40 protein-coding genes (2 of these 40 running past the window's edge) are annotated in these 57,671 nt (G+C 34.3%); 22 read left to right on the top strand and 18 right to left on the bottom strand.

The window, feature by feature from the left end; all coding sequences use genetic code 11:
* From gdhA to ACFFGA_RS01715, 4 genes are all read left to right on the top strand, one after another.
* Positions 1-420: the 3' end of an NADP-specific glutamate dehydrogenase gene (gdhA, locus tag ACFFGA_RS01730; protein WP_386058764.1), read on the top strand. 924 nt of this gene lie to the left of the window's left edge; the window shows 420 of its 1,344 coding nt (coding positions 925-1,344); its start codon lies off the left edge, out of view; the stop codon is at positions 418-420.
* A 123-nt stretch (positions 421-543) separates the two neighbouring features.
* Positions 544-2,928, top strand: coding sequence for a type IX secretion system anionic LPS delivery protein PorZ (gene porZ / locus ACFFGA_RS01725; protein WP_446697943.1), 2,385 nt, complete (start codon positions 544-546; stop codon positions 2,926-2,928).
* 2 nt (positions 2,929-2,930) lie between these two features.
* Positions 2,931-3,650 carry a DNA repair protein RecO gene (gene recO / locus ACFFGA_RS01720; RefSeq protein ID WP_386058758.1) on the top strand — a complete coding sequence of 240 codons (720 nt, stop codon included), beginning with the start codon at positions 2,931-2,933 and terminating at the stop codon, positions 3,648-3,650.
* Positions 3,651-3,680: 30 nt separating this feature from the next.
* The gene (locus tag ACFFGA_RS01715; RefSeq protein ID WP_386058755.1) at positions 3,681-6,110 is read left to right on the top strand and encodes a TonB-dependent receptor; all 2,430 of its coding nucleotides are present in this window, start codon (positions 3,681-3,683) and stop codon (positions 6,108-6,110) included.
* Positions 6,111-6,156: 46 nt separating this feature from the next.
* Here ACFFGA_RS01715 and ACFFGA_RS01710 read toward each other — a convergent pair whose 3' ends face one another.
* Complete coding sequence (locus ACFFGA_RS01710; RefSeq protein ID WP_386058752.1) at positions 6,157-10,764, bottom strand: beta strand repeat-containing protein; 4,608 nt, start codon at positions 10,762-10,764, stop codon at positions 6,157-6,159.
* A 106-nt stretch (positions 10,765-10,870) separates the two neighbouring features.
* Between ACFFGA_RS01710 and ACFFGA_RS01705 the strand changes: the two genes are divergently transcribed.
* On the top strand, positions 10,871-11,344 hold the full coding sequence (locus ACFFGA_RS01705) for a regulatory protein RecX (protein WP_386058749.1): 474 nt from the start codon (positions 10,871-10,873) through the stop codon (positions 11,342-11,344).
* Between the two features lie 50 nt (positions 11,345-11,394).
* Here the strand turns inward: ACFFGA_RS01705 and ACFFGA_RS01700 are convergent, their stop codons facing one another.
* From ACFFGA_RS01700 to ACFFGA_RS01685, 4 genes are all read right to left on the bottom strand, one after another.
* A complete protein-coding gene (locus ACFFGA_RS01700) occupies positions 11,395-13,593 on the bottom strand; it encodes a RemA C-terminal-like gliding motility protein (RefSeq protein WP_386058746.1) in 2,199 nt (732 codons plus the stop codon).
* 239 nt (positions 13,594-13,832) lie between these two features.
* Complete coding sequence (locus ACFFGA_RS01695) at positions 13,833-14,324, bottom strand: DUF6646 family protein (RefSeq protein ID WP_386058743.1); 492 nt, start codon at positions 14,322-14,324, stop codon at positions 13,833-13,835.
* Positions 14,325-14,382: 58 nt separating this feature from the next.
* Complete coding sequence (locus ACFFGA_RS01690; RefSeq protein ID WP_386058740.1) at positions 14,383-15,243, bottom strand: cupin-like domain-containing protein; 861 nt, start codon at positions 15,241-15,243, stop codon at positions 14,383-14,385.
* Between the two features lie 134 nt (positions 15,244-15,377).
* Positions 15,378-17,195 (bottom strand): TonB-dependent receptor plug domain-containing protein, encoded by a 1,818-nt coding sequence (locus tag ACFFGA_RS01685; RefSeq protein ID WP_386058737.1) that lies wholly within the window; start codon positions 17,193-17,195, stop codon positions 15,378-15,380.
* Between the two features lie 70 nt (positions 17,196-17,265).
* Between ACFFGA_RS01685 and ACFFGA_RS01680 the strand changes: the two genes are divergently transcribed.
* The gene (locus ACFFGA_RS01680; protein WP_386058734.1) at positions 17,266-18,762 is read left to right on the top strand and encodes an aminotransferase-like domain-containing protein; all 1,497 of its coding nucleotides are present in this window, start codon (positions 17,266-17,268) and stop codon (positions 18,760-18,762) included.
* Here the strand turns inward: ACFFGA_RS01680 and ACFFGA_RS01675 are convergent.
* Positions 18,752-19,168, bottom strand: coding sequence for a putative signal transducing protein (locus ACFFGA_RS01675; protein WP_386058731.1), 417 nt, complete (start codon positions 19,166-19,168; stop codon positions 18,752-18,754). The genes ACFFGA_RS01680 and ACFFGA_RS01675 overlap by 11 nt on opposite strands.
* Positions 19,169-19,363: 195 nt before the next feature.
* Here ACFFGA_RS01675 and ACFFGA_RS01670 point away from each other — a divergent pair, with 195 nt between their 5' ends.
* Positions 19,364-20,620, top strand: a complete 1,257-nt coding sequence (locus tag ACFFGA_RS01670; protein ID WP_386058729.1) for a Y-family DNA polymerase — start codon at positions 19,364-19,366, stop codon at positions 20,618-20,620.
* A complete protein-coding gene (locus ACFFGA_RS01665) occupies positions 20,617-21,057 on the top strand; it encodes a LexA family protein (RefSeq protein WP_386058726.1) in 441 nt (146 codons plus the stop codon). The genes ACFFGA_RS01670 and ACFFGA_RS01665 overlap by 4 nt, the downstream gene beginning before the upstream one ends.
* Before the next feature lie 2 nt (positions 21,058-21,059).
* Here ACFFGA_RS01665 and ACFFGA_RS01660 read toward each other — a convergent pair whose 3' ends face one another.
* From ACFFGA_RS01660 to ACFFGA_RS01625, 8 genes are all read right to left on the bottom strand, one after another.
* Entirely contained in the window at positions 21,060-22,724 is a 1,665-nt protein-coding gene (locus tag ACFFGA_RS01660) for a S8 family serine peptidase (RefSeq protein WP_386058723.1), read from the bottom strand.
* 94 nt (positions 22,725-22,818) lie between these two features.
* Positions 22,819-23,112, bottom strand: coding sequence for a F0F1 ATP synthase subunit delta/epsilon (locus ACFFGA_RS01655; RefSeq protein ID WP_386058721.1), 294 nt, complete (start codon positions 23,110-23,112; stop codon positions 22,819-22,821).
* A gap of 77 nt (positions 23,113-23,189) precedes the next feature.
* A complete protein-coding gene (gene atpD, locus ACFFGA_RS01650; protein ID WP_386058718.1) occupies positions 23,190-24,698 on the bottom strand; it encodes a F0F1 ATP synthase subunit beta in 1,509 nt (502 codons plus the stop codon).
* Positions 24,699-24,854: 156 nt separating this feature from the next.
* Complete coding sequence (locus ACFFGA_RS01645) at positions 24,855-26,534, bottom strand: G-D-S-L family lipolytic protein (RefSeq protein WP_386058716.1); 1,680 nt, start codon at positions 26,532-26,534, stop codon at positions 24,855-24,857.
* Between the two features lie 23 nt (positions 26,535-26,557).
* A complete protein-coding gene (locus tag ACFFGA_RS01640) occupies positions 26,558-29,389 on the bottom strand; it encodes a TonB-dependent receptor (protein WP_386058714.1) in 2,832 nt (943 codons plus the stop codon).
* A 174-nt stretch (positions 29,390-29,563) separates the two neighbouring features.
* Positions 29,564-31,411 (bottom strand): glutamine--fructose-6-phosphate transaminase (isomerizing), encoded by a 1,848-nt coding sequence (gene glmS / locus ACFFGA_RS01635; protein ID WP_386058711.1) that lies wholly within the window; start codon positions 31,409-31,411, stop codon positions 29,564-29,566.
* 11 nt (positions 31,412-31,422) lie between these two features.
* Complete coding sequence (gene bamH, locus ACFFGA_RS01630; RefSeq protein ID WP_386058708.1) at positions 31,423-33,135, bottom strand: BamH family beta-barrel-assembly machinery protein; 1,713 nt, start codon at positions 33,133-33,135, stop codon at positions 31,423-31,425.
* Between the two features lie 7 nt (positions 33,136-33,142).
* Positions 33,143-33,955: a glycogen/starch synthase gene (locus tag ACFFGA_RS01625; RefSeq protein WP_386058706.1), complete on the bottom strand. Its 813-nt coding sequence runs from the start codon at positions 33,953-33,955 to the stop codon at positions 33,143-33,145.
* Positions 33,956-34,065: 110 nt separating this feature from the next.
* Here ACFFGA_RS01625 and panC point away from each other — a divergent pair, with 110 nt between their 5' ends.
* The 12 genes from panC to ACFFGA_RS01565 all read left to right on the top strand — a co-directional run bounded on the left by panC (position 34,066) and on the right by ACFFGA_RS01565 (position 51,450).
* Positions 34,066-34,917 carry a pantoate--beta-alanine ligase gene (panC, locus tag ACFFGA_RS01620; RefSeq protein WP_386058703.1) on the top strand — a complete coding sequence of 284 codons (852 nt, stop codon included), beginning with the start codon at positions 34,066-34,068 and terminating at the stop codon, positions 34,915-34,917.
* 13 nt (positions 34,918-34,930) lie between these two features.
* Positions 34,931-35,281, top strand: a complete 351-nt coding sequence (panD, locus tag ACFFGA_RS01615) for an aspartate 1-decarboxylase (protein WP_278004459.1) — start codon at positions 34,931-34,933, stop codon at positions 35,279-35,281.
* A gap of 4 nt (positions 35,282-35,285) precedes the next feature.
* Positions 35,286-36,245, top strand: coding sequence for a lysylphosphatidylglycerol synthase transmembrane domain-containing protein (locus ACFFGA_RS01610; RefSeq protein ID WP_386058700.1), 960 nt, complete (start codon positions 35,286-35,288; stop codon positions 36,243-36,245).
* Positions 36,246-36,288: 43 nt separating this feature from the next.
* On the top strand, positions 36,289-37,437 hold the full coding sequence (locus tag ACFFGA_RS01605; protein ID WP_386058698.1) for an alpha/beta hydrolase: 1,149 nt from the start codon (positions 36,289-36,291) through the stop codon (positions 37,435-37,437).
* Between the two features lie 78 nt (positions 37,438-37,515).
* A complete protein-coding gene (locus ACFFGA_RS01600) occupies positions 37,516-38,703 on the top strand; it encodes an alpha/beta hydrolase (protein WP_386058696.1) in 1,188 nt (395 codons plus the stop codon).
* 321 nt (positions 38,704-39,024) lie between these two features.
* Positions 39,025-40,383 carry a DNA repair protein RadA gene (gene radA / locus ACFFGA_RS01595; protein ID WP_386058693.1) on the top strand — a complete coding sequence of 453 codons (1,359 nt, stop codon included), beginning with the start codon at positions 39,025-39,027 and terminating at the stop codon, positions 40,381-40,383.
* Between the two features lie 257 nt (positions 40,384-40,640).
* A complete protein-coding gene (locus tag ACFFGA_RS01590) occupies positions 40,641-41,432 on the top strand; it encodes a DUF8693 domain-containing protein (RefSeq protein WP_386058690.1) in 792 nt (263 codons plus the stop codon).
* Positions 41,433-41,841: 409 nt separating this feature from the next.
* Entirely contained in the window at positions 41,842-46,095 is a 4,254-nt protein-coding gene (locus ACFFGA_RS01585) for a DUF8693 domain-containing protein (RefSeq protein ID WP_386058687.1), read from the top strand.
* A 127-nt stretch (positions 46,096-46,222) separates the two neighbouring features.
* Positions 46,223-49,627 carry an isoleucine--tRNA ligase gene (gene ileS / locus ACFFGA_RS01580; protein ID WP_386058685.1) on the top strand — a complete coding sequence of 1,135 codons (3,405 nt, stop codon included), beginning with the start codon at positions 46,223-46,225 and terminating at the stop codon, positions 49,625-49,627.
* Between the two features lie 5 nt (positions 49,628-49,632).
* Positions 49,633-50,016: a TraR/DksA family transcriptional regulator gene (locus ACFFGA_RS01575; protein ID WP_386058682.1), complete on the top strand. Its 384-nt coding sequence runs from the start codon at positions 49,633-49,635 to the stop codon at positions 50,014-50,016.
* A gap of 50 nt (positions 50,017-50,066) precedes the next feature.
* Positions 50,067-50,741: a DUF4097 family beta strand repeat-containing protein gene (locus tag ACFFGA_RS01570; protein ID WP_386058680.1), complete on the top strand. Its 675-nt coding sequence runs from the start codon at positions 50,067-50,069 to the stop codon at positions 50,739-50,741.
* A gap of 61 nt (positions 50,742-50,802) precedes the next feature.
* Positions 50,803-51,450, top strand: coding sequence for a lipoprotein signal peptidase (locus tag ACFFGA_RS01565; RefSeq protein ID WP_386058677.1), 648 nt, complete (start codon positions 50,803-50,805; stop codon positions 51,448-51,450).
* Here ACFFGA_RS01565 and ACFFGA_RS01560 read toward each other — a convergent pair.
* From ACFFGA_RS01560 to ACFFGA_RS01545, 4 genes are all read right to left on the bottom strand, one after another.
* Positions 51,422-51,985 carry a 5-formyltetrahydrofolate cyclo-ligase gene (locus ACFFGA_RS01560; protein ID WP_386058674.1) on the bottom strand — a complete coding sequence of 188 codons (564 nt, stop codon included), beginning with the start codon at positions 51,983-51,985 and terminating at the stop codon, positions 51,422-51,424. The genes ACFFGA_RS01565 and ACFFGA_RS01560 overlap by 29 nt on opposite strands.
* Positions 51,982-52,950, bottom strand: coding sequence for a succinylglutamate desuccinylase/aspartoacylase family protein (locus tag ACFFGA_RS01555; RefSeq protein ID WP_386058671.1), 969 nt, complete (start codon positions 52,948-52,950; stop codon positions 51,982-51,984). Before ACFFGA_RS01555 ends, ACFFGA_RS01560 begins: the two co-directional genes overlap by 4 nt.
* A 62-nt stretch (positions 52,951-53,012) precedes the next feature.
* Entirely contained in the window at positions 53,013-53,888 is an 876-nt protein-coding gene (gene rimK / locus ACFFGA_RS01550; protein WP_386058664.1) for a 30S ribosomal protein S6--L-glutamate ligase, read from the bottom strand.
* Positions 53,863-54,309 carry an ATP-dependent zinc protease family protein gene (locus ACFFGA_RS01545; protein ID WP_386058661.1) on the bottom strand — a complete coding sequence of 149 codons (447 nt, stop codon included), beginning with the start codon at positions 54,307-54,309 and terminating at the stop codon, positions 53,863-53,865. Before ACFFGA_RS01545 ends, rimK begins: the two co-directional genes overlap by 26 nt.
* A gap of 87 nt (positions 54,310-54,396) precedes the next feature.
* On the opposite strand from ACFFGA_RS01545, the gene uvrC reads away from it, so the two are divergent.
* The gene (gene uvrC, locus ACFFGA_RS01540) at positions 54,397-56,190 is read left to right on the top strand and encodes an excinuclease ABC subunit UvrC (RefSeq protein WP_386058658.1); all 1,794 of its coding nucleotides are present in this window, start codon (positions 54,397-54,399) and stop codon (positions 56,188-56,190) included.
* Between the two features lie 32 nt (positions 56,191-56,222).
* Positions 56,223-57,671, top strand: partial view of a patatin-like phospholipase family protein gene (locus ACFFGA_RS01535; protein ID WP_386058655.1) — the 5' portion only. It continues 789 nt past the right edge of the window; 1,449 of the gene's 2,238 nt are visible here — the first part of the coding sequence; it begins with the start codon at positions 56,223-56,225; the stop codon falls past the right edge of the window.

The raw sequence follows: 57,671 nt of genomic DNA, 5'->3' as shown, positions 1-57,671 counted from the left end.
CCTTGGTCAGTGGTATGCGATATAGCATTGCCTTGTGCAACTCAAAACGAGCTTAATGGTGAGGAAGCAAAACAATTAATTAAAAATGGTTGTATGTGTGTTTCTGAAGGAGCTAATATGCCATCAACTCCAGAAGCCGTACACGAGTTTCAAAAGGCAAAAATATTATTTGCGCCTGGTAAAGCATCTAATGCTGGTGGTGTTGCTACTTCTGGTTTAGAAATGAGTCAGAACTCACTTCGTTTAAGCTGGACAAGAAAAGAAGTTGATGAAAAACTTAAGGATATTATGGAAGACATCCATGATTCTTGTGTTAAATACGGGAAAAATGATGATGGGTCTATAGATTACATAAGAGGTGCAAACATTGCAGGCTTCGTTAAAGTTGCTGATGCTATGTTAGCCCAAGGAGTAGTTTAAGTTTAATAATAACTACAATATAGATAAGCTTCCGTGTAATCACGGAAGCTTTTTTATGACATAATATATGATAAACACTATATTATCGTTACTATTAAATATATTTGGACAAATTAATTTATAATGCATAAAACGGTTTTAAAAATCTTTCTCTTAGTAGTTTGTTTGTCTACTAAAAGTCATTGCCAAGATTTTTCAACGCTATGGCAAGGGCATTATTCTTACAATGATATCGTAGATGTTGTAAGTGGTGGTGATAAAATTTATGCAGCTGCACAAAATGCGGTTTTTGAGTATGATGTATTAACCGAAGAATTAAAGACCATCACAACAGTCGAAGGGCTATCTGGAGAACAGATTACTACTATAGCTTATAGCGAAATCTACCAATACTTACTTATTGGGTATGAAACAGGGTTGATAGAGGTTTATTCTGAAACAGACAACTCCTTACTATCGGTAGTAGATATTATCGAAAAAGAAAATATCACACCTGTAAATAAAAGAATTAATCACTTTTACGAACACGAAGGCTTAATATATATATCAACAGATTACGGTATTTCGGTATATGACTTAGACCGATTAGAATTTGGCGACACCTATTTTTTAGGGAATGGTGGATCTCAAATCACGGTAAGTCAAGTTTCGATTTTAAATGATGAAATTTTTGCAGCATGCTTAAATAGCAATGGTATAAAAAAGGCTAACTTAAACAATCCTAATTTAATAGATTTTTCACAATGGCAAACCGTTATTGCTGGCGATTACCACACTATTAATACATTAAATAATAAAATCTATTCGGTTAGATCTAATAGAGTTCTTTACGAAATAGATGGAGCTTCAACTAGTACATTACTCACTTTTCCTATACTTCCTACAGATACTGAAGTTGCAGAAACTAATCTAATAGTTTCTACAATCGACATCGTATATGTATATAATACAAATATTCAATTGGTCAACACTTTTCAGCCTAATGAAGAATTTGATACTAGTTTTACTTCTGCTACGCAAGTGAACGATTTTATTTACATAGGCACCAATGATTTTGGTATCCTAAGGAGCTCAATTAATGATAATTCAAGCTTTGTAGAGATTAAGCCAAACGGCCCATTGTTTAATGAAACATTCAGGCTAAATGCAGAAACAGAAGTGGTTTGGGCAAGTTTTGGAGACTACTCAGAATCTTTAAATCCTGCACCTTTTAGAAGTAGAGGCATAAGCTATCTTATAGATGATTTATGGGAAAGTATTCCTTATGACAGTGTTCTAGGTGCTCGTAATCTCTCTGAAATTTCGATTAATCCATTTAATCCTAATCAGGTTTTTATAAGCTCTTTTCAAGACGGTATTTTGGAGATAAACGATTTCGAGCCAACAATTTTGTATAACCAAAATAATAGTGGACTAGAGTCTTTAGTTGTTCCTGGCGCACCAAATTTTGTAAGCATAAGAGTTTCTGCTTCAACTTTTGATAGAAATGGTGTACTATGGTCATTAACTTCTCGGGCGCCAAACCCGTTAAAGTCTTATGACCCAAACTCTGGTAGTTGGGTAGGACACGATTTTTCTGCCTTTATAGAAGATCCGTTGTCTGATGAATTTGGTTTTTTTGATGTGGCTATAGACAATAATGGAACCAAGTGGATTGGTGGTTATTCTAATGGGTTGTATGCTTACAATGAAAATATTGCATCAAACCCATTGAGAAACATAAGGTCAGAAGAACAAAACTTACCTTTTCCTAGAGTGACTTCCTTAGAGGTTGATAATAGAAATCAGCTTTGGATTGGTACATTCTCAGGGTTAAGAGTATTGTTTAATACATCTGGTTTTTATGATGACCCTAACCCAACACTTAGCTCAATAATAATCTTAGAAGATGGCATTCCAAAAGAATTGCTAGAAGGACAATCCATCACTGATATTGAAGCAGATGGCTCAAATAATAAATGGGTTGGTACAGTTGATTCTGGAGTGTTTTACTTTTCACCAGATGGGCAAAATACCATTTATCATTTTACAAGTGATAATTCGCCATTACCATCAAACCGAATAAATGATATTTCCATAGATCCAAATAATGGTATAGTCTATATCGCCACAACAAAAGGACTGCTTTCGTTTAGGGCTGGTGGCTCTAAACCAGAGGATACACTTGAGAATGCTTTTGTTTATCCAAACCCAGTACGTCCAGAATATAATTTGCTTGGTTTTAATGACCTTAATGATGTTAATAAAGGCGTTAAAATTAGTGGACTTACTGATAGTGTGAATATCAAGATTACAGACATCGAAGGTAATTTGGTGGCTGAGGCACAGTCTAACGTTAACTTAAGAACCTCTAATGCCAATTATAATTTCGCTATAGATGGTGGTACGGCCGTTTGGAATGGTAAAAACCTCGCCAACTCCGTTGTAAGAACAGGTGTGTACTTGGTGATGATTTCAGATTTAGATTCCTTTGAAACCAAAGTTCTTAAGGTTCTTATAGTTAGATAAGCATGCTTACAAAAAACAATAGCATTGTTCTTTCAAAATTAAAATATAGAGAATACGATCTTATTGTAAAATGCTACACCCAAAACCGTGGTATTGTCAGTTATATATTAAGAGGTGTTCTTAAATCTAAAAAAAGTCAGACAAAAACAGTTTACTTTCAAGCCTTGTCACAACTTCAGATAGAAGAAAACTTTAAGCCTAACCAGTCACTTCATTCCATAAAAGAAGTAAAGCTAAATTATATTTACAAAAGCCTTCACACTAATATTTTCAAAAGTGCTATTGTTTTGTTTTTATCCGAAATTCTTTCAAACGTACTAAAAGAGGAAGAAAAAAATGAAGACTTATACCACTTTATTGAAGCCACTTTACAATATTTAGACAACGAAGAGCACTTCGCTAATTTTCATCTACTGTTCCTTTTAAAGTTAACACGTTATTTAGGATTTCAGCCAGAAAACTTAAATAAAAACTATGACTATTTTAATCTTGAATCCGGAATTTTTGAAGCCTCAAACAATGGTATTTACTCTATTTCAGGAGAAAATTTAACACTACTAAAACAGCTGTTGGGCATAAATTTTGATGCGTTATCTACTGTAAAAATTAATGCAAAACAAAGACAAGAGTTTTTAAATATGTTATTGTTTTATTTTGAATTACATTTGAGCGGCTTTAAAAAACCAAAATCATTAAAAGTACTTAATGACGTGTTTCATTAGGTAAATTTTCACGAAAAGATTATAATAAAAATGCATATAAAAGTGAGGTGCTATATCATCTTTTGTTTTTTTTTATTCCTGTTTGTTCAACATACTTTTTCACAGACTATAACGGTTTTAGAAGAAGGCACAAATGAACCCATTCCTGGAGTGGCTTTATATAATTTAAGAAAAACCAAGGCGCTTGCCACCGATATTAATGGAAATGCCAGCCTTGAAGTTTTTAATAACAATGAAACAATTTACTTTCAGAGTATGTTGTATCAAAAACTTCAATTAAAAAAGTCTGAAATTGCCAACGCCAACAACATCATTTACTTAACGCTTAAGGTTGAAGATTTAAATCAAATTGTAATATCGGCCTCTAAATTTGAACAGAGTAAACAAGACATTCCGCAATCTATAGTAAGTATCAGTGCTAATGATATTACTGTTGCTAATCCACAAACGAGTGCAGATGTTTTAGAGAATACAGGCAATATCTATATCCAAAAAAGTCAATTAGGAGGAGGAAGTCCTATGATTAGAGGGTTTTCTACAAACAGGCTTTTAATTTCGGTTGATGGTGTACGAATGAATAATGCCATTTTTAGAGGTGGTAACCTCCAGAATGTCATTTCTATAGATCCGTTTGCAATAAAAAATACCGAAGTTACTTTAGGCGCTGGTTCCGTAGTGTATGGTAGTGATGCCATTGGTGGTGTAATGAGTTTTTATACCAAAAAACCACAATTATCATATAAAGACAATTTGTTTTTAACTGGTAATGCCGTAGTGAGATATGCAAGTGCCAATGAAGAAAAAACAGGACATATTGATGTCAATTTAGGCTATAAAAAATGGGCTTTTTTAACCAGTGCTAGTTATACGGATTTTAATGATTTAAGAATGGGAAGCAATGGTCCAACAGATTATTTAAGACCAGAATATGTGGTAAGAGAAAACGGAGAAGATGTTATAGTAGCCAATCCTGATCCCTTGGTACAAGCACCAACGGGTTACGACCAAATTAACCTGATGCAAAAAGTAAGGTACGAGCCATCAGATAACTTAAACTTTGATTTAGGACTCTATTATTCTACTACTTCAGATTATTCCAGATACGATAGGTTAATACGTTATAGAGGTGATGAATTGCGCTCAGCCGAATGGAATTACGGACCACAAGAATGGTTTATGGGAAATTTTCAATTTACAAAACTGAGCAGTAGCTCTAATTTGTATGACAAACTGCAAACCACCATAGCCTATCAAAATTTTAAAGAGAGTAGAGAGGATAGAGACTTTCAATCGTCAATAAGAGCGGTTAGGGCAGAGTCCGTAGATGCGGTTTCATTTAATTTGGACTTAGAAAAAGACCTAAGTGAAAAAACCAACTTGTTTTATGGTTTAGAATATTTGCATAATACGGTAAATTCTGATGGTCATGATGAGAATATTGATACCAATGAAAATACGGCAACTGTTTCGCGATATCCAGATGGCGCAACATGGCAATCGTTAGCTGCTTATGCCAGTTTAAAGTACAAACCTAATCCTAAATTTATATTTCAATCTGGTCTTAGGTTTAATCAGGTTATTGCTAAAGCCGATTTTACTGCTAACAATGAATTTTTAAACCTTCCTTTTGATAAGGCTGAGGTTAATACAGGTGCATTAACAGGTACTGCTGGTTTTACATGGTCACCAAGCAATTTAATACAATGGAGATTAAACGCCTCAACAGCATTTAGGGCACCAAATATTGATGATATTGGTAAGGTGTTTGATAGTGAGCCAGGCTCTGTTGTAGTGCCTAATAAAGACCTTAAAGCTGAATATGCTTACAGTGGAGAATTAGGCTTAAAACTAAATTTTGAAAACAAAGTTATTTTTGACCTGGCCACCTATTACACCTTTTTAGATAATGCATTAATACGAAGAGATTTCTCAATAAATGGCGAAACAGAAATTGTTTACGATGGTGAGTTAAGTAATGTACAAGCCATACAAAATGCATCTAAAGCCTGGATTTATGGTTTTGAAGCTGGTGTTGAGGTTAATTTCTCTGAGCAATTAAAACTACGCTCACAATACAATATTATAGGTGGTAAAGAAGATAATGAAGGTGTAGAAGAACCTGTAAGACACGTGGCGCCAAATTTTGGTAGAACACATCTTATCTGGAAAAACGAAAAACTCTTATTAGATGCGTTTTTAGTGTATAACAACGAGCTATCGTATAATCAATTAGCACCTTCTGAAGCTGAAAAAGATTATATCTATGCATTAGATAGTGATGGCAATCCGTATGCACCATCTTGGCATACAATTAATTTTAGAACACAATACAACTGGAACGATAATCTAAGCATAACCGCAAGTTTAGAGAATGTTACAGACCAACGCTACAGACCATATTCATCTGGTATTGCAGCAGCAGGCAGAAATCTAATTTTATCCTTAAAATACACCTTATAAAAAAAGCCTCAATTAAGAGGCTTTTTTTATATATGCTAATTTTAGTTTACTTGCGTTTAATAGCTTTTTTACTAATAGTTTGGCCATTAGATAAAGTTACTTTAGCAATATAAGGCGCTTTGCTTAGTTTAGATAAAGTATAGACTTCAGTAGCGTTGTTACCTTTTAAGCTATAGATACGTCTGCCTAAAACATCCAAAATTTCTACATTGATGATGGTGTGATTTTCACCCACGCTAAACTGAACATCTCCATTAGGCAATTCAATAATAGTTAAATCATTATTACCTGCTTGGTGATCGTCAATAGACAATGCTTGTGGTGTAAACACAATTTCAAAACGGTCGTTGAACTCGCCAACTTCAGAGTTAAATGTGTATGGAGCCTGAGTGATATTGAAAACCACATTGAGTAGGTTGTCTTTAATGTATATTGCCTGATTATCATTAGCAAATAATCCATCAACCGCATTAATTGCAATTGTATAATTTCCTGCTGTGGTAGCATTATAACCTACAGGAACAACATCTTCATCAGAAAAAGGAAGCGCTCTACCTTGTATTAAATAATCGTTTTCATTTAAAATGGAATAGAAGCGTTGTTCAGCTTCATTTCCTGTCCATTTGGCATCATACAAGCGATCTTCGCCCATTGTTGCGTTAGAGACATAGCCAATTACAATTCTATCAGCAGTATCAGCATCACTTAGCGCAAAATCTAACCATATTCTATGCTTTTCCTCAGAAAGCGGTCTTAAGAAATTAGAATTATCATAATCGCGCTGTCTCATTGAATTGGTAAATGCAATTGGTAGTGTTGTTGAAGCTGCTCCATTAATGGTATTTACCATAAAGCTTTGTCCTGAAGCAATATACCCATCAAAACAAACGGTTGCATCATTAGGGCTACACGTTGTTGCTGTTCCGTTAGCAGTTATGTAGTCGTCCTCATCATAATTAAAACCACTATTGTTTTCATAAAATGGATCTGGCTCTGAGCCTAAAGGCGGAGCTCCATGTGTCCATAGATTTACATAACCATCTAGATTGGTGTTTGCAGTTAAAAATGCCATTGCAGATATTGCAGATGGATATGGGTTACCAACCAAATTCCAATCGTCGTTATCGCTTCCTGCATCTGTACCTCTAGATAAGTTTAGATTAACATCACCATTATTAGGAACACCATTTTCAAAAACAGTTTCATCTAGTGTTACTGAGGCATAAGCAGGTGCTCTAGAAATATAGCCTTTCCCTTCTGCCATTATGGTATTGGCTGCTGGTACCCAATAGCCTTGGCCAGAACCTCCAAACGGAGTGTTGTCCATAGTTGGATCCCACTCATAGATATAACCATCTGAAGAGGTAAATAAATCATCTGTATTAAAGCCAGAAACTGGTGAAGACCAATACACATAATCATATGTTTTAACGTACGAATTACGTTTCATTGTAAGGTTACCAACATTAGTAACATCGTTTACTTGGGTTAGTGACGCACTATCTTCTAATGTAAAAGTACCTTGATTTGTAACAATATTACCAACATGTACATATTGACCTGACTGAACATTTAAAGATCTGCCAGAGTTAATAGTTAAATTGCCATCCATATAAAATGTTCTGTCAGTATTACTAATATCAAAATCATTATCTAAAACAACATTATAAAACACTTCAGATTCAAATGGAGGAGGAGGGAATGGTATTGTCCCACCATAAGTAATACTTTGAATTGCTGTACCATTAAAAATTACTGTTCCGTTACCTTCATCAAAGGCAGTTTCTCCAGGTATGTTAGTCCAATTTCCACTTATAAATAGCTGACCATCACTTGTACCACTATTACCATCATCCATGTCTAAAGCACCATTGGTATCGATGTATAAATTTCCATGCACTTCTAGAATGTTATTAATATCACCAGATATTTCAACTTTATCACCAGTAATAGTTAAGTTTCTAGCTTTGGCAATATTGCCATAATCATCAGCATAGGTAGCTGTAGCATCTACATTAGCAAAATTGTTATATGTAGGATGGTCTTCAATTAAAACATCGACAGTTTCGTCTGGAACTGTAAAAGTATCCCAGTTAGCACAATCAAACCAATTGGTGTCTTTCCGTCCAATCCACTTTCCATTGGTGTAGGTAGAGGTTGCAATTGTCATTGCTGGGCAAGAAGTGTTGCCAATATAGTCGTAACCTCCAGCAGCATATAAAGCATTGTTAGTATAAGTATCCCAATTAGAAGTGTCGTTAATTAATGCAATCCAATCAATTCTACCATTTGTTGCAGTTGAAAAGTCAGGATTAACAGGGTCATTAAATTTTACAAAACCAGGTCCTGTAGGAGCTACCGTGTTAAAACAATCTAATCCAGGATAAATGGTTGACCACCTTGTGCTTTCAGCACTACCTCCTGGTGCTGTGTTCCAACCACTTTCTGTCCATCCATAAAGCACATTACCACCTGTATATGTACTAGCGTGTCCTGTGTCATTTACCCATACACCTCCTTGCATTATCCAGATATCATCATCAGAATTTAAGTTAAACCCTGAACCACCTGCCAAAACAGACTTTGTCCAATTAGTGTCAACCGAGCCACACGTATATATATCAAAGTGACTACCGCTTGTAGTATTACCATTATTACCTTGAAAAACGATAACAGTACCTTTAGCAAGCGTAGTTCCTGTTCTTGTGATTTCTATAACACCTTCAGTTCCTCCCCATAATCCGGCAAACTCTCTTTCATATCCATTATCTGTTAAATAGAATGTAGTTCCAGGCAAAATGTCTTGAAAACAAACAAATGCAACTTGGTCAGATCCATTACCATCATCAATATTTACATTAACCGCTAATATGGCTAAATCACCTGGAAGTAGAGTGGTAGTGTTGGTAATATCAAATGGACTACTAACAGCAATACTTAAACCTGTTATTGAAGCGGTAAGTATTCTGTTTGTGTCTGTAGCTGTATGTACGATACTTGTAAAAACAGCTTGTCCAGAAGTCATTGTTGCGGATAGTGGGTCGCCAGTCATGGTACCTGTGCTCGTTAAGCTTACGGTACCTGCAAAATCTGTATCTATATTACCACAAGAATCTGTAGCCGAAACAATAACATCATTCATTGGTGAATTTACACCAGTAGATGTTGGGCCTGCAGTATAAATAAGTTGAGACGCTAAAATTTCAATTACGTTTTGACCATTGGTTGATGTTATTGCAGGAAATGATGCTTTACCAGAACCAGTAGGCGAAAAAGTAGTATTGGCATTACTTAATGAAAACCCAAAATCTTCATTGTCAAAAGCATCAGCACCTAAAGGACATTGTAATGATAACCTCACGGTTAATGTTGTTTGGGTGTCATCAGCAACAACCACGTTCATTCCTGTAAATTGTATCTGGTTTGCTGTTACAGTTCCTGTTGCCACACGTGTAGTACCATTGAATAAAGCAATAGTTTCTATAGCATCAGTCCAAGTAGTCACTTGGTTTCCGGCTGCTTGGGCAAAGGTTAAATCGGTTAGTATGGTATCTAAATTATCTGCATCTGGAGCAGAAGCACCACCATCTCTTACCGTAATTTGCCATACTTGTACACCTTGCGTTGAGGTTAATGGCGCAGGATTATTAACCGTACTTGAAATTGTTGCAGCTTCTGAAGCTGCAACGGCTATAATATCAGAGTTGTTAGAACCTGTAACCTCACCATCTAAGGTTATACTATCGCTTGATGCTCCTGTACTTGTGCCAGTAACATCTCCTGAATAGGTTCCTATGCTTAAACCACCTTGCATTCTTACATAAACCGTTGTAGAACTCAAAGTGCCTAAAGACGGAGTAAGTACTAAACTAGTGCTGTAAGGACCTCCAGAGGTTAATGAAATTTCAAAATTACCTGTAACCGTTAACGTTACTATACCTGTGAGTAAAGTACCTTCAACCGTAAATGTTTGTTCTGCGGAAGCACCTGCTCCAACAAATGCGCTAAATCCTGATAATGAAGCCGGATTGATTGTTATTGCTGGAGTAGGAGTAGAGCAACTGGCTGGTGCATCACCAAAACCTGTCATAGTAGAACCAATGGCTATTTGGTCAAAACGAACACTTGGGTCTGTCCAACCATCGGTATCTCCATCGCAAATGGCATTTTTAATTTGAAGATTATTATCTTGTGTAGAAACGCCACTTCCAGTCCATGCTGACCCTGGATCTGTGCCACAAAGCCCAAACATATCTTGAATCGTTCCTCCTAAAGTAACTGTTAAGGCATCATCACCATTAAAAGCTATACTATTGTTGACAAATACACCACTTAAGTTTGTGCCGTTGGCTGTAGCATAATCTGTTAGTTCCGATGTTCCAATTACCCAAACCTCGTCTGTAGCTAATGTTCCACTTGTAATATTAGCAATTGAAGTAGTACACGGAACTCCATTAGTACCTTGAAAAACTTCTAAATTATTAGCTGGTGTAAAAGTTATTGGAGCACCAGAAACGTTAAAAATTTCTATTCCTTTTGGAGTTGTACCTGTATTTGTTTCAGTATACTGACTAATTATAACATCAGATTGTCCATAACCAGACATGACAAAGCATAGGAAAGCAAGAAAGATAAGGGAGTAATTCTTTTTCATAGGGATTAAATTAACTATTAACCAGTTACAAAGATAATTTAAAATCATTGCAACTCAGGACTTTGTAAGATACTAAATTATTAACAAAAAGTTATACTTTCGCTAAATGAACCCACAAAAAACCTATACTGTCGATGAAGCGCAAAAAATGCTCGAGAATTATTGCGCTTACCAAGAACGCTGCCATAAGGAGGTAAAGGAAAAATTAAGGGAAATGAAAATGATTCCTGAAGCTGTTGATAAAATTATAGTGCACCTTATCCAAAACAACTATCTCAACGAAGAACGCTTTGCCAAAGCTTTTGTGCGTGGTAAATTCAGAATAAAAAAATGGGGCAAAAATCGTTTGGTAAGAGAGTTAAAATTCAGGGAAATCTCTAAGTATAGTATAGAAAGTGCCTTAAAGGAAATTAACGATGAAGATTATTATAAAACCCTTGATGAGCTGGTAGAAAAACGAATACAACAGGTAAAAGAAACCAATAGCTATAAAAAGAAGAAAAAAGTAGCCGATTATTTATTGTACAGAGGTTGGGAAAGCCACTTGGTGTACGAAAAAATAAATGCCTCTATTAAATGAAAAACCTGCAAGGCACAGAGCATTGCAGGCATTTCGTCCCAAAATAAAACTTATCTACGTTTTATCAATTTTTGCTTAACCATAGCACCATTATCAAACTTCACTTGTGCTATATATGTGCCAACATTAAGGTTAGATACATTTATAACTCCATCAAAATTGTTTATCTCTTTGTTGCAAACGCGTTTTCCCTCTATGTTATAAAGTTCTACGGTTTCAATCTGCTTTGTGCCATTAGCACTTAGTTTTATGCTGTTTTTATTAAGCTCGCTAATTACAACGCTGTTTTGTAAGACTTCGTCTTTTACACTTAAGGTTTCCGATGTAAATACAATTTCAAAACGGTCGTTAAATTCACCTGTGCTAGAGGTAAATGAATAATCAGACTCTAGGAGGTTATGCGTTACATTCAGTAGGTTATCCTTTATAAAAATAGGATTAGTATTCATAAAATCTCCTTGCTTTTTCGGAATAGAAAAGGTGTAAACGGTAGCCTCTGTAATAGCGGTAAAAAAGCCTATACCAATAGTTTCTTGCGTATTAAGGCTCGTTGTAGCTTTCCCTTGTATAGCATATTTTGTGTCTGTATCGTTTTCAATTGAAGTATAGATTACAGCTGCTGTACCTGAAGAAAGAAAACGTGGCGAATCGTAAGCAGAACCATCATTGTTATCTGTGGCTCCATCTACATAAGCCACTAATATTTGATTAAATACTCCGTTGTCTGAGGTTAAATTTACCCAAAGCTTATTTTGCATAGGAGTGTTTGGTCTAAAAAACTGACTATTGCTTGTATTATCCGTCATACGCATAGCATTGTTAAAGGTTGCGTTGCCATTTGCTGCACCTTGCACAAAAAAGCCTTGACCAGAAGGAATATATCTATTAGGAATTACAGTAGAACCTCCAGCAATTTCTCCACTTCCTGAATTGATAATTGCATAATCATCTGATGAATAATTTAAAACTTCATTACCTCCAGCAGAGCTACTAGGTAAAGTAGCATGAGACCATAAATAGATGGCATCACCTACAACTGAAGCGTTTTCGGTAAAGAAATCATCAGCACTTATGGCAGAAGGGTATGGGTTACCAATAAAATTCCAATCGTTGTCTCCATTATCTCCGTTGTAGTAAATAGGTGTAGTTATAGTACCAGTGTTAAAAGGACCTGAAAATTCATACTCATAACTATTACCTGAGGTAAACCCAACTGGTGTATGCGTGGTAGCATAGCCAACACCAGGAGCTAAAACATCAGAGTTGCCTAATAAGGTCCAATCATCTCCGTTATCATCTATGTCATCATGACCCGAAACATAAGTATTAGTATTATCCACTTCCTCTAACACATCCAGGAAATTCTGAGCATTAAACCAAAATCTGTAGTTAGGGTTAGAGTCCGAAAAAGCAGTACTAGCAGTAGCACCATTTACCGGAGAGCTCCAATAGGTATAATCGTACCAATTTTTAAGGGCAGATGTCGATTTTTTTACAATAGACGTTCCTCCACTATTTACTGTAAAGGTTGCAGTGTCTTCATTTTGAACCAATGCACCAGAAGATTCTAAGGTAATATTTCCATCTACTACAACGTCATTTTCAATTTCTACATAGGTATCATTGTTTACGGTTAACTGAGCTCCAGAAGTAACGGTTAACGACCACGAGCTTATACTGCCGTTGGTAGTTGTAGAATAATTACTATCTATTGTAGTTATGGCTTCAATGTCTGGTGTTCCATTATTCCAAGTGCTACCATCCCAAGTAGTTTCGCGTCTTTTTACCTCACCAGAAAGGCTGATGGTTTCATCTACTTCTGGGTAAAGAATAGTTAAAACCCAAGCATCTGGAGCAGTGATGGTTAAATCTCCACTATAAGTACCTATGGCTAAACCCGATGCTAAGCGTACATACACAGTTACGGAGCCTAAATCTATAACAGCACCAGGAATGACAATGGAATTGCTAAATCCCGAAGATGATGATGTAGAGACTTCAAATCCTGCAGGAGCAGTAATGGTATAGGGTCTTGTTAATAACAGCCCATCATTAATACTAAAAGTTTGATTTGTTGATGGTCCTAAATTTACTTCATATTCAAAGTTTGATAAAGAAGTAGGATAAGAAAAGATTAATAATTCATTTGATGTGTTGATTTCTGTTGCGGCTTTATTACTATATCCATAACTGGTTAAAAAAGAAAATAATGATACAGCAAGTAACACCTTAATGTAGTGTATTTTCATATAGGTTGATTTGTTAGGGTTAGTTTTAATAGGGATTATAAAACTAGATACAATAACAGATTTACTACTGATAAAACACAGGATTTTTCGATAAAGTGTATGGTTGAGGGATGAAGCGTTAAAAAATATCGACGAAATACACTTTTTGAGATACTTGAGAAAAGAAATTAAAAAAGGGAGAATAAAAAAAAGCCCTTTTTTAATTAAAAGGGCTTCAAAATTTTATAAGGGATTAACTTTTAAATATTGAAAGTTGCTCCTATACTTATAGTAAATTGGTTGTAGATATAGTAACCAATATCTGTTTTATCGTCACTGTATTTAGCTAAAGGAAATGATGCTTCAGAGTATATTCCGAAACCTTGAGAAAAGAAATAACGTGCACCTACATGACCACCAAAGTTCTTTAAACTTAAGCTAAGTCCTGGATACAAATCAAAGTTAGGATCTATGTCTATTACATTTCCTAAGTTGGCATTAAATCTTGCTTTAAGGTCAAAACGGTCACCGAAGTCTGCATCTAAACGGTCATCAATCCCTAAGGCATAAGAAGAAGATACACCAACAGAGATGTTTTCTCCTAAGCCATAATCAAAAGTAACATTGATACCAGTTGCTTCATCCTGAAAATTAGCACCAATTTGAAGCTTTTGGTCTCCTTTGCCTTCAAAAGCTTGTGAGTTACCAAAGCTAAATGCCAATAATGCTACTATTAATACAATTTTTTTCATGTCAAAATTTTTAAAAATGTGGGCAAATATAACAATAGTATTTATAACTGTAAGAAAATTAGATAAATTGATTGGTGTTAGAAATGGCTTTTTCGTTTTTCCAATCAATCCATTTTTGTCCGCGTACGCGTCGCATTAAATTATCATAATTACGCATTAAAAAAACATTGTATAGCGCTTTGCCAAGATTTTTAGGATTTCTGGCAATGGCTCTAAGACTCATAGAAAAACCTGGTGTAATGTAGCGCATATAGTGCCAATAACCTTCTGGCATATAGAGAACTTCACCATGGTTTAAATCACAAATCCAACCTTTAGCATGTTTTAGCGCTGGCCATTTTTCTAAATCAGGATTGTGGAAGTCTATATCTTCTCTTGTAATTAAGGAGTGTGGTACTTTGTAGAGGTATTTATTCTGTTTCTGGTCAAAAAGGATGCATTGTTTTTTGCCTTCAAAATGAAAATGAAAGATGTTGGCCAAATCTATATCATAATGCATAAAGGTGTATGAATCTGTACCACCAAAAAACAGCATTGGAAGCCCTTTCATGAGTCTTAACCCAAAGTCTGGATATGTAAAATCCTTTTGAAGTTGCGGAACTTCCTTTAAGATATTCCAAAGAAAAATTCTGTACTTTGTAGGTTCTCGCTTAAGTAAATCCACATAGTCACTCATTTTCATGGTGGCATGTGCCTCATTAAAACCGTCCTTATAATCTACAGGTCTATCATCGTAAAGCGGAACGGTTTTATCACCAGCAACCTCTTTCATATAATCTAGACTCCATTTAGAATAAGCTGGCCAGTCTTCTATAAAACGTTCTATCACCACAGGTTTTTGAGGTTTAAAATAGTGTTTTATGAAGTCCTCCTTGGTTATTGTTTCAACACGAGGTATGTTTTTTAAATCTAATTGCAAAGTCAAAAAACTTTAGAATGCCAAAGTTAAGAAAACGTTACCAATTGGATTAAATTGTATAATAAAATTAATCTATAGGGTATGTGTAAACGCAATAAATAAAAAATGCCACTCAAATATAAGTGGCATTTATATTACTTAAATGTATAGCGTAAGCCAAACAAAACATTACTTGGCGGCATTGGTGTAAAACCAGACTCAATATAATCTGCATCAAATATATTGCTTGCGGTTACAGTGAATTCTGCTTGGTTTAATTTTACAGCAATAGAGGCATCCCAAACATTGTAGGTTTGTCCTGTGGTACGCTCTGCATATTTGTAAACAATATTCTGACTTACATTTTTAAACAACTGTGTGCTTAATCGTGTTGTGTACTGATGTTTTAAGGTGTTTAGGGAATAACGTGATAATTCCTCGTTTTGGTCTAAAATATTGTCATCTAAATACGAGTAGCCAAACGCTAAAGTTTGAGTATAGGTTTTGATATTAAAGTTGTAGGCAGCATCAAACTCTAGGCCTTTGGTGTTAACTTCAGTGATATTAGTAGCAGTAAAAACGTCTTCAGACACATCAGTCCTTATATAGTCTATGAGATTATCAGCATCTCTATTAAATACCGCAATACTTGCTGAAAGTTTAGGTGAGATGTATTTGAACCCAAGCTCTTGTGCAAAAGCTTCTTCTGGTTCTAAATCTGTATTTCCACTAGTTACAGGATCACTATAATATAAGTCAGTGTAGGTTGGTACACGATAGGTATAGCCAATATTACCATAAACCTTAAAGTTGTTGGTGATATCAAAACCAACATCCAGACCAGGAAATGCATGAAACTTAAAGTCCGAAAAATAGGTGAGTGCCACACCAGGAGTAATATCCAGTTTATTATCAAGTAAACTAAAACGATGTTCTAAGAAGATATTAGTCATAAAGCGGTTGCGCTGACCCAAATTGTTACTCCTTAAGTAAATTTTAGAAAGATCTATACCAAAACCAGTAATACCTAATTCTGAAGTATAAGAGGCGTTAGCTTCTGCTCCAATTTTATCAGAGATGTGCATATTTCTATAAAATTCTGGCTCATCTCGTCGTAATAAAAATAGATCCTGATTGCGTTTCCAGTAAACTCTAGGCTGAATTTTTAGCTTGCTTGTTCTGAATGTAGTAGTAAACGCAATTAAGCTGTTTTGTGTTTCTTCATACTCATGAAAAGTAGGGTTTGTAGTATAAAAGTTTTCTGCACCAAACTTGCGCTCTAAGAATGTTGCAGTCATTTCAATAGGTTGTGCGTTTTTATTGAAGGTACTTTTTAGGTAGTAATTAGCATTATCGTAGTCGGTATTAAAACGGTAACCTTCAGAAGTTACACGACCAATATGAACAATATGAGATGACTCTTCTAAATCCACACCAGCAGTAATATTGCCATTAAGTTGACCAAAAGAACCCGTTTCAACATTTAATGATGTAGAGTTTTTTAAGTTCTTTTTTGTTACAATATTAATGGCACCAGAAAAAGCGTTTTGCCCAAAAACCCTGGCAGCAGGTCCTTTAATTATTTCTATACGTTCAATCACTTCAAGAGGTAAAGCCGCATTCATTGTATGGTGTCCAGTTTGTGCATCGTCCATTTTAATGCCATCAATAAGCAAAAGTGTTTGGTCAAAGCCACCTCCTCTAATGTAAAGATCGGCTTGGCTACCACCAGTACCACGTCTGCGGATGTCAACACCAGCTACTTGTTGTAAAAGATCGACAAGATTTATAGCGGCACTGTTTTTAATATCCTTGGCGGTAATTATATTTATGGTTCTAGAATTTTCTCTAAACGGTAAATCGATACGTGTGCCAGTTATCGTTACAGAATCGAGTTGCTGTGTGGTTTCTTGTGCATTAAGCTGAGTAATAGCAAAGCATAGTATTGCAAGAAGGTTAATTTTATTTTTCATTTTTAGTTTTAAATTGAAAGTACAAAAGTCGTAACTTTCCGGACGATTAAAATAGTCCACTTTTAAAACAATGAATAGTCCGGTTGGTGCCATTTTAAAACAACTCATTACTTACGATAAATCTATAGTACAACCTGTCTATGTACAGGTGGCACAGCAGATTGTTAATGCTATTCAGCGTGGCTATTTGTCTAAAGGTACCAAATTGCCAGGTACCAGAACGATGAGTCAGTTACTAGAAGTTCACAGAAATACTGCAGTTGCTATTTATGATGAGTTAGCCTCACAAGGTTGGGTAGAGATTATTGCTAATAAAGGCACATTTGTATTATTTCCGGAGCAGACCACAGCAAAAATAAAAGCTACTGCAGCACAAGTGCATCAGGCTTATAACTATCCTAAAGAAGCTGGTTTTCCTTTTCAGCAGTCGTTTCATTTGGCTTCAAAATTCCAAAAAACAGAAGCTAAATATATTATTAATGATGGTAAGCCAGATTTACGGTTGCATCCTACGCATCAATTTTCGAGATGGTACAGTGCAGCTATGAAACGAAAACCGCTTATACAAAAATGGAATAAGGCAGCAACAGTTTCTGCATCTGTTTTTAAAACTCAATTGAGCAATTACCTTAATGCTACACGAGGGTTTCATATACAGCCTAGCAACTTGCTCAATACACGTAGCACTGAAATGAGTCTCTACATTGTGTCTCAACTTTTAATAAAGCAAGACGATTTGGTGTTGGTTGGGCAGTTGAGTCATTATGCTTCAAACACTATTTTTCAGGAAGCTGGTGCTACAATACGAACCATTCCTGTTGATAATGAAGGCTTGGACGTAGATTATATTCGTAAACATTTTGTAAAGAAGCGAATTAGGTGTGTTTATGTAAGTGCACACAGACATTACCCAACCACAAAAAAGCTCAGTGCCAAAAGACGATTAGAACTTTTGCAGTTGGCAAGAGATTATGGTTTTGCCATAATTGAAGATGACTATGATTACGATTTTCAGTTTGATGGTTCTGCAATGCTACCAATGGCAACAGCAGATACAAATGGTATGGTAATTTATTTGGGTAAAATGGGACAATCGTTGTTTCCTAGTTTTCAGTCTGGATTTGTTGTGGCACCAGAAAACTTAATTGCTGAGGCCGATAATTATCTTACGCTTTTAGACGAACAAGGAGATATTATACAAGAGCAAATGTTATCCGAGTTAATTTCTGAAGGTGAGATTTATAGATTGCTCAAAAAAAATATTGTAACCTACAAGCAGCGTAGAGATCTATTATGCGAGTATTTAGCTGATTATTTTAAAGATATTATACATTTTAAAAAGCCTGCTGGTGGTTTAGCCATTTGGTTGCAGTTTTCATCGCCTATATCGTTGGTAAAACTAGCAGAAGAGGCAGAAAAATTAGATTTATTTTTACCTAAAACAATACTATATCAAGATAAAAACACCTGTGCTATAAGATTTGGTTTTGGCCAGCTGAATGAAAAGGAAATAGAAATTGTTGTGGTTAAGCTAAAACAGGCTTACGATATTGTTGTTAGTTCTTAACGGAAAGGGTTGTTTTACAATTGTCGCATTTATATTCATAACGTGCACTAAAAGGAAGCGTACCAGATAATATACCCAATAGAAAATGAATAAAGGACTTAAAACTGTTTATAGTTGAATATAAACTTACGTTACTACTACCACAATTAGAACATGTTATAGCATTGCCGTTATCGTCTAATGTATAAGCTGAAATAGATTGTAGAATGTCGCGAGCTTTAGCTTCATCTTCAGCAAGTACATTTAGTTTTATACCTCCAATGGCTTGGCTTACCAAAGGATCTGTATCAATGGTAATGTTATCTTTTAAGAATACCTGTATGCCATCAGACTCTAATCTGCCTTTAATAATTTCAGCTTCTGCAGAATATTGAAATTTTGCAACGGTAACGAAGATGTTTTGCATGCTGTAAAGATAAGTAAGACCTTTTAGGTTTTCAAAATAAAAAGGTTTAGAGAATAAATAATATAAACATATAACCACAGCTAACCTTTATGTTTAAAGACAAGTTAAATCAAGGTCATTTGTAAAACTTTAGATTAACAACCAAGTGATATTTTAGAGTACGTTGAAGACTAAAATATTTTATCTTTACAATCTATGTATGCCTTAGTAGATTGTAATAATTTTTATGCGTCTTGTGAGCGGGTTTTTAACCCTAGCCTAGAAGGACAACCAGTTGCTATCCTTAGCAATAATGATGGTTGCGTCATTTCTATGAGTGATGAAGCTAAAGCATTACAATTACCATTTGGAGCGCCAATTTTTAAATGGGAAGGTTTTTGTAAGGCAAATAATATTAAGGTGCTTTCATCTAATTATCCATTATACGGAGATATGAGTAGTCGTGTAATGCGAATATTGGAACATTACACACCAGATGTTGAGGTTTATAGTATTGATGAAGCCTTTCTACAGTTTAAAGGGTTTAAGGATTGCGATTTTAAGGATTATGGGAGTCAAATTAGAACACGTATTTTAAAATGGACAGGTATTCCAACCTGCGTAGGTGTAGCACCAACAAAAGCATTGAGCAAAGTTGCCAATAAGATTGCTAGAAAGTTTCCTAATGAAACAAAAGGAGTTTATGTTATAGACTCAGATGCCTCTAGGATTAAGGCTTTAAAATGGATGAAATTGGAAGATGTTTGGGGAATTGGCAGAGGTCTTCAAAAACGATTAAAAGCAAAAGGTTGTAAAACAGCTTATGATTTTACACAATTACCAGATGATTGGGTGCGCAAAACGTTTTCTATAACAGCGTGGAAGCTTAAAAAAGATTTAGAGGGTGTTTCTAAAATAAAATTAGACGAGCCAACACGTAAGCGAGCTATTGCCACAACCCGAAGTTTTGATTATACCTACGACGATATTAATTACATAAAGGAACGTATTTCTACTTTTGCATCGAGTTGTGCAGAGAAATTACGTAAACAAGGCTCTAGTTGCCATATGATTATTGTAACTTTAAGCAGTAACAGGCATAAAAAAGATTTAGAACAACATCGCGGAAGCACAATTGTGAGTTTTCCATATCCAACAGACTCATCATTGCTAATTAGTAGAGCAGCTGTTAATGCAGTTAAGTCTATTTACAAAAGTGGTATTAAATATAAAAGAGCAGGAGTTATTGTTACAGGTTTGGTGCCAACGGACAACTATCAGTTAGATATGTTTAACAAAGAAGACCCTAAGCACAAACCTTTAATGTCTGCCATAGATACTATAAATAGAAAATATAAAAGCGATAAAATTAAAATAGGAAATCAAGATTTAGAACGTACTTGGAAAATGCGCCAAGAACGTTTGTCCCCAAGATATACCACGAATATTAACGACATTATTGTAGTAAAATGATAACAAAAACATCAGGAAGTTTAACTTTTTTTGTGCCAGAAGCTGTTGAAGGAGCTGGTACAAACTTTTTTGACACAGGTATTTCAGCAGGTTTTCCATCTCCAGCAGACGACTTTAAAGAACAGCGTTTGTCCTTAGATGAAGAACTTGTAAAGAATAAAGAAGCTACATTTTATGCAAGAGTAAGTGGGCAATCTATGATAGGAGCAGGCTTAGATGATAACGACTTGTTGGTTATAGATAGAAGTCTAGAGCCTGAAAACAATAAAATAGCAGTTTGTTTTTTAGATGGTGAATTTACTGTAAAACGTCTTAGAGTATCTGGTGGCGAAGTCTGGCTTCAGCCAGAAAATCCAGATTACCCAATTATAAAAATTACAGAAGACAATGACTTTGTAATTTGGGGCATTGTAACTAATGTAATTAAAAAGGTTTAGTTCTACTTTTTAATAAATTTTCTTAACTCACTAATGCCAGAGTCTGAAGTTAGTTTAACAAAATAGACACCCTCACTTAAAAAAGAACAGTCTATACTATTATCTTCAATGATTCCGGTTTTTAGAAGCTGCCCACTAATATTAGTAATGGTATAGTTTTTAATACTTGACAATTTATATGTAGAAATGTGTAAATTATCAACTACAGGATTCGGGTAAATGGTCAAGTTAGTGTAACTATAGTCTTCGGTTGATAAAACTCGGCTTAAAGCATTAAACGCATTAACTCTCCCAGCACCATAGTATTGATCCCAACCAACAGTATCTTGAGCATCACCAACCAGATCTTCAGCAGTATCTCTTAAAATTGCTCTAATCTCATCTACAGTTAGATTAGGGTTTAAAGAAAGCATAAGAGAACATATTCCAGATACAAGAGGTGTTGCTTGAGAGGTTCCTCCCCAATATGAATTATAATTATTGTCTGAGCTATAAGAAAGCCCATACATATAATTTCCAGGTGCAACAACATCAATATGGTTACCATAGTTACTGCCACTTGTATTACTCCAGAAAAAAGGCTCAGTCCTTTCATCATTTGAGTCTGTAGATCCTACGGCAATTGTATTTGTAAAAGCAGCAGGATAGTATGATACGTTGTTGTTAAAATTCATCATACATGCCACTACAATAATACCATTATTGTAAGCTGAGTTAATTGCGGTTTCGTAAGCGACTGAAAACCCACTACCACCAATAGAAATGCTAATGATTTTAACGTTGTTGGCTATTGCATAATAAAACGATTCAATGATATTAGAGGTAAATCCAGAATTATTATTGTCTAACACTTTTAGAGGCATTACTTTGCAGCTCCAATCCACTCCTGCATATCCAATACCATTATTTCCAGTCGCAGTGGCAATACCAGCAACATTAGTACCATGACCATGATCGTCAGTAGGGTTATTGTCATCGTTTACAAAGTCCCAACCATTAATATCATCAATATACCCATTACTATCTGTATCAGTACCATTAGTAGTTTCATTTGGATTAGTCCAGATTCTACCTGTAAATTCTGGATGAGTCATTCTTAAACCCGAATCCATTACAGCCATAGTTATATTTGGATTTCCTGTTGTATGATCCCAAGCTTCAATCATATCTATATCTGCATCTACTGTAGAAGGTGATAGGTTAAATGTACCATCATTATGCAAAGCCCATTGTCTAAAAAAATAGGTGTCATTTGGCGTTGTAGTAAACAAGATATTTTCTGTGTTTTTAGTTGGAGTTAATTTGTCTTCTTTTTTTATACCCGATCCATAATTTATAAAATCTGGTTCTACATATAGAAACAGATTTGTGTTTTTTAATGCATCAATAACAGCTTCGACCTCTATTGTATTATTAAACTCAATTAATATCGGTCTATTATTTATTTTATTGGATTTTGAATATGCTTTATCAAGAAGTTTAATTCTTTTAATTGAAAAATCATTATAAAGGAATTGAAGCGCTTCAATAGCACCAATATCATCAATAGCACTTATTTGTTTAGAGTCATTAAAAGAAAAGAGAATTCTATTCTTAGCAAACTCTGAGTTTTGCGAAAAAATAATTTGAATAAATAGAATTGCAATAAACGTGTAGAATAGCTTCATAGGATATGATTAATTTGTTGAAAATAAAGGTAATAAAAAAACGTGAAGCAATTTGCTTCACGTTTTTTTATTATTTGAGAGATCTTATTAAAATCTAATCAGCTAAAATAATTAGCTTATTATCTTTCATTTCAATCGTACCAGAATTAATCTTTACGGTCAATACTTTATTATCATCATTATGAGGAACAACTTCAGTGTGTAACTCATCAAATACAAGATGACTTTGTGTGTGTGTATTAATTCTTATAGTACCTTCTTTTAAAATAGATACAATAGGAGCGTGATCTTTTAACATCTCAAACTCACCATTTACACCTGGTACAACTACAGAATCAACTTCTGAACTAAATAAAGTAGCTTCTGGTGATACAATTTCTAAATACATAGTTTTTAGTATTTAGTAATCAGTATTTAGTAATTAGTAGCGACTGCATACTACTTACTGCATACTGCTTACTGTTTTTAAGCTTCTGCTAACATTTTCTCTCCAGCTTCAATAGCTTCTTCAATAGAACCTTTAAGGTTAAACGCTGCCTCTGGTAAGTGATCTAATTCACCATCCATAATCATATTAAAACCTTTAATAGTTTCTTTAATATCAACTAATACACCTGGTATGCCTGTAAACTGCTCAGCTACGTGGAATGGTTGTGATAAGAAACGTTGAACACGTCTTGCTCTACCTACAGCCATTTTATCTTCTTCAGATAATTCTTCCATACCAAGGATAGCAATAATATCTTGTAATTCTTTGTAACGTTGTAATAACTCTTTTACACGCTGTGCACAGTTATAGTGGTCAGCACCTAAAATATCAGCTGTTAAGATACGTGATGTAGAATCTAAAGGATCTACCGCAGGATAGATACCAAGCTCAGCAATCTTACGAGATAATACAGTAGTAGCATCTAAGTGGGCAAACGTTGTTGCAGGAGCAGGATCCGTTAAATCATCCGCAGGTACATATACCGCTTGTACAGATGTAATAGAACCTTTTTTAGTTGAAGTAATACGCTCTTGCATCGCACCCATTTCAGTTGCTAATGTAGGTTGGTAACCTACCGCAGATGGCATACGACCTAATAATGCAGATACCTCAGAACCAGCTTGTGTAAAACGGAAGATGTTATCTACGAAGAATAATACATCTTTTCCTTGTCCATCACCAGCACCATCACGGAAATATTCTGCAATAGTTAAACCAGATAATGCCACACGAGCACGAGCTCCAGGAGGTTCATTCATTTGTCCGAAAACGAAAGTAGCTTTAGATTCTTTCATGATTGACTTGTCAACCTTTTGAAGATCCCATCCGCCTTCTTCCATAGAGTGCATAAAGTCATCACCATACTTGATAATTCCTGACTCTAGCATCTCACGAAGTAAATCGTTTCCTTCACGTGTTCTTTCACCAACACCTGCAAATACAGAAAGTCCACCGTGACCTTTAGCAATATTGTTAATCAACTCCTGAATTAATACTGTTTTACCAACACCAGCACCACCAAACAATCCAATCTTACCACCTTTTGCATAAGGCTCAATAAGGTCGATTACTTTAATACCAGTAAATAAAACTTCAGTAGACGTTGATAAGTCTTCGAATTTTGGAGCTTGTCTGTGAATAGGTAAGCCAGCATCACCAGCTTTAGGTAAATCACCTAATCCATCAATAGCATCACCAATTACATTAAAAAGACGTCCGTAAACATCTTCGCCAATTGGCATTTGGATAGGAGCACCAGTAGCAGTAACTTCTGTTCCTCTGCTTAAACCATCAGAAGAGTCCATTGCAATAGTACGTACAGTATCTTCACCAATGTGAGATTGTACTTCTAGTACTAATTTTGAACCATCTGGGTTGTTAATTTCTAACGAATCATAAATCTTTGGAAGCTCTGAACCAGCAGCGAATTCTACATCGATAACTGGGCCTACGATTTGTGCAACTTTACCTGTAACTTTTGACATTACTTATATGTTTTTGTTTTGCAATAATTTAAATATGAAAAACAGCTCGTTTTTCGCGCTGCAAAGATATAGTTTTATTTAAAAAAACTAGGCTTTTTTGAATAAAAAAAACACGCTTTTTAAAAGCGTGTTTTTATATATAAAAGTATTACTATTCTATTGTAGAGATGCAGAATAATTTGTTTGATAATCTCCTGCTTTTGCAAGGTTACCAGAAGCTTCAAAATTTGATCCGTAAGTGGCATCAATAGCTTGTAAAAAACTATTTGCCATTAAAGCATAACCTCTAGCTGTTAGATGTACTCCGTCTAAACTTACTAAGCCACCGAATACTAAATCGGTATTCATATTGTAATCATCAAACATAATACCTGCAGATGAAGCCTGCTCTAATATTGAATTTAAATCAACCAGTGCTAATCCGTTGGCATTGGCAACTGCTAATATTGAAGCGTTGTATGCTTCAGTAGCAATTGCTATTTCCTCTTGCTCTTGTGGTAATAATGCCCATTTGTCTTCTAGAGGTAATGTAACTCCTTCAGTAGCAAATTGTGCAGCAAGTGCTGCCGATAAGCCTTGACTCTCTAAAAACGCTGCGAAATCAGAATTTACTGTTCCAATTACAGAGGAACTAGGTAATACAAACAAATCATTTTCTGTTGCTTGCCTAGACTGACCATACATGATGCCTAATAACCCAGCAACTTGAGGAGCTGCAGCAGCAGGTAAGCCAAACTGAGCTAAAAATGCAGGGAACTGAGGATTTGCTAACAAGGTTTGCGTAATTAATGTAGATATATTTGCCAAGTTTTCATCGTGTATAACTATAGCGTTTGCTGCAGTATCAGTAAATACAATTGAACGTGCGGCAGCATCATTAATTGCACCTTGAGATTCTAAAAATGCATAAACTCCATTTAAAGCTCCAAATAAAGAATTTAATGTTGGAATTAATGGTCCAAAATCAGGATTAGATGGATCTAGTGGATTATAAGGAACCGTTGTAAAATGAGATAAGCTTGTTATGTTTGGTAAATTACCAATAACTCCTTTTGCTCCGTTTGCAGTTAAACCACCAACTAAAGCATTTAAAGACGCATCAAAAGTTGCAGTTGGCGTGATTGGATTTGAACCATCTCCACCTGTTGTGGCATAACCTAAGACGTCATTACCACCAATTTCAGACAATGAGAAGAATGTTGGATTTTGCGCCATAGCAAGTTCTAAAATTGATGCATTTGGTGCATTACCTGTGACGCGGATGGCATAAGGGTTTGCTGCAGCTGGAAAATTTGACAGATTTCCATAACCAGGTGCAACTAAATGAAAACTTTTTGCACCAGGTATACCTAAATTATTAAATGGACCAGTTGGGTTGTTTAAAGCAAAATCTGTAGTGGACATTGCAGAAGGATTTAAAGCTTGTAATGGTACTGGACCAGCACCACCAAAAACGAGTCTTTCGGAAAAAAGACGATTTCCAGTAGAAGGGTCAATTACAGGATTACCACCTAAGATAAGACCACCAAAATTATCATTCATCAAAGGTTGCGTAAAGGTACCTCCACCAACTTTAGCAAACATGTTTGCCATAATGTTAGGAAATGAATTTTCTTGTGATGCAATAAAAAGTGCATTATCTGTAAAACCAGCAGTAAACGAAGCTCCTACAGCTACGTAATTTGAGAAATCAGCAGTGCCAGCTGTTAATTCTGGTAATGATGAATCATCAACACCTGTATTGTTTCTATCTCTTATATCCTGAACGAGTTCATTCTCGCAGGCTACCATACCTAAGGTAAGTAATGATAGCGCTATATATTTTAGTTTTTTCATTTTAAATAATTTCTTTTCCGTTATTATAAATTATTGATAGTCCAAGACACGTAGTATTGAGAACCTATAAAACCAGTTCCGAATGCTGTAAAGTATTCGTCTTGTAATAAGTTAGTAGCACCAACTTTAAGTGTTGACTTAAAGCTTGGAATTCTAAAATTAACCTGTGCATCGAGTACATGGAAGGCTGGTACTTCTCCGTCACCGAAAGAAGACTCCCAGAAATAATTGTCACTCCACCTCCAAGATACATTAAAGCCTAAGTTTTTAAATAATTCTGTTTTACCGAAAGATGCTTTTACTTTATGATCTGGTGTATTGAAGCTAGTTCTAAAATCCGGATTTTTATTTACATCAAAATCTAATTTAGCATATGTGTAGTTTGCACTTAAATCAAAACCGTCAAATACTTTAGTTGAAATTTGAATTGCAGCACCATAAGAGTTTACTTTTTCTTCAGAATTTGTGTAGGTTTGATACCCATTAAAATCTTCATTTTCTAATGCTGCCAAAATTTGTTGCGTATCAGAATTTAACCCTCCTACTGACGCAGGGTTGTTTGGGTCATAACCTGTTAAGTCAAAATTTTCAACATTTCCATAAAGAGGGGCAATAACAGTTTCGTTTGATAGGAAATCATTGTAGGAATTATAATATACAGAGGCATCAATAATAAAACTTTTTATTTTACCTCTATAGCCTAATTCAAATGAACTTACTTTTTCTGGTTTAACATAATTTGGGTTGCCAATAAATTCTCTTCCATTAGAATTTACATCACGGTTTTCGTTAGTCAATTCACCTTCAACTGAACGAAATAATGAGTTCGTATAAGCTGCAGCAGCAGTTTGAGTTATTGATGAAGGTTGACCTAAGTTGTTTTGTGCAAATTGGCTTACTGAATAATCTCTTTCGAAGCGATCACCAATATCCGAAGCTCCACCAACCAGTGTTCCTAAAGCTGTTTCTAAACCAATGTATAATTCTTGCGTACTTGGATTTCTAAATCCTGACTGAAATGAAGCTCTAAAATTATGGTTATCGTTTACTGTAATAGCTGCCGAAATCCTAGGAGATAAAAAAGCATCAAATAATTCAGATTTATCATAACGCATAGATCCTGTTAGTTTTAGATCTAAGGTTTCATTTAACTCTATCGATTTTTGTAATTGCGAATAAACACCTATCTCAGAATAAAGGATAGGACCATTCTCGTCAGCGTAAATACTTCCAAAAGAGTTTAACTTGTAAGTTCTATAAGAACCACCAACCTGTATTTCTGCAAATTCTACCATATCTCCAAAATTATAATTTGCATCACCATGATAAATTTTTGAGTTGTCTCGAATTGCAGAACCTTCTAAAAATCCGGTCGTATTTGTTACTGTTTCATAAGCTTGTTGAAACTCAGGTGTGCCAGGCTCATACCTACCTGTTTCTGCAACTTGCCTTGCTGCAGCATGCGCTTCTGCTTCAGTAGCACCTCCAAGGGTAGCTCCAATAAACGCTGGAATATAATCCCCATACCAATCTTCATGAGATTTCCATTGTTGCAATAAATTTGGGCCTAACGCATCCAAAATGTAGGTATCTCCAGCTTTGTCTGCCGTTATATATCCTCTTACGAAGAAATTATCGTTTTTAATTTCTAATTTATGTTGCTGTAAAAAGAAGTTATCAATTCTATAGCGTTGTGCGCCTTGGTAAACCGTTGAACCTGTTCCTATTTTACCAACATATTGAATTTCAAAATCATTTGCCCATGGACGGTAGTATAATCCCCAATCTGCTTTAACACTTTCAGCATTATAATCGGTTAAATCTACTTCTGCATATCCTGTTCTACTTACATTAACATCTGGTAAAAGTGGTTGAAATTGTGCAGGAGCAGCATCTCTTATGTTTGTAGAAACATTATCACCATATATGTTGACTCCATCATAATTTATGTTTGACTCTCGCGTTCCGCCAACTCTATCTTTATCATCATAATTGGTGGCATACCAATCCGTACCTTTTAGATATCCGAAATTTACTTTAGCTGCAAATTTATCACTAAACTTATATGCCATTCTAATACCTACGTCTGTAAAATCATTATCACCAGCAGCTTCTTGTAAGGTTATACCTCTTTTTACATAACCACTAATGCCGCTATGGTCGAATGGATTTTTACTTCTCATAAATAAAATACCATTAAATGCATTTGCACCATATAGAGCTGACGAAGCACCAGGTAAGATTTCTACACTTTGAACATCTGTTTCTGTCATACCTAATAAGTTTCCTAATGGAAAGTTTAATGCTGGTGCAGAATTGTCCATACCATCAACAAGTTGTACAAACCTATTGTTTCCAAAAGCCGCAAAACCTCTCGTATTAATAGACTTAAACGTTAAACTGTTTGTGTTGATATCTATTCCTTTAAGGTTTTCCAAACCATCATAAAAATCAGCTGATGCTGTATTTTTAATTTCTTTTAAACCAAATCGCTCTACCGTAACAGGAGATTCAAAAATTCGTTCTGGTGTACGCGAAGCAGAAATAACGACTTCATCTAGTTCGTTACCTTCTTCTAAGGTTACATCTACAGTTTGATTATTAGCAGTTACTTCAATTGTTTGTACTTGAAACCCAGTGTAACTTACACGAATAGAAAATGGCGGATCTTGTTCAACGGTTAAAGAATAGTTACCATCAAAATCTGATACTGTACCAGAACTAGTACCAACTACTACAATGTTTGCACCAGGTAAGGGTAATCCAGTATTGTCAGTAATTTTACCTTTTACGGTGGTTTGTGCAAAGGATACCACACAAAAAAGCATTGTGAAAAGCTTTAAGATTGTCTTCATTTTAGAGAATTAGTTAATTTATTAGATGAGCAATTTAATTAAATATATGAAAATTCAATAAGAAATTCTTATAAAATTATGCACGCATAGTAATATTTAAAAAAAATTAAGCCTTAAAATTGAGAATCATACAATTTTAAGGCTTAAAAATAAGATTTTTATATCTGGTTTTAGCTATTCTACCGTTACAGATTTAGCTAAATTTCTAGGTTGATCTACGTTTTTATCTAACATAACTGCAATATGATATGATAATAATTGTAATGGAATGGTAGTTAGTAACGGAGTAAGGCACTCTAGGGTTTCTGGTACTTCAATAACATGGTCTGCTAATTCCTTAACACTTGTGTCGCCTTTAGTGACAATACCGATGATTTTACCCTTTCTAGATTTTATTTCTTGTATGTTGCTTACCACTTTTTCATAATGTCCTTTCTTAGTTGCAATAACAACTACAGGCATTTGTTCATCTATTAGAGCTATAGGACCGTGTTTCATTTCTGCCGCTGGATAACCTTCAGCATGTATATATGAAATCTCTTTTAATTTTAGAGCTCCTTCTAATGCTACAGGGAAATTAAATCCTCTACCTAGATATAAAAAGTTTGTTGCGTCTTTATAAATATCTGCGACTGTTTGCACATAAGCATCAGATTTTAAAGCTTCTTCTACTTTACTAGGAATCATTTCTAATTCTATTAAGTGGTGTCTAAACTCTGAACTTGAAATTGTTCCTTTTGCTCTTGCCAAGCGTAATGCCATTAAGGTAAGCACCGTAATTTGAGTGGTAAAAGCCTTTGTAGATGCTACACCAATTTCTGGCCCAGCGTGTGTGTATGCGCCTGCATCAGTTTCTCTTGCGATAGACGAACCTACAACGTTACATACTCCAAATACAAAAGCTCCTTTAGATTTTGCTAATTTAATTGCAGCTAATGTGTCTGCAGTTTCACCAGACTGTGATATTGCAATGACTATATCCTTTTCTGTAATAACAGGATTTCTATATCTAAATTCTGAAGCATATTCTACCTCAACAGGTATTCTGGCTAAATCTTCAAATATATACTCGGCAACTAAGCCTGCATGCCATGAAGTACCACATGCAACAACTATAATACGGTCGGCAGCAAGGAATTTTTTCATGTTATCCTCAACACCAGCTAGCTTTACCATTGCTTCATTGCTTAACAAACGACCTCTAAATGTATCAAAAATAGCATTAGGCTGTTCGTGTATCTCTTTTAGCATAAAATGGTCGTAACCACCTTTTTCTATTTGCTCAAGATTAAGTTGAAGTTCTTGCACGTAGGGATCTACTAACGCATCGTTCTTAATTTTTCTAACCTTTACCTCTTTATTACGTCTTATTATGGCCATTTCCTCATCTTCAAGATAAATGGCGTTTTTCGTAAACTCAATAAAAGGTGAAGCATCACTTGCAATAAAGAATTCGTCATCACCTATACCTATAGCCAATGGACTTCCTAATTTAGCAACAACAATTTCGTTAGGTTTATTTTTATCAAAAACAGCAATAGCATAAGCTCCAACAACTTGATTTAGAGCAATCTGAACTGCTTTCCCAAGTTTTAAGTTTTCACTTTTCTTTACGTCTTCAATAAGGTTAACCAATACTTCTGTATCTGTATCTGATTGAAAGGTGTATCCTCGCTTTATAAGTTCTTTTTTTAATGAGTCGTAATTCTCAATAATTCCGTTATGAATAATTACCAAATCACCAGAGTTAGAATGGTGAGGGTGAGAGTTAACGTCGTTTGGAACTCCGTGAGTTGCCCACCTTGTATGGCCTATACCAAGTGTACCGTTTGTAGAAATTTCGTTTTCTAATTTTTCTTTTAAATCAGAAACTTTTCCTTTGGTTTTAGATAGTTTGATGTTTTTTCCATCATATAGCGCTATACCTGCACTATCGTAACCACGATATTCTAATCTTTGAAGTCCTTTAATAATAATAGGATAAGCTTCTCGATGGCCAATATATCCAACAATTCCACACATAGGTTAATTTTTTAGTTGTTTGGTTCTGTGTAATAGATCTCTAAATACACTTTTTTGCTTTCGTCTTCAGTATTACTGCCATGTAATACTGTACCTCTTGGTGTTAAAACAGAACTAACAGGAACTGTAAAATCAGAATTGTCTGACGTTAGGACTTTTCTTTGTCCAATAGATTCTTCTAAATTAACATTTAATGAAACAGCTAAACCTAGTTCAACATTTGTTGAATCTCTAACTAACAAATTATTTATATGTTCGGTTATTTTAAGTTTATATTTAATGCCATTTTCATTTGGATCATCATTAACTCGTTGTAACGGTCCAAGATGGTTTGAAACTGAAAATAAAGGTAGTGCATTATTAATACCATCTAAAAAATAATCTACCAACGGCGTTTTATTCTCTATATCATACAAAAAAATGCGATCTGGCTCTTCTCCATTGAGTACATTATCATCTACATAGAATACTAAATTTGCTTCGTTTACTAAGCGCTTGGATTTCACAAATTTACCATCTTCAGTTACTACAAACTCACTTCTAAATTGTTCAAAGGCATTTATTTCAGGGTCGTCATCTTCATTATCTCCATTGAATAATAATATTCTTCCTATGGTTCCTTCTCCTCCTTTTAGGTAAACTCTACTCGATCCTTCTTCTGAAAGGTCTTCAAAACTTTCATTATCGAAGCTGTTTTCTAAAAAATTAATTCTATTGCCTCCAAAATTTAAAGTAAAACTCGTTTGCTCTGTCTCATCAGGATCATCTGTTGTTGAAGGAGTAAGTCTTGTATAATAAATTGTTATGTTAGAGTTAGTAGAGGCGGTGTTTAGTAAAAGGTAACTGCCGTCATCATTAACAGGTTCTGCTTTAAAATATATACCTCTGAAATATTCTAAAAAGTTATTAGCATTACTTAAAACAGCATCACCTTCTTTATCAAGAATTTTTTCTTTCCAAAATTGAGGGTCTAATTTTAATCTAATGCCAGGAAATTGTCTTGATGTAACTTGTGTTTCTCCCTCATCATCTAATTCGGTCAATATAAATCCTCTATCATTAATATCAAGATTGCCATTTGCATCTAATGTTACGTGGTTAACAGGGTCAGGGCTTGGCATTAGCATACTCAATTCGTTACTCATTAAGCTGGCATCGGAAATCATTTCACTAGACGAAGCATATTTGTTGGAATAATAAACTTGCTCTTCATTAAACTCAGCATTTGGGTCAAAATCTCTAATAAAATATGAGCTTTCATAAAGACTTAGCTTAATAGGATTGTAAGAACTTGCCTCTGGAAGGATAGAATCTACATCAAAGGTATAATTTCCATCTTCATCTATATCAGTAATTGATCCGTAATATGGTATTGATAATACTACTGAATCAATTACTGCCTCATCTCCAAAAGTTGGTGCGTAAGTTGATAAGGTTAGTTGGGCAACAAAACTAGAAGAAACTCTGCCATATATGTCATCATATAACCCAAGCGCACTGAATCCAACACCATTGGTTTGCACTGGGTCTAATGCTTCTGTTTTTGTTATGACTTCGGTTAATGCAGGATTGGTCTCACTGAGTGATAAAATATCAAAATTTGTAGCAATATCTTGGTTAATTATATCAGACTCTAGTGTAGCAAAGTCTTTATCGCAAGCAATAAAACTTGATACTATAAGGACAAATACTGAAATTTGAAGTGCAATTTTATTTATTTTCATAGGGCTATTAACTGTTTAAAACAGTGTTATTATAAAATTCTGTATATGGATCTGCAAATTCTTCGATTGAATGAAAATCTAATACAGGTTTTGTTAAATCATTTATGTAATTTTCTAATTCTTTAGGCAATTCTTCTGATCCTTTAATTATGGCATCAGAATTATCAATTGCTATTTTCATAAGATTAACATAGTTAGGCTTTTTTAAAGGTTCTATTGCTTCTTCATCTAAACCATCAAATTTTACTTTGTCAATCATATTTGTATCTAACGTCCCATCGAAGTTTTGATTGTACACAGAGGTTACTATTTTACTTTCAGTAAATAAAGGCTCTGTTTTATAAAACTCTTTTAAATAAAGCGGAAGTAGGGAAGCTAACCAGCCGTTAACATGGATAATGTCTGGGGCCCAGTTTAATTTCTTTACGGTCTCTATTACACCTTTAGCAAAGAAAATGGCACGCTCATCATTGTCTGGAAAAAGATTTCCTTCTTCATCTGTTAATGTTGCTTTACGTTTAAAGTACTCTTCGTTGTCTATAAAGTAAACTTGAATACGCTCTTTTGGTATTGAAGCTACTTTAATAATCAATGGCATGTCTAAATCGTTAATTACTAGATTAATACCAGAAAGCCTAATTACTTCGTGCAACTGATGTCTTCTTTCATTAATATTACCAAAGCGAGGCATAAATATTCGTATCTGGCCTCCTTGTTTGTTTACCATTCTTGGAGCTTCAAATGACATTGAAGAAATCTCTGTTTCTGGTAAATATGGTACAACTTCCGAGGACACATACAATATTCGTTTATCTTTCATAAATCTGCTGCTTTTGAAAATTAATAGTAAAAAACATGCAAAATTACAAAAATTTGTGCAGATTGCCAGTAAAATATTATGTTTGCACGCGTTAATTTTTTGTTACAGTATTGAAAGTTTTTCATAATAAAATAGAATTATCCCAACTTATTGAGGGCTTAAAAGTCAAGGGAAGTTCCATAGGGTTTGTACCTACAATGGGTGCGCTTCATAATGGCCATCTATCCTTGGTCAATAAAGCCTTGAGTCAAAATGGCTATGTTGTGGTTAGTGTTTTTGTGAATCCTACCCAGTTTGATAACCAAGAAGATCTTGTAAAATACCCTCGAAATTTAGACGCAGATGTAGCACTTCTAAAGACAGTAAGCGATAGTACTATTATTGTATATGCGCCTACAGTTGAGGATATTTACAGTAATAATGTGAAGTCTCAATCTTTTGCTTTTGATGGTTTAGAGCACGAAATGGAAGGTGCTTTTAGAGGTGGTCATTTTGATGGTGTTGGAACAATAGTAAAGCGTTTGTTTGAAATTGTAAAGCCAGATATGGCTTATTTTGGAGAAAAGGATTTTCAGCAATTACAGATTATTAAAAAACTTGTAGAACTACACAAAATGCCTGTAAAAGTAATTGGCTGCCCAATACATAGAGCAAAGGATGGTCTTGCTATGAGTTCTAGAAATACAAGACTAACGCCAGAGCATAGAGCGGCAGCACCATTTATTTACAAGACTTTAAAATCTGCCAAAACTAAGTTTGGCACAAAAAGTGCTAAAAATGTTACGGAATGGGTTAGTAAGCAATTTAAAAAACAACCACTATTAGAACTGGAATATTTTATAATTGCCGACACAACTACCTTAAAACCAGTAAAAAGAAAATCAACAAAAAAGACATATAGAGCTTTTATAGCGGTATATGCAGGTGATATAAGACTTATAGATAATATCGCTTTAAATTAATTATCTTTGCCTCATGCAAATTCAAGTTGTAAAATCGAAAATTCATCGTGTTAAATGTACAGGTGCAGACCTAAACTACATTGGTAGTATTACTATTGATGAAGATTTAATGGACGCTGCAAACATTATACAAGGAGAGAAAGTTCAGATTGTGAATAACAATAATGGAGAACGTCTAGAAACCTATTGTATACCTGGACCTCGTAATAGTGGAGAAATAACGTTAAATGGAGCTGCAGCACGTAAGGTTGCTGTTGGTGACATTTTAATTTTAATCACTTATGCCTTTATGGATATTGAAGAAGCTAAAGTTTTTAAGCCTTCTTTAGTGTTCCCTAACGAAGCTAACAATCTTCTAAAATAAATCATTGAGTAAATCAAAAACCATCCTAAAAGTTGCGTTACCCTTGCTCTTAGGAGTTGCTTTAGTTTGGTATTCTTTATCTCAAATTTCATTACCTAAATTAGTTCAGTATTTTAAAGATGCTGACTATTTTTATATTGTACTTGGTGTTATGCTTGGTATTCTTAGCCATGCATCTAGAGCCTACCGTTGGTTATTTATGGCAGAACCATTAGGCTATAAGCCTAAGTTTGCTAATAGCTTTATGGCTGTGTATTCGGCTTATCTCATCAATTTTACAATCCCACGAGCTGGTGAAATAGCAAGAGCTTCCATTTTAACTAATTATGAAGACATCCCTTTTGACAAAGGTTTTGGTACTATTGTAGCAGAACGTGTTGCAGATACTATAATGCTACTTTTAATAATAGCTTTGGCGCTTTTTTTAGAGTTTGAATTCATATATAGCTACTTTGTAGATAAATTTAATCCAATAACACTAATTTTTGGAGCTATTGCCTTAGTGGTTTTAGCAGTTGCGTTATACCTTTTTGTAAAACGAAGCACTACACAATTTGCTCTAAAAGTAAAAAGCTTCCTCAGCGGATTATTAGAAGGAGCTTTGAGTATTTTTAGGATGAAGAAAAAATGGGCATTTATATTTCATACTCTATTTATTTGGGTTATTTATTTGTCTATGTTTTACGTAACAACATTAGCATTACCAGAGCTAAACGACATATCATTTGCTGCAGTATTAATAGGATTTATATTAGCTAGTTTTAGTATTGCAGCTACCAATGGTGGTATTGGTTCGTTTCCGGAAGCTGTTGTTATTGCCTTTGTGTTATTTAATATGTTAGAAGATCCTAGTAGAGCTTTTGGTTGGATAATGTGGTCTACACAAACCTTAATCATTATTATATTAGGAGGATTATCCCTAATATATTTACCAATCTATAACAGAAAGAAAACACGTATATAGAAATATTTTTTACCTTGCCTTAACATTTATGCCAATCCACATCATGAAGAATTTTTACACTTTAATTTTGCTTTGCCTTGTGGCATTAAATCTTCAAGCTCAAGCTATTTATGAAACTATAGATTCCTATAAGCTAGATGGTAAGCGCGAATTAAAAATTCAATTGCCAAGAAATTATGACTCAGAAGCTAAAAGAACATATCCTTTAGTCATAGTTTTAGATGGTGATTATTTATTTGAACCTGTTGCTGGAAATATTGATTACCAAGCCTATTGGGAAGACATTCCAGATTGTATAGTTGTTGGTGTAAAACAAGGGAATACAAGAGAAGATGATTTTTCCTATGATGGTGATACTTTTTTACCAGCAAACGAAGGTGCAGATTTTTATGAATTTTTAGCAGCGGAGCTGTTGCCGTATATTGAAGAAAATTATAAAGCTTCCAATTTTAGAGTTATAGTTGGGCACGATTTGGGAGCTAATTTTATCAATTATTACTTATTTAAGGATAAGCCCCTTTTTAGAGCTTATATAAGCCTAAGTCCTGATTTAGCTCCAGAAATGGTGAATAGATTACAACAACGCCTTTCAATATTAGAGCAAGAAACATTTTACTACATGGCTACTGCTGACGCAGATGTAAAAGCATTGCGAAACACCATAGTGGAGTGCGATGCACAACTAAAAACTATAGAAAACACAAAACTGCACTATAAGTTCGATAATTTTGAAGATGCTAATCATTACTCTTTGGTAGGAAGAGGAATTCCAAAAGCCCTTAATGAAATTTTTGCGTTATACAAGCCTATAAATGGTAAGGAATATAATGAAAAGGTGTTAACGTATGAAGGCTCACCTTACGATTACTTAATGAAAAAATACGAAGACATCGAGTATTTTTATGGGTTTGAAAAGCAATTAATTGAAAACGACATAAGGGCTATTTCAGCGGCTTCTAAAAAGAAGGATGATTTAGAATCAATGGAAAAACTAGCAAAACTTGTAAATAAAAATTTCCCGAATTCTATGTTAAGCGCTTATTATATGGGCATGTACTATGAAGCAGAGGGTAATCTAAAAAAAGCACTTTTACGATACAAAGCAGGTTTGTTGCTAGAGCCATCTCAGTACATTGATAAAGAAATTATGCTCGAAAAAATGTACGAAACCCAAGATGCAATGAAAGATTAACTGCATTTCGTCGAAAAAAATTCACTTCTTAACGATATTTTAGTATGTTTGGTTTCCCGAAACTAAACCTACTTAAAAATGAGAAAGACTATCTTAATAGTTCTGGCTTGTGTTTTATGCACACCAATATTTGCTCAAATTAGTTATGACGAGATTAGTTCATCTAAGTTAAACTCCGTTCGTAAATTAAAAATTAAGCTACCGAAAGATTACGATCCTTCATCAGATATAAAGTACCCATTAATTATCGTTTTTGATGGTGATTATTTATTTGAGCCTATTTCTGGCCAAGTTGATTTTCAAACGTATTTTGATGATATGCCAAGCTCTATTATAGTTGGTATAGTTCAAGGTAATGAGAGACGCTATGACGGTTATTGCGATGAGGTAACAGGATTGCCAAAAGAATCTGGTTTGCGTTTTCACGATTTTGTAGCAGATGAGTTAATTCCGTATTTAGATAATAAATTCAATACAAGTAAATTTAGAGTTGCTGTAGGTCATGACCTTATGGGTAACTTTATCAATTCATATTTATTTAAAGAAGACCCACTGTTTAATGCTTATGTGTGTATAAGCCCAGATTTATCAGGTACTGTTAGGGATTATTTAGGAGAACGATTAGAGTTTTTTAAGGACGACATATTTTACTATATGGCAACTTCGGACAAAGATTTGCCTTATATTAGAAAGGCAGTTTTAAATGCGAACTCACAGATTTCAGAAGTTAAAAATCAATACTTAACTTATTATTTCGACGATTTTAATAACGATACACATTATACGTTAGTTAATAGTGCAATTGCCAAATCTTTTGACAAAATTTTTGAATTGTACAAACCGCTTAGAGAAAAAGAACTAGAGGAGAAAGTATTACCTTATGAAGGCACTTTAGATAAATACTTAGTAGATAGATACGATAGAATTGAAGATTTATTTGGAATAAAAAAACCGATTACCGAACAAGAATTTGAAAAGGTCGTTAAAATTGCCGAGCAACGCAACGACTTAGAATCCCTTGAAAAGATTGGTAAACTAGCAAATAAACTAAACCCAGAATCATTATTAGGCACTTATTATCTTGCTCAATATTCTGAAAAAGTAGGAAAAACCAAAAAAGCAAAGAAATTATACGAGTCTGCACTTACGTTAAATGATGTAAGTCATATTGATAGAGATTTTATCTTTTCTAAAATTGATGAGCTAACGATAGTAGATACAGACGAGGAAAAAGAAGGAGAGGAGGAAGACAATGAAGAAAACTAAAAAAAGTTCACTTTCTACTGATTACTTCTTTGAAGCATTATTTAAAAGAACTAGGACATTCTTGTTTTCAAATTTAACTTCAAAATTGACAACGATAAAAATTTTAGCAATAGTCAATTGGTTTAAAGATATGAACTAAAATTACTGTTCCCTAGAAAAGAATTTTATTAGGATATCTATTGTAGATTGGCCTTTTGTTCTTCTTATTAAAAGTCAATAAATTAAAACCTACTGGTGCTATAGCATATTGGTATCTAGAAATTCTTTATTTTAGCCTTTCCTAAATTCAAAAATAGTTTCCCGATATCTTGGGAAGGACACATGGCTAAAGTAAAAACAACCTTTTTTTGTCAAAATTGTGGCAGTCAATATGCCAAGTGGCAAGGACAGTGTACGTCTTGCAAAGAATGGAACACTATAGCTGAGGAAGTTATTCAAAAACCTGAAAAAAGTGATTGGAAATCACCTTCAACAACTGTAAAGCGTACTTCTAAGCCATTACGAATTAACGAAATTGACAATTCACAAGAAACACGACTAAATATGCAAGATGCTGAATTTAATCGTGTACTAGGAGGTGGTATGGTGCAAGGCTCATTAACACTTTTAGGTGGAGAACCAGGTATTGGAAAAAGCACATTACTACTTCAAATAGCTTTAAAACTCAATTATAAAACACTTTATGTTTCAGGTGAGGAAAGCCAGAAACAAATAAAAATGCGAGCCGAGCGTATTAATTCTAATGGCAATAGTTGTTATATTCTTACTGAAACAAAAACACAAAATATCTTTAAACAAATTGAAGCTTTAGAACCAGATATTGTAATTATAGATTCAATTCAGACGTTGCATAGTGACTATATAGAATCTTCAGCTGGTAGTATATCTCAAATTAAAGAATGTACTACAGAGCTTATTAAATTTGCTAAGGAAACGGCAACTCCAGTATTGTTAATAGGTCATATAACTAAAGATGGGCATATTGCAGGACCTAAGATTTTAGAGCATATGGTAGATACTGTTTTGCAATTTGAGGGAGATCGCAATCATGTTTTTAGAATTCTAAGAGCTCATAAGAATAGATTTGGATCCACCAATGAGCTGGGTATTTATGAAATGCACGGCTCAGGTTTGAGAGAGGTTTCTAATCCATCAGAAATTCTAATTTCAAAAAAAGATGGAGAACTATCTGGTAATGCTGTTGCTGCCATGCTCGAAGGTCTTAGGCCTTTGATGATTGAGGTACAAGCTTTGGTAAGCACAGCGGTTTATGGAACACCACAGCGCTCTGCAACTGGTTTTAATGCAAAACGATTAAACATGTTATTGGCTGTTTTAGAAAAAAGAGCTGGTTTTAGGCTGGGAGCAAAGGATGTTTTTCTCAATATTACAGGAGGTATTACAGTAGATGATCCAGCAATAGACTTAGCTGTTGTTGCTGCAATATTGTCTTCTACTGAAGATGTTGCTTTGCCTAGCGATTATTGTTTTGCAGCAGAAGTTGGCCTATCTGGCGAAATAAGACCAGTGCAGCGTTTAGATCAGCGTATTTTAGAAGCCGAAAAATTAGGTTTCTCAACTATTTTTGTATCTAAGTATAGTAAAACGTCTTTAAAAAGCCAGCAAATAAAGGTACAGCTGATTTCTAAAATCGAGGATTTGGTTGATTTCATAGTTTAACTGCCTGTAAATGAGGTGTTATTAATCGGTCATTTTAGCAAATTTTATTCAATTTTATTGTTTTAACGATTTTTTAGCCACTTAATCGAATAAGAATTGCCTGTATTTATCTTCACACTACTATTGTAATGTAAATGTTAAAAAATAGTTCAACAACTATAAGTTTACAATTCCCCTCAATTACAATCCATTAGACTAAAATTTTATTGTAGTACATAGTTAATTTTAAGATTATAAACCTTATTAAAACTTAACCTATGAAAACAATACTACTTAAAAAGGAACAAATCCTATCTATTATGATCTTGATATTTTGTGGATCGCAAAATATTATAGCCCAAACAGGAACTAGTGAGAGTGCAGAGACAATGCAAAGCTTTCATTTAGAATTCAAAAACGTTGATGGACCAGCGGTAAATAGACAACTACAACTTAGCTTTAGTGAAAACACCTCAGACAGCTTTGATGAGGGCTATGACACAAAGAATTTAAATTTAATGCAAGATGATCTTAATCTTCTCTTAAATGGCGAATTTTTTACGACACAAGCATACAGTCCAATAACGGAAGATAAAATTGTGCCACTGGCATTACAAACTTCAGGTAATTACACATATACAATTGAGCTTATTTGGTCAGAGAATTTGGGAGATCGAAATGTAGAAATTAAAGATAACTTGTTAGGTACATCTTTTGGATTAAGAAACGGACAAGCGTATCAATTTACATCTTCAGAAGGTTATTTTCCTAATAGGTTTCAAATTACTTTTAAGACAACGACCTTGTCTCAAGCAGATTTTGATATACAAAATATAGATTTTTATTATTCGATGGATTCAGGTTCTATTGTAGTTTCTAATCCAGAGAATAGAAATATAAAAGGTATTGAAATATATAGTATACTTGGTCAACAAGTGTTTAGTAATCAAGCCTCAAACAATAATGCTAATATTACTTATGAAGTCAAGAATATGAACGCTGGTATTTATATCATACGATTGGTAACAGAAAACAATGGTATTTTAACTAAAAAGGTTCTATTAAAATAATTCTATCAAGAAAAGAAACAAAGGTCGGTTGATTTCTCAAAAAAAATCAGTCGACCTTTTACCTCATGATTTGAATTTAAAGAACTGATAAACTCATTCATTAGTAGTATTTATTAGGACTTTTCTCTTTATAGCCATATGACAAAGAATTACAATTTGTTTTAATTTATTGATGAATACTATTGTTTTGAAATGTCATTTTATCGGAGAAATAAAGCATTTAAACGAAAAATTTATGTGTGTTTTCTTGGTTGTTTTCTGGTAAATCACTACTATTGTGGTAAGTAAATAAAACTCCCTTTAGTGTTTTTATCTTACTATTAAATATATTTCCCTCACATTACAAATCCATTGCACTAGAAATTAGTTGTAGTACATAATTATAATTAGTCCCAAACTATTATAGCTTATGTATAAAAAACTACTTATTTACGTTATAACCCTTTTAGGTGCATTTACTTATGCACAAACAAATGCTCCCAGTATTCAAAGTGGCGTTACATTTCAATGGAGTGATAACCAAACAAATAAAAACCATTCCGCTACCATAGAGAGTGTTACCGTAAACGGTAATGTTTATTTTAATTTTGGTATACCGTCAGGATATGAAATGACTCAGTTAGGGCCTGGAGGTCATTGGATAAATAAAATTAGATTAAATGGTATAAATGTAGAAATTACAAGTTCTAGTCTTACATGGAATACAACTGCGTTGGGAGCCTTTAGATCTCTAAATCTTAATTACTATTTTGAAGCTAATGGTAATGGTGATAATATTTGTGATGATTATGTAGACGAAGAAACAACAGATGCACAAAGACAAACTTTGTTTTATTCAGGTGGTATAGTAGCAAGTTCTAGTGGAGTAATTGCTATAACCGAGCGTAACGCAAATAACTGTTACCATATTGAGTTTTTTGGTTATCCAGAAGATAGTGATGTTGAACAATCTCTAGGTGAAACTTTTGTAAATAATGCTGGTGGATCATATTGGGGATTTGGTGGTACAGGTACTGGAGGCCCAAATGGATTGGGAACACCTGGAGTAGTCAACCCACCTCCATCAGGTTCTGATTATTGGTTAAGTGACAGAGTTATTGAGAATAAAGGAACAATAGGGATTGCTCTATTTTATCTCGATGACATTGCTCCTACGGGTTCGTTAATAACCAAGGCAACAATTACTGCAGCAACTGCTGATAATGGAGACGGAAAGATGTTTATTCTAACGTTACCAGATTATGACAAAGACGGTATGAGTGATGTAGATGATTTAGATGATGACAACGATGGAATAAAAGATGTTGATGAATCCAACAATATAGACCCTTCAGCTGACCATGATGTCGACGGGATACCTAATTATATGGATCCAGATTTTTGCACATTAAATTCTCATGGTGTATGCGCAAATTTAGATTTTGATTCAGATGGAATCCCAAATCATTTCGATAGAGATAGTGATAATGATGGTTTAACGGATGTTTTGGAATCTAATGGAACAGATGCAGATAAAGATGGTGATGCTGATGGTAAAGTAGGGAAAACGGTTTCTACATTAGGTATTCCGTTAAGTGCTGGTACAGGAAATAGTACTGTAAATACAGATGGAGCTTCACTGCCCGACTTTTTAGATATAGATTCAGATAATGATGGAATTCCTGATAATATAGAAGCACAGCCAACAATTGATTACTTAGACCCAAGTGGAACAGGCTTTCTATTTGCTGATTTTAATGAGGATGGGGTGGACGATGCTTACGGTACTTTTTTAATACCGGAAGACACAGATGAAGATGGTATATATGATTATGTAGATACCGATAGCGACAATGATGGTATACCTGATATAGAAGAAAACGGAATGGCAAATTCATTATCTGGTGTCGATTCTGATAATGATGGCTTAGATAACAATTTTGAAGGAGGTAACATGAATGACTCTACAGATGTTAATGATGAGATTGATGATCCTAACTCATCGATATTACCAGATTCAGATGGAGATTTAAATTCAGGTGGAGATTTAGATTATCGAGATTTATTCAATATTAATCCTTCAGTAAGCGCTACTATAGATTTTGATGGTGTTGATGATTACCTAACAGGAGATAGTTTTATAAGTGGTCTCGGTCAGGTAACCATAATGGCTTGGATAAAAATTGATGATTCAAATGCAGGAAATGCAAACGCTACTATTGCAGGGGAAGATGATGCTTGTAGAATTTTTGTAAAGGATGGTAATAGATTAATGCTAGCTATTAGGACAACTTCAGGTTCTACAAAATTTCTATTTGGAACAAATGTAAATTATAATGAGTGGCACCATATTGCAGGTACGTTCTCAAACATTACTGGTAACATAAATTTATATGTTGATGGTGTCAAAGTAGAAGAGTTAACAGCAACAAATTTAATAGGAACAACTTTAAACGGAACGAGCTCATGGAATGGTGATTTTGAGATAGGGCGTTTATCAAGGAATGTTAGCAACCAACAATATTTTACAGGTGATATAGATGAAGTTAGAGTTTTTAATTCTGCACTCAGCGAAGAGCAAATTCAACAGATGGTTTATCAAGAAATAGAAGCAGATAATGCAATTGTTAAAGGAAAAATAATTCCGAAAGAGATAAAAGATACTAAGACACTTCAAACGGTGCCTTGGGCAAATCTCATAGGTTATTATCCTATGACAGGTATTAAAAACAGAAAAACATTTGATTATTCTGGTAATAACAGAACCTTAAAGTTAATGAATATTACTACTGTTCAAGAACAAACAGCTCCTATGCCTTATGAAACCACAAATGATGGTGATTGGAGTAATCAAAGTACTTGGCGATATGGTAATGTTTGGGATATTGAAGATGTTTCTACTAATAAAGAATGGAGCATAGTTAAGATTAGTAATAATGTAAGTTCCTCTAATTCGCACACTAATTTGGGGCTAATTATAGATAGCAATAAAACATTGACTATTAATGGAGATAATAAAGTTGAAAACACATGGTATTTAGAGCTTAATGGAGCTTTGGATCTCAACAATGATTCTCAGTTGATACAGACAAATACTAGTGATTTAGTGACTTCTTCAGATGGAAGGTTACTGAGGAGACAAGAGGGGACATCTAGTGTATATTGGTATAACTATTGGGCTTCGCCAGTGGGAAATACAGGTGCTACAACATTAACAGATAATAATCTCTCTACAAATAATACAAATAATTCAACTTTTAAATTAGAACAGTTAAAAAAACCAGATGGTAATAGCTTTCAGTTTACAAGTTCATACCACCAAATAGGCAAAATCAGCACATATTGGTTATACACCTATATAAATGGTGTTACCTATTATGATTATGCATTTTTAAACCCGAATACAACAACACTGCAACCAGGTGTTGGTTATACCCAAAAGGGAACAGGTATCTCTGGACCAGAACAACAATATCTGTTTGAAGGGAAGCCAAACAACGGAACTATAGTTATACCAGTTGTAGATACAGGTGGAAGTGGTTCCGTACCAGCAGTATCAAAAACGGATTATTTATTAGGAAATCCATATGCTTCAGCAATTGATTTACATAAGTTTATTGATGACAATGCAAGTGTGATTGATGGTACAATACAATTATGGCAACAATGGAGTGGAAGCTCACATAATCTTGATGAATATGATGGTGGTTATGCGCAAGTCAATAAAACAGGTGCAATACGTGCATACCAATTTGTTGGTATAGAAGGAGCAAACAATGGTAGCCAGGATGGTACAAAAACACCGTCTCGATATTTGCCAGTTGGTCAAGGATTTATGACAGAAATTGTATCAAGTGGTAATATTGTCTTCAATAATAGCCAACGTGTATTTATTAAAGAAGCCGACGCAGATGGCTCTTATGATAATGGATCTGTGTTTTTTAGAAGTGCAACAGCTACAAGACAGGAAGTTTCAGATTCTCAAGAAAGTATAATGCAAAAAATACGTATAGAGTTTAATTCGGTGGATGGACCAGCTACTAAGCGAGAGTTGTTACTCGGGTTTAGTGAGGATACATCAGATGATTACGATTACGGTTATGATGCCAAGAATGTAGACACACATGATGACGATCTTAATTTAGTACTGAACGATGAGGATATGATTATCCAAGCCTATAGTTCTATTACGAATGATAAGGTAGTTCCGTTAACATTAAGAACTTCTGGGCCATACAATTATACAATTCACCTTACGGAAACCGAAAACATAGAAGACGACCAATCTTTATTCTTAAGGGATAACCTTACGGAGACGTATTATGATTTAAGAAGTGATCAACCTTATGAATTTTTGTCGGAAGCAGGAGAATTTACCGAAAGGTTCGAAATTGTTTTCCAAGAACAATCGGAGTCACTTTCTCAAATAGACCAAGACTTAGAAGATTTTAACTTCTATTATTCAATGGGTAGAAAGAAGATTGTGGTTCTGAATCCTAATAATGAAAAAATTAAAGATATAGATGTTATCAATTTGTTAGGGCAGTCAGCATATAGAATTAGAAACATATTTGAAGGTACTTATACAGAATATGACGTGCAAAATTTGAGTACTGGTACTTACATTATAAAGTTGACTACAGCTACAAATGCAAGTATAACAAAGAAAATTATTGTAAAATAGTGTTTTAAGTTAGTTAGTAATAAAGGCCGTTTGGGAACTGACCCAAACGGTCTTTGTTTTTCATTTTAGTCTGGGTCTATTTTAGTAAAAATTCCTTAATTTCGCAGACTTATAAGAATTGCGAATAATGAGTACAAAGTTCCCTGAATATAAAGGACTTAACTTGCCAAAAGTTGCTGAAGATATCAACAGCTATTGGGAAGCTAATAATATCTTCGAAAAAAGTGTAACTACAAGAGAAGGCAAGGAGCCTTATGTCTTTTTTGAAGGACCACCTTCAGCTAACGGCTTACCTGGTGTTCACCACGTGTTGGCACGGGCTATAAAAGATATCTTTCCACGTTATAAAACCATGAAAGGTTTTCAGGTAAAACGAAAGGCCGGTTGGGATACGCACGGATTACCAGTAGAACTTGGTGTTGAAAAGGAATTAGGCATTACCAAAGAAGATATTGGGACTAAAATTACGGTAGAAGAGTACAACGAAGCTTGTAAAAAAGCCGTTATGCGCTATACGGATATCTGGAACGATCTCACGCAAAAAATGGGTTATTGGGTAGATATGGACGATCCATATATAACCTACAAATCCAAATACATGGAAAGTGTTTGGTGGTTGCTTAAGCAGATTTACGACAAAAACTTATTATATAAAGGCTATACCATTCAACCTTATTCACCAAAAGCGGGTACTGGTCTAAGTTCGCATGAGTTGAATCAACCAGGAACATATCAAGATGTTACCGATACAACAGTAGTTGCTCAGTTTAAAGCTAATGAAGATTCGTTACCAGATTTTCTTCAAAATGAAGGTGATATTTACTTCTTAGCTTGGACGACCACACCTTGGACGTTGCCGAGTAATACAGCATTAACAGTTGGGCCAAAGATTGATTATGTTTTAGTTGAAACCTACAATCAATACACGTTTCAACCAATGAATGTGGTTTTAGCTAAAAATTTGGTATCAAAGCAATTTGATGGTAAATACAAACAAGTTGAAACTAAGCCAGAATTAATAGAGTACAAAGAAGGAGACAAGAAAATTCCTTTTTATGTAGTTAAGGAATTTGTTGGAAAGGATTTAGTTGGCATCACATACAAGCAGTTGTTGCCATACGCACTTCCTAACGATAATCCAGAAAACGCATTTAGAGTCATTTCTGGAGATTTCGTAACTACTGAAGATGGTACAGGTATTGTTCACACAGCACCAACCTTTGGTGCAGATGATGCTTTAGTAGCAAAACAAGCCACACCAGAAGTACCACCAATGTTAGTAAAAGATGAGAATGGTAATTTGGTGCCACTTGTAGATTTACAAGGACGCTTTAGACCAGAAATGGGTGAGTTTGCTGGCAAATATGTTAAAAACGAATATTACGACGATGGCGAAGTACCAGAACGTTCAGTAGATGTAGAGCTTGCCATTAAATTAAAAACAGAAAATAAAGCCTTTAAGGTTGAAAAATATAAACACAGCTACCCAAATTGTTGGAGAACAGATAAACCAATTTTATACTACCCATTAGACTCATGGTTTATAAAAGTGACTGACGTTAAAGGGAAAATGCATGAGTTAAATACAACCATTAACTGGAAACCTAAATCAACAGGCGAAGGTCGTTTTGGTAATTGGTTGGCAAATGCCAACGATTGGAATCTATCACGATCTCGTTTTTGGGGAATTCCATTACCAATCTGGAGAACAGAAGATGGTAAGGAACAGTTATGTATAGGTTCTGTTGCCGAGTTAAAAGATGAAATTGCGAAGTCCGTTAAGGCAGGTATAATGTCTGAAGATATTTTTGCCGATTTTGAAGTCGGTAACATGTCTGAAAAAAACTATGAAACTATCGATTTACACAAAAACGTAGTCGATAAAATCATCTTAGTTTCACCTTCAGGACAACCAATGAAGCGCGAAAGCGACTTAATAGATGTTTGGTTCGATTCTGGTTCAATGCCTTATGCACAATGGCATTATCCATTTGAAAACAAAGATTTCATTGATAAGAACGAAGCTTTTCCAGCAGATTTCATTGCAGAAGGTGTAGACCAAACACGTGGTTGGTTTTATACGCTTCATGCTATCGGAACTATGGTTTTTGATTCCGTAGCTTATAAAAATGTAGTGTCTAACGGATTGGTTTTAGATAAGAATGGACAAAAGATGTCTAAGCGTTTAGGAAATGCTGTAGATCCTTTTGAAACCTTATCTAAATATGGTGCAGATGCCACACGTTGGTATATGATAAGTAATGCCAACCCTTGGGATAACTTAAAGTTTGATAGCGATGGTATTACAGAAGTAAGCCGTAAGTTTTTCGGAACACTTTATAATACCTATTCATTCTTCACACTTTACACCAATATTGATGGTTTTAATTACAGTGAAGCTGATATTCCTTTAAACGAACGTCCGGAAATAGACCGTTGGATTTTATCTGAATTAAACACATTAATTCAAAAAGTTGATGAGTACTATGCGGATTATGAGCCAACAAAGGCAGCGCGAGTAATTTCAGATTTTACACAAGACTATTTAAGTAACTGGTATGTGCGTTTAAGCAGAAGACGTTTCTGGAAAGGTGATTACCAAACCGATAAAATCTCGGCATACCAGACCCTTTACACTTGTATGGAAACCATTGCTAAGCTTGGTGCGCCAATTGCACCTTTCTTTATGGACCGTTTGTATTTAGATTTAAATGCAGTTACTAAAAAAGAAACATTTGAAAGTGTACATTTAGCAGATTTCCCTAAAGCAGACACTAAAGCCATAGATAAAGTTTTAGAACGAAAAATGGAGAATGCGCAAACAATATCTTCATTAGTATTATCGTTGAGAGCTAAGGAGAAGATTAAAGTACGCCAGCCATTGCAAAAAATTATGATTCCTGTAGATAGTCAACAACAAAAGGAAGAGATTGCTGCAGTTTCAGATTTAATAAAGCACGAAGTAAATATAAAAGAGATAGAGCTTTTAGAAGATGCTTCGGATATATTAGTAAAGCAGATTAAACCAAATTTTAAGGTCTTAGGCCCTAAGTTTGGTAAGGATATGAAGTTGATTTCCAGTGCTGTAAATGCTTTTGGTGCAGATGATATTAAAAAAATTGAACAAAATGGCAATTTAGACGTTGAAGTTAACGGAAAAATCATTAATTTGGGATTGGATGATGTAGAAATTACGTCTCAAGATATTGAGGGATGGCTTGTTGCAAATGAAGGTGCACTTACCGTCGCGTTAGATGTTACTATAACTGAAGAATTACGTAAAGAAGGGATTGCACGTGAGCTCGTAAACCGTATTCAAAACTTACGTAAAGATTCAGGTTTTGAGGTTACGGATAGAATTGACGTAGAACTTCAAAAAGATGCTCAAGTTGTAGCAGCTGTTTCTTCTAATGAAGCGTATATTAAATCAGAAACCTTAACCGAAGAATTAAAAATTATGGACAATGTAAATAATGGTATAGAAATTGCTTTTGATGAGGTCAATACCAAGCTATTTATACAAAAACACTAAATAAAATGGCAACAGATACAACAAATAGATATTCAGACAAGGATTTAGAAGAGTTTAAAACTTTAATTCAAGAAAAAATTGACAAAGCTGAGCACGATTTAGAATTAATAAAAAGTGCCTACATGAACGACCATAACAATGGTACTGACGATACGTCACCTACTTTTAAAGCTTTTGAAGAAGGCAGTGAAACGATGAGTAAAGAGGCGAATTCAGCATTGGCAATTAGACAAGAGAAGTTTATACGCGATCTTAGAAATGCTATGATTAGAATAGAGAATAAGACCTATGGTGTTTGTCGTGTTACAGGAAAACTAATTAATAAAGAACGTTTAAAATTAGTACCTCACGCTACATTGAGTATTGAAGCAAAAAATATGCAGAAGTAACAAATTCCTTTTTGGTCACTGAGCGTAGTCGAAGTGAAAACAGGAATCTCATGATAACAAATCGAATTTTCAAGATATACAGACCTCATAGGCTTTTAAAATCCATGAGGTCTTGTAGTTTAATGCTTTTTTTAGTGTGTTCATGCTTTAGTTACTCTCAAAACACAATAACAAAAGAAATAAAGAAGAAACATATTGAAACGATTTTAATTAATGGTAATCAGATATTTAATATTTCAATATTAACTTCACAAACAGATGCTATTACCATTACGTCAACGTTAGATGGCGAATACCAAAATGAGTTTCAAATTGTTACTAAAATAAAAGAGGATACTCTTGAGTTGAGTTTGGAACAGTCATCACTTATAGATATTCCTGATGATAAAAGAAATGCACACAAAGTTATTGCCGCAACATTGCATATTGAAATTCCGAAACATCTAAATGTAGAAGTGCTAAGTGATGTTGGCTCTGTAGATGCCTCAGGAAGTTTCAATTCTATTTCTATTGAGCTCTTACAAGGGCATTGTTTGGTTAAAGGTTTTGCTAAAGATGCAAGGATAAATACTATTGATGGTAAGATTAAAGTTGTTACTGATAATGCAAAAATAATAGCCTCTTCTAATAACGGTAAAGTTAGCATAGATGATTTTGAAACATCTGAATCTGTATGGTATTTGAAATCTATTAATGGAGATATTACAGTTGTTAAAGACGAATAATCATTTACATTTGCTATAACAGATTAATATTAAAAAGGATTCCTGTTGTTTAGGAAAAAGTATGTCTTTAAAAAGAGCTTCAATAATTATCATTCTTATTTTACTGATAGATCAAGTTAGTAAGGTTTATATTAAAACCCATTTTGAATTAGGTGAAGATTTTCCTGTGGTTTCTTGGTTTCATATTGCATTTATAGAGAATGATGGTATGGCTTGGGGAGCAAAGCTCAGCGATTTTTTTACGTTTATTTCAGATAAATCTTCGAAGCTCATCTTAACCTTGTTTAGAATTGTTGCAGTTATCGGCATAGGATTTTGGCTCGTTGATGTTACAAAAAAGAAAAAGTCTAAAACATTGATTTTTGCTATTTCTATAATTTTTGCAGGTGCTTTAGGCAATATTATAGACTCTGTGCTTTATGGGTTATTGTTTAGTGATAGCCATATGCAAGTAGCAACCTTTTTACCCGAAGATGGTGGTTATGCAGGTGTATTTCATGGCAAGGTTGTAGATATGTTACATTTTCCAATATGGAATGGTGTTTTGCCAGAATGGCTACCATTTATTGGAGGAAAATATTTCTCTTTTTTCGACCCTGTTTTTAATGTGGCAGATGTTGCTATAAGCACAGGGATTGGGATTTTGATTGTGTTTAATAAGAAGGCATTTAAGGATGCTCCTAAAACCGAAACACCTCATTCGGAGTAACACAATAATCCAGCTTAATATCATTGACTGAAGCGTCCAAAGCTTTATCTTCAGCTTCAAAAAAAGAAAGTCCTATTTTTAGGGTTTCAGGTTTGCAATTACTTAGAAAACGGTCGTAGAACCCTTTTCCGTAGCCTATTCTATTTCCTAATTTGTCAAATGCTAAAAGCGGCACAAAAGCAACATCAATATTTTCTGAAGCGATAGGAATACCATCAACAGGTTCTGGGATATTGTATTTGTTTTTTTTAATTTTAGTACTATCGGTAAGTAAATAATGCTTCATTGAATAATCATCAAAATTACTTTTTGAGATAACAATGTTTTTATCCTTTCCGGCTAAAATGTTTAAAATATATTCTGTGTTTATTTCCTTCTGTTCTTCAATAGTTAGAAAGATGTGATATAAAGATTTATCCCAAATATTAAGCTTTAATAATTGGTTGGCTATGGCTAAACTAAGATCTTCAATTTGAGATTCTGAAAGCTCTTGTCTTAAGGCTTTATATTTATGCCGTAAATCAAATTTGTTCACGATTCTAGTTTTGTTGAAATATGAAAAATTGCATCACCTTGATAGATTATAGGAGATTCATTTACATTGAAAATGTAACCATTATTAGGTGCTTTAACAAAATAATTAAAACTACCATAAGGGTCTGTAATATGACCTAAAACATCCCCTTTTTTAACCAGTGTGTTAACAGACACGTCCGATTTAAACATACCTGAGTGGCTAGCTCTTATCCATTTACTATCTAGAATTCTAATGCAATTCTTTTTAGGTTCAGAAACTTTAAACTTTCGGTTTAGCATTCCAAGATGATTCAATACACGCTTAATGCCATTAACACCAGTATTGGTTATTGTACTATCTATATTAAATGATTTTCCGCCTTCAAACAATAACATTGGTATGCCTAATTTGTAACAGGAATTTCTGAAGGATTTGTTTAAGTTTTTTGAATAATAAATTATTGGTGCTCCAAAGATTTGTGCTAATTCATCTAAAACCACTTCATTCTTTATAATTCGTATTTGCGCAGCATTAAAGCGGTCTGCACCACCAGTATGAAAGTCTAAAATTAAGTCTGCATGTGGTACAATTTCGGTCATTAACTTATGTGCAACTCTACTCGCTAACGAACCTCCTTTTCCACCAGGAAACACACGATTTAAATCTCTACCATCTGGAAACTCCCTATCCATGTGTATAAAGCCAAACACATTAATAACAGGAATACAAATTATAGTTCCTTTTTTAGGTTTGTTTATTCCTTTTGCTATAACCTGTCGGATAATCTCAACTCCATTAACTTCATCACCATGAATACCTGCTGTAATTAATACCGTTGGTCCTGGCTTTTTAGAGCGTTCAATAATTACAGGTACATCAATTGTGTTTTGGGTGTGCAACTTGGCAACATTAAAACTCACTTTTGCACTTTCTCCTAATGCTACTTTTTTTCCTAGGATATGTAATATTTCTTTTTCGCTCATATTTATAAGCCCATCCTAACCTTCCAAGAGGGAAGGGACTCTTACTGTTGGGCTAAAAGAGTCTATTTTCTGTTTCTTTCAATAAAAGTAATAATCGCTTTTGCAATATTTTTTTGAGTTGCTCCTTCAATGCCTTCTAAACCAGGAGTAGAATTTACTTCCATTATTAAAGGTCCTCTTGAAGATTGTAGCATATCTACACCACAAACAGGCAACTTTAAGGCGCGAGCAGCTTTTATAGCTAGCTTTAGTTCTTCTTCAGTAAGTTTTATTAAATCAGCAGTTCCACCTCTGTGTAAATTTGACCTAAATTCGCCATCCTTACCTTGACGTTTCATTGCGCCAACAACCTGTCCATCTACGATAAGCGCTCTTAAATCAGCACCTTTAGCCTCTGCGATATACTCTTGCACTAATGCTCTTGCTTGTAGTCCATTAAAAGCTTCAAGTACAGATTCTGCAGCATTTTTAGATTCTGCCAAAACCACACCCAGTCCTTGCGTACCTTCAAGTAGTTTTATAATTACAGGTGGGCCACCAACATGCTCTAAAACTTCTTCAACATCTCTAGAGTAATTTGTAAAAACCGTTTTTGGCATGCCGATACCAGCCTTAGAGAGGCGCTGAAAACTTCGTAGTTTATCTCGCGATCTTATAATAGCATCAGAAGACACTGTAGTAAAGACATTCATCATTTCAAATTGTCTTACTACAGCACAACCAAAAAATGTTACCGAAGCACCAATTCTAGGAATTATGGCATCAACATAATCCAAATATCTATCCTTATAGTAAATGGTTGGCTTTTCTTTTTCTATAATGATATCGCATTTTAATGGATCAATAATCTCAACTTCATGACCTCTGTTTTCTGCTTCTTCTACTAACCGTGCAGTAGAATATAAGCCAGGATTACGCGATAGAATTACTATGTTCATTTATAGTTTGCTTAAAGGATTGGTTTTCAGAATCAACATCGACTAAAAATTTTTGTTTTAGAAATTGCCTACCGATTAAAACAGGAAATTTCATATCGTCTCTAGTGCTTAAAGTTAAGTTAATCTTATAGCACTTTCCAAAGAATACAACCGTTGTTTTAATTTTATATCGGTTTTCTTTATGGCCATTACTACTTTTTACGTCTGTATAAGAGTAGTTTTCAAACACAATTTCACCACTTTTAAAGTTGGGGTGGTTTTTCTTTTCAAAAATGCAATAAAGCTTATTATTCTCTTCTCTTATTTTTGAACAATGTATGGCAGAAGTGTAAGCTCCTGTGTCAATTTTTACATCAACATTTTTAAGTTTTAATTCAGGAAAGTCAATCTTATCAATACGTCCTAAAATCTTTTTTGTCATATTTTAATTTATAAAAAAGTGGCGCAAGATAGTTATAAAGTTAATTGAAATCACATAAATATTTTTTGAATTACTACCTTTGGGTTAATGCCAAAAACAGCTTTAGAAATACAAATAAAAACACTGCCTCACCAACCAGGTGTGTATCAATATTTTGATGCTGAAGACAAACTCATCTACGTCGGTAAAGCCAAAGACATTAAAAAGCGAGTTAGCAGTTATTTCACTAAGCATCATGATTATGGTAAGACTAGGGTTTTGGTAAAAAATATAACCTCTATAAAGCACATTGTAGTAGAAACCGAAAATGATGCTTTACTGTTAGAGAATAACTTAATTAAGAAATATCAACCTAAGTATAATGTGATGCTAAAGGATGATAAATCTTACCCTTGGATTTGCATAAAAAAGGAACGATTTCCAAGGATTTTTTCAACCAGAAGGGTTATTAAAGATGGTTCTGAATATTTTGGGCCATACACAAGTATGAAAACCGTAAAAACACTTTTAGGTTTAATAAAAGGCTTGTATCAGTTGCGGACTTGTAATTACGATTTATCTGAAGCTAAAATTAATGCTGGTAAGTACAAAGTTTGTTTAGAATATCACTTAGGAAACTGCAAAGGGCCATGCGAAGGTTATGAGACTGAAGAAGAATACCATTCAAATATTACTGCAATCAGAGAAATTTTAAAAGGAAATTTTAAAGATTCATTACAGCAGTTTAGAGTACAAATGAAACAGTATGCTGAAGCGATGCAGTTTGAGGATGCTCAAAAAATTAAGGAAAAGCTAGAGGTATTAGAAAATTATCAGGCTAAATCTACTGTAGTTAATCCTAAGATTAGCAATGTAGATGTGTTTTCTATTGTAAGTGATGAGACTTATGCTTACATTAATTTTTTGCAGTTAAGTTATGGATCTATCATTAGATCGCATACTCTAGAATTAAAAAAGAAACTACAAGAAACCGATAAAGCATTATTAGAAATAGCCATAACAGAAATCCGTCAACGTTTTAATTCTAACTCCAAAGAAATTTATGTGCCTTTTAAAGTTAATTTAGGAGAAGAAATAAAGGTAACCATTCCAAAACTTGGTGATAAAAAAAATATACTAGATTTATCTAAGCGTAATGCCATGTATTACCGTATGGATAAACTAAAGCAGATAAAAATAGTTGATCCAGACCGTCATGCCAACAGAATAATGGCACAAATGAAAGCTGATTTGCGCCTCTCTGAAGAACCTAGACACATAGAATGTTTTGATAATTCTAATATACAAGGTACAAATCCCGTTGCAGCTTGTGTAGTCTTTAAAAATGGTAAGCCAAGTAAAAAAGATTACAGACACTTTAATATAAAAACAGTCGAAGGACCAGATGATTTTGCATCAATGGAAGAAGTGGTGTATAGACGTTATAAACGCTTGCTAGATGAAGACGCACCTTTGCCACAACTTATAATTATAGATGGAGGAAAAGGACAATTATCCTCAGCATTAAAAAGTTTAGATGCATTAGGTTTAAGAGGGAAAATAGCAATTATCGGAATTGCAAAACGTTTAGAAGAATTATTTTATCCAAATGATCCAATTCCCTTATATTTAGATAAAAAAAGTGAAACGCTAAAGATTATTCAACAACTAAGGAACGAAGCGCACCGTTTTGGAATAGAACACCATCGAAATAAGAGAAGCAAAGGTGCTTTAACAACTGAGCTAGAAAATATACCAGGAGTTGGTGAACAAACGATTATAGACTTAATGAAACAGTTTAAAACAGTTAAAAGAATAGCCAATGCCAAGTTAGATGAATTGGAAGCTGTGGTAGGAGTGTCTAGAGCGAATAAAATTTATAATTACTATCATAAGGAATAAAAAAATTGACATTGCCCCTAAAACATATAAAAATGCCTAATTACAAATATTTTATCCTAACACTAACATGTATATTGCTAAGTTGCAATTTAGTAGTGGCGCAAGAAAACCAAGAGCCTAAAGTTGGCTTAGTTTTAAGTGGTGGTGGTGCAAAAGGATTTGCGCACATAGGTGTACTCAAGGTTATAGATAGCCTAGGAATAAAAATAGATTATGTTGCAGGCACAAGTATGGGAGCTATTATTGGCTCATTGTATGCCTCAGGTTATTCGGGTAAACAATTAGAAACAATGTTTAATAATCAGGATTTCGATGTACTGATAAATGATGCTTTTCCAAGAGCGGCTAAGTCATTTTACGAACGTGAAAACTCTGAAAAGTACGCAGTGAGTTTACCGTTTGATAATTTTAAAATCAACTTACCTTCAGCATTATCTCGAGGACAAAATGTCTATAATTTATTATATCAACTAATGCTTCCTGTGAATGAAATAACAGATTTTGAGAAGTTGCCAATTCCGTTTTTTTGTATTGCCACAGATATAGAAACAGGAGAGTCTATTGTTATGGATAAAGGTAGATTAGCTGAAGCCGTAACTGCAAGTGGTGCATTACCATCGCTATTTCAGCCTGTTATTATAGACGACCGAATATTAATTGATGGAGGTGTAACTAATAATTTTCCTGTAGAGGAATTAAGAGCCAAAGGCATCGATATTATTATTGGTGTAGATGTACAAGATGCATTAAAGGATAGGGAATCTTTAAAGTCAGCACCAGAAATCCTTCTTCAAATCAATAATTTTCGCACTATAAACGCGATGAAGAATAAAGCACCTCTCACAGATGTATATATTAAACCAGATATTACTAATTATTCTGTGATTTCTTTTAGTGAAGGAGAAGATATTATAGCAAATGGAGAAACCGCTGCAAGAGTAAATTTGGAAAAACTAAAAACTATCAAACAACAACAAAAGGATAATTACGAAAGACCAAAGGTTAATCAATTAGACAGTCTAAGAATTAATTCAGTAAACATATCCGGAAACGAGAGATATACAAGGTCTTATATCATTGGAAAGTTGAAGTTTAATAATAATGACAAGGTTAGTTATGAAGATTTAAAAAAGGGAATTAACAACCTAATTGCAACAAATAATTTTGATACGTTTAGATATTACCTAGAACCAAGTACTGATAAATCTGGGTATAATTTAAAAGGAGAATTAAGAGAGTCTCCCACTACTACTTTCTTGCGGTTAGGAGTACATTATGACGGTTTGTACAAAAGTGCTGTACTTGCTAACTTAACTAAAAAAAGATTATTATTTAATAACGACATCGCTTCTTTAGACCTTATTTTAGGAGATAATTCCAGGTACAATTTCGATTATTTTATTGACAAAGGTTTTTACTTAAGTGTAGGAGTAAAGTCGCGTTTTAGCCAATTTAACAAAGGTGTTAATGCATTACTGGCA

This window comes from Winogradskyella pulchriflava (assembly GCF_042434315.1).
In the GTDB taxonomy this organism is placed as follows: Bacteria; Bacteroidota; Bacteroidia; order Flavobacteriales; family Flavobacteriaceae; genus Winogradskyella; species Winogradskyella pulchriflava.
The sequence above is the reverse complement of the archived record's forward strand: the minus strand, read 5'-3'. Positions and strand labels throughout refer to the sequence as shown.

What these genes read in the sequence shown, in the direction of transcription:
- bamH (WP_386058708.1), bottom strand. Translation starts at nt 33,135, where the DNA reads ATGAAAATAAATAAAATTGCACTTCAAATTTCAGTATTTGTCCTTATA.
- ACFFGA_RS01640 (WP_386058714.1), bottom strand. Translation starts at nt 29,389, where the DNA reads ATGAAGACAATCTTAAAGCTTTTCACAATGCTTTTTTGTGTGGTATCC.
- uvrC (WP_386058658.1), top strand. Translation starts at nt 54,397, where the DNA reads ATGCCAAAAACAGCTTTAGAAATACAAATAAAAACACTGCCTCACCAA.
- ACFFGA_RS01670 (WP_386058729.1), top strand. Translation starts at nt 19,364, where the DNA reads ATGTATGCCTTAGTAGATTGTAATAATTTTTATGCGTCTTGTGAGCGG.
- ACFFGA_RS01655 (WP_386058721.1), bottom strand. Translation starts at nt 23,112, where the DNA reads ATGTATTTAGAAATTGTATCACCAGAAGCTACTTTATTTAGTTCAGAA.
- ACFFGA_RS01675 (WP_386058731.1), bottom strand. Translation starts at nt 19,168, where the DNA reads ATGCAAAACATCTTCGTTACCGTTGCAAAATTTCAATATTCTGCAGAA.
- radA (WP_386058693.1), top strand. Translation starts at nt 39,025, where the DNA reads ATGGCTAAAGTAAAAACAACCTTTTTTTGTCAAAATTGTGGCAGTCAA.
- ACFFGA_RS01605 (WP_386058698.1), top strand. Translation starts at nt 36,289, where the DNA reads ATGAAGAATTTTTACACTTTAATTTTGCTTTGCCTTGTGGCATTAAAT.
- ACFFGA_RS01695 (WP_386058743.1), bottom strand. Translation starts at nt 14,324, where the DNA reads ATGAAAAAAATTGTATTAATAGTAGCATTATTGGCATTTAGCTTTGGT.
- recO (WP_386058758.1), top strand. Translation starts at nt 2,931, where the DNA reads ATGCTTACAAAAAACAATAGCATTGTTCTTTCAAAATTAAAATATAGA.
- ACFFGA_RS01555 (WP_386058671.1), bottom strand. Translation starts at nt 52,950, where the DNA reads ATGAGCGAAAAAGAAATATTACATATCCTAGGAAAAAAAGTAGCATTA.
- ACFFGA_RS01625 (WP_386058706.1), bottom strand. Translation starts at nt 33,955, where the DNA reads ATGAAAGATAAACGAATATTGTATGTGTCCTCGGAAGTTGTACCATAT.
- panD (WP_278004459.1), top strand. Translation starts at nt 34,931, where the DNA reads ATGCAAATTCAAGTTGTAAAATCGAAAATTCATCGTGTTAAATGTACA.
- ACFFGA_RS01600 (WP_386058696.1), top strand. Translation starts at nt 37,516, where the DNA reads ATGAGAAAGACTATCTTAATAGTTCTGGCTTGTGTTTTATGCACACCA.
- rimK (WP_386058664.1), bottom strand. Translation starts at nt 53,888, where the DNA reads ATGAACATAGTAATTCTATCGCGTAATCCTGGCTTATATTCTACTGCA.
- ACFFGA_RS01585 (WP_386058687.1), top strand. Translation starts at nt 41,842, where the DNA reads ATGTATAAAAAACTACTTATTTACGTTATAACCCTTTTAGGTGCATTT.
- ACFFGA_RS01685 (WP_386058737.1), bottom strand. Translation starts at nt 17,195, where the DNA reads ATGAAAAATAAAATTAACCTTCTTGCAATACTATGCTTTGCTATTACT.
- glmS (WP_386058711.1), bottom strand. Translation starts at nt 31,411, where the DNA reads ATGTGTGGAATTGTTGGATATATTGGCCATCGAGAAGCTTATCCTATT.
- ACFFGA_RS01660 (WP_386058723.1), bottom strand. Translation starts at nt 22,724, where the DNA reads ATGAAGCTATTCTACACGTTTATTGCAATTCTATTTATTCAAATTATT.
- ACFFGA_RS01710 (WP_386058752.1), bottom strand. Translation starts at nt 10,764, where the DNA reads ATGAAAAAGAATTACTCCCTTATCTTTCTTGCTTTCCTATGCTTTGTC.
- atpD (WP_386058718.1), bottom strand. Translation starts at nt 24,698, where the DNA reads ATGTCAAAAGTTACAGGTAAAGTTGCACAAATCGTAGGCCCAGTTATC.
- ACFFGA_RS01665 (WP_386058726.1), top strand. Translation starts at nt 20,617, where the DNA reads ATGATAACAAAAACATCAGGAAGTTTAACTTTTTTTGTGCCAGAAGCT.
- ACFFGA_RS01590 (WP_386058690.1), top strand. Translation starts at nt 40,641, where the DNA reads ATGAAAACAATACTACTTAAAAAGGAACAAATCCTATCTATTATGATC.
- ACFFGA_RS01700 (WP_386058746.1), bottom strand. Translation starts at nt 13,593, where the DNA reads ATGAAAATACACTACATTAAGGTGTTACTTGCTGTATCATTATTTTCT.
- ACFFGA_RS01680 (WP_386058734.1), top strand. Translation starts at nt 17,266, where the DNA reads ATGAATAGTCCGGTTGGTGCCATTTTAAAACAACTCATTACTTACGAT.
- ACFFGA_RS01545 (WP_386058661.1), bottom strand. Translation starts at nt 54,309, where the DNA reads ATGACAAAAAAGATTTTAGGACGTATTGATAAGATTGACTTTCCTGAA.
- ACFFGA_RS01575 (WP_386058682.1), top strand. Translation starts at nt 49,633, where the DNA reads ATGGCAACAGATACAACAAATAGATATTCAGACAAGGATTTAGAAGAG.
- porZ (WP_446697943.1), top strand. Translation starts at nt 544, where the DNA reads ATGCATAAAACGGTTTTAAAAATCTTTCTCTTAGTAGTTTGTTTGTCT.
- ACFFGA_RS01565 (WP_386058677.1), top strand. Translation starts at nt 50,803, where the DNA reads ATGTCTTTAAAAAGAGCTTCAATAATTATCATTCTTATTTTACTGATA.
- ACFFGA_RS01705 (WP_386058749.1), top strand. Translation starts at nt 10,871, where the DNA reads ATGAACCCACAAAAAACCTATACTGTCGATGAAGCGCAAAAAATGCTC.
- ACFFGA_RS01645 (WP_386058716.1), bottom strand. Translation starts at nt 26,534, where the DNA reads ATGAAAAAACTAAAATATATAGCGCTATCATTACTTACCTTAGGTATG.
- ACFFGA_RS01715 (WP_386058755.1), top strand. Translation starts at nt 3,681, where the DNA reads ATGCATATAAAAGTGAGGTGCTATATCATCTTTTGTTTTTTTTTATTC.
- ACFFGA_RS01570 (WP_386058680.1), top strand. Translation starts at nt 50,067, where the DNA reads ATGATAACAAATCGAATTTTCAAGATATACAGACCTCATAGGCTTTTA.
- ileS (WP_386058685.1), top strand. Translation starts at nt 46,223, where the DNA reads ATGAGTACAAAGTTCCCTGAATATAAAGGACTTAACTTGCCAAAAGTT.